Here is a 57671-nt window from a genome sequence, read left to right as displayed (position 1 = left end):
CGGTACTGCCCAATCCCAATGATCAGACCATTACCCCAGAAGTGCTGGTTGCGGGCAGCGAGACGACGCTCCGCCTCACGGCGCCCGCTGATGCTGAGGAGCGCCTAGCTCGTATGGATGTCACGGCCAATGTGCTCAATATGGCGGGCGAAGTGGTAGCCGAGGATGTCCCTCTGTCGCAGGTTGGCCCCAGTAACTACCTGGGCCGTTTTGCTAGTCCCCCACCCGGCACCTACGTCGTGCAACTTCGCGGCGTCTATGGCGATGGGACGCCGCTGCTGAGCATGCTCGGCATGGTGGTGCCCTACTCGGCAGAGTATCGGGGCAATCCGGCCAACCCGGCCCTGCTGGCCGAACTGGCCGCACTCACAGGGGGCCAGCAGTTGCTGGCGGCGGCTGAAGCCTTTGCCCCCACCGCCACGCCGGTGACCCGCGCGCAAGAATTGGGCCTCTGGTTGCTGCTGCTGGCCTGCTGCCTCTTGCCCTTCGACATTGCTGTGCGGCGGCTGTTGCTGCGCCGCAGCGACCTGGGGGTATTGGGCCAACTACGCATGCCGCGTCGCGCCACACCCGCACCCGATCCCACGCCGGCTGATGTAACCCTCAGCCGCCTACAAGGGGCCAAACAGCGCGTCGGAACGCGCCTCGGCCCAAGCGAGGCCGAAGCGCCGCCCCCAGCCCCACCACCAGCCCCCAGCCCGCCAGCATCAGCCCCCAGCCCGCCCACACCGCCCGTGGAGCTTGCGGGCGAAAACCCCCTCGAACGCCTGCGCCTCGCCAAAGAGCGTGCCCGCCGTAGGGCTGCGGGCGAGCGCGAGTAGAGGTACAGAGTGTTTTACCACAGAGGCACAGAGAGCACAGAGGATGGTAGAGGCTATCTGAAAAGTCTGTGAACTGGCGTTGGAGTGCCGGCTTCAGCCGGCTAAAGCCGGCACTCCAGAGGCACAGAGAGCACAGAGGATGGTAGAGGCTATCTGAAAAGTCTGTGAACTGGCGTTGGAGTGCCGGCTTCAGCCGGCTAAAGCCGGCACTCCAGCACGTACCCACGAGATTCTTAACCTTCACGCTCCAAGAGCATACGCTTACGCGCCAAGCCCCAGCGGTAACCGCCGAGTCTGCCGTTGCCACGAATCACGCGGTGGCATGGGATCACGACGGCAACCGGATTGGCGGCACACGCCCCGGCAACCGGGCGGGCCGCACCAGGCCGCCCAAGTTTCGCTGCAAGCGTACTATAGCTCATAGTTTGCCCATAAGGAATGGCTTGCAACTCCGCCCAAACCTGGCGCTGAAAGGGGGTGCCTTGCAGATCGAGCGGCAAGGTCAACGTTGCCGTGGGGTCAGCAAGATAGGCCATAGCAGCCGTAAACAGCGGATCGGACGCAACATCTACGAGCAGCAGCGCTGTCTGTGCAAAACGTACCATCAAGCGCTCGCGCAAACTCTCGGCATCATCGGCCAACTCGAGCGCACAAATCCCTTGGGGCGTAATCACAATCCCAACCCAACCAATGCTACTTGGCGCTATCGCATAGCGCAATGTTGTACTATCCAAATCTCTGTGTCCTCTGTGCCTCTGTGGTTAAACACGCGGCACCTCTACCCGCCACGCAAGGGTCTGATTGGCATAGAAGGGTACCACCGTGCCATAGCGTGCTGGCACCTGCCATGCCTCTTGGCGCAGCGTCACCGGCTTGGCGGGCGGGGTAAAACCGTAGACCGCACGGGCATTGTCGCTAACAAAGGCTTGCAAACGCTCAAGCGCGTGGTGGCGGGCAAAGAGATCAACAAGCAGGGGCAGAATAACCGGCGCAGTAAAGACACCCGCCGCACAGCCAGCCGCCTCCTTGCGATCCACCGGATGCGGGGCCGAATCGCTGCCAAACATGAGGCGCGGCTGGGCCGCCAAAGCTGCCGCCAACAGCGCCTCACGATCTTCAGGCCGCTTCGCAATCGGCTTGCAGAAGAGATGCGGGCAGAGCAGCCCCCCCGCCACATCATCAAGCGTAATCAGCAGATGGTGCAACGTTACCGTAGCCGCCAGATTGGGGTAGCGCTGCAACAACTGCAACGCGCCTGCGGTGGTGATATGCTCCATCACAATGGTCAATTGCGGAAAGCGTTGTGCCCAGCGTTCATAGACCGGCAGAAACTCAGCTTCACGATCAAGCACAAAACCATGGCTCTCGCCATGCACAAGCAACGGAATGGCGAGGCGTTCAAGCAGGGCCAACGTTGGCTCAACCGCAGCAAGGTCACTAACCCCCCCGGCGCTATTGGTGGTTACCCCATCGGGATAGAGCTTCACCCCAATGATATGGGGGCGGGCAGCGCGTAGGCTTGCCTCATCATAATCCTGAAAAAAGAGCGTCATCAAAGGCAAAAACTGATGCGGCTGGGCAGCAGCCACAATCGCCTCACGGTAGGCCAAAAGGCGTTCGAGCGACGTTACCGGCGGCACAAGATTGGGCATCACCACTGCTGCGGCAAAATCACGCGCACTCAGCGGAGCCACTGTTTGCAGCATCGCCCCTTCGCGCAGGTGCAGATGCATATCGAGAGGAGCATGTAGGGTTATTTCCATAATCCCATTGTACCCTACAAGGCCATAATAGGGTGTGCGAGGGAACCAGGTTCCCTCGCACACCCTAACTACACATGTTGGTCACACCCAAATAAATTTTAGGGCGGTAGCCCCAAAGATATGCTATCATGCAAAACAATTCGCAGCACCGCCGCAGCGGTTTGGAGGGAGGGTATGAGCGATCCGCGCGACGAACAGAACCAGCACGATAAGACGCAACGCCTACCCCCACACGAAGGAGGGCCACCCAGTGGCGAGGCCCGCCGTACCGAGCGCCTCGCACCTTCGGGGGATGAGTGGAACCAGACCGAGCCGGTGAATCCTGGTTGGCGCAAGGAACGCTCCGGCACACGGCGGGCACCGAAGCGCAAGGGACTACCCAATTCCCCCCAAGAGTTTCAACTCTGGATGCAAGCGGGAGGCTGGCGTTACCTTGCGGGAGTTGCCGTCCTCTTTGTCTTTCTCCTCATCGGCCTGCTGGCCTTCTCGCGTAGCGAACAGCGCGAGGCTGGCTTTGATTTTGAAACAACCGCGCCCACCGTGGGCGCACCAGTGCTTAGTGGCAGCAATGATCTTGAAGGGCAACCCACCGTTACCCCTGAACCACCACCAGCCCCACCCCGCTTCGTCGTGGTTGGTACCGGCGGTCAAGGCCTCTTTCTGCGCTCAGAAGCTCATATCAGTGGTATCATTGTCGCTACCCTGCCCGAAGGTACCGTCGTTGAACAGATCGGCAGTGACATCGCCCAACCCGACCGCCTCTGGCGTCAGGTGCGCATCCCCGACGGACGCGAGGGTTATGTAGCCGCTGAATTTCTCACGCTGGCACCATAACGTTAACGTTGAATGAACCTATGGCAAAAAAATCTTCTAAACAGAATCAACCCAACCCCGCATTGCGTCTCTCTACCCTGAGTCCGCGCCTCAAACAGTTGACGGCGGATCAAGCATTGGCCCTTCCAAGCCTTGAGACAGAACTAAGCCGTTTGACCAACGGCCTCAAGCCTGCCTCATTCCTGCCGATCTTGGTCAATACCCTCGTGCTTCTGCCCGATCAACAGCAGGAACGCATCAATCCATCAATCGGCCAGTGGCTCCAAGCCCAAGGCTTGATTGATGCCCTCGCGCAACTAGAGGCGAATCAGAATTTTACTGGCACCAGCCGGAACCTGGTACGACACTGGCTCGAAGCGGCAGGCACAACCCTCGCTCCCATCGAAGAAGTAACCCCTGATGATCTCTTCATCGCAGCCTATACCGTTGGCAATGAATCACAAAGCTCCCTTGCGCTCTTCTGGTACAAAGATGAGCGTCGCCGCCAAGTGCAGAGCCTGATGTTCCTAATCGATCATGAACCTCCATGGGAAGGCGCACTCAAAGATATTGCCTACAAACCTTTCCGCAATGCCGACATCGCTATGGAAGAGTATTTTAAGGTATGGGAAGATGCGCCAGATCCTCCAGAAGAGCTTGATCGCGTTGATGCCATGCAGCAGTTCTGGGCAAGCCTGCGTCAGAACCAAGCCCAAGGCATCAGGCTTCCTGTTGACTTCATTGCAGTGCTACCCCAGACCTTGGTAGCCCTCTATACCCTCTCGGATCATCCAGAGGTTTCTCCCCTGAGCCAAGAAGAGTTGCTCGCGTTGGCCCAAGAGGGGCAATCCCCTGAGAGAATACGCAAGGAAGAGCAACTGCATGGATACCAGATGCGTCGGCCTGACGGTTCAGTCATGCGGATTATGCGCCCCCCTGATGAGCCCCTTTGAGCTATAAGGGATGGGGTGCAAATGGTTCGAGATCACTTTACCGTATTAGGTAGTGCCGACTTATGGTGTTCCAGAAATTAATCCGGTGTCGCGGCACGGGCTAGACCTGATAGATATGCCAGATTTGCGAGGTCTGGTTAGCGGATTATTTACTGGAAGACCATTAGTCGGCTGAGGTCGCCGACAACCCCCGGAAGCCGACTAAAGTCGGCACTACGACGGTAAAGCTGAAAGCCATGTAGATAGGGCTTCCCTCGTGGTGAACCTCGCCCGGTTTGGGCCATTAGGTAGTGCCGACTTTAGTCGGCTGAGGTCGCCGACAACCCCCGGAAGCCGACTAAAGTCGGCACTACGACGGTAAAGCTGAAAGCCACGTAGATAGCGTTGTGCGTGCCTTGTCATGCTGAACAAGGAATTTCCCTATGGTTACCTCTGCCCAACGACGTGCAACCCTCTTTGTCACCTGTATTGTGGATCAGGTCTATCCAACGATTGGCCAAGCAAGCGTACAGTTGCTCGAAAGCCAAGGGGTTCGCGTGCATGTACCCAAAGGCTTGACCTGCTGCGGTCAAATGGCGTTCAACGCTGGGTTCCGCGACGAGAGCTATGCAATTGCAGCCCGTACCATCGAAGTCCTACGCAACCAAGGTGACGTAGTATTGCCCTCTGGTTCGTGTACAGCAATGATCCGCCATCTCTACGCCGAGCTTTTCGCCCATAGCCCCTACGCTAACCTTGCCCACGAGTTGGCTGGGCGCACCTATGAACTGAGTGAGTACCTTGTGGATCGCTTGGGCGTCAGTGATGTAGGCGCACACTACCAGGGGCGCATTGCCTACCACGATGCCTGCCATGGTCTACGCTACCTCGGTGTAGGCCCACAAGCACGCACCCTACTCAATGCCATACGTGCTGCCGAAGTGCGCCCCCTCGACGGTTGTAGCGAATGTTGTGGCTTTGGTGGCCTCTTTGCGGTCAAACATGCCGCCATCTCAGAAACAATGCTCGCCCGCAAACTCGCACAGATCGAAGCCAGTGGGGCCGACCTCATCGTTACGGGCGATGCCTCTTGCATGACCCAGATCGCTGGCGGGCTCTCGCGCCAACAGAGCAACGTCCGTGTCCTCCATATTGCTGAGGTGTTGGCTGAGGTCGAGATACAGAGGATTACACCACAGAGGCACCGAGGGCACAGAGTTTTTACTTAGAAGCTATCTGAAAAGTTAGTGGGTACGCGTTGGAGTGCCGGCTTTAGCCGGCTGAAGCCGGCACTCCAACGCCAGTTCATGGCCTTTTCAGACAGCCTCTTAGGATAGGGATGGTTTCAGGGCATTTACCGTCCTTGCCGGAAGTGTCAAAATAATACTACTTGCCCTCCTCTGTGCTCTCAGTGCCTCTGTGGTAAAATTCTCTGTACCTCTCCACAAACTCTCTCTCACCGCTCTCGCTCACGCCGCCGCTCGCCCCACACATTGATCCAGATGCCCACCATCATCACAGCGGCACCAAGCAGCACCAAGCCATCAAACGGCTCTTGGTAGAAGAGCATCCCCACCACCGCGATCAGCGGCAAGCGCAAAAAATCCATCGGTACCACCACAGTGGCATCCGCGAGGCTCAAGGCCCGCGTGAGGCAGTAGTGTGCGCTCAACGCACACAAGCCCACCAAGACCAACCAAGGCCACAGCGCCACCGCAGGCACCACCCAATTACTCAAGGTAGGGATCAAGGCCAAGGGCAACTGAATGATCGTCATGTAAAACAGGATGCATATGGGTGTATCATGACGCGCCAAACGCTTCGTCAGAATATGGGCCACCGCAAAGCCCATTGCACCCAACAGCACCCCCAAGGTTGCCGGATGCAACTCCTGAAAACCGGGACGCAGGATGATCAGCAGCCCCACCATGCCCAAGCCAATCGCCAGCACCCGCGTCCGACTCATGCGCTCACCCAACCATAACGCCGCCAAGAGCGCCGTCCAGATCGGTGCGGTAAACTCGAGCGCAAAGACTTCAGCCAGCGGGATCATGGCCAGCCCGTAGAACCAGCCAAACTGCCCACCGAAATGGGCCAGGTTACGGCCCACATGCAGCCGCCATTGCTGCGTACGCAACTGGCCCCAGCCTGTCCGCCCCAATAACCCAACCAGCAGCAACACCCCGATCAGACTACGAAAAAAGAGAATCTGAAAGGTACTCAACTCAGCCGCAAGCTCGCGCCCAGCCAGCGCCATGGTCGTAAACGAGACCAAAGCCCCCACCATCCAACCTGCCGCCCGCAACATCGCACTAGGTGCAGATCGGATGCCTATATTATCGTTCATGTCGTTGTGCTATTACTGGTACAATTGGGGAGCGTGTACGTGCGGGAAGCGGGTTCCCGCACACACCCTTCGCTAACACACCTGGAGGTACGCGATGCAACCAATCAACGCTCCCTCTGTTACCCACACAGGACATAGCTACTACCCAGAGGCTGATGGTCAACCTATGGCTGATAATACGCGCCAGTTTCGCTGGATTGTGTTGATAAAAGAGAACCTAGAGACCCTCTTCCAAGCCCATCACGATGTCTTTGTTGCAGGCGATCTGCTCTGGTATCCTGTCCAAGGCCACCCTGAGATCTGTCGCGCCCCAGATACAATGGTGGTCTTTGGGCGACCCAAAGGTGATCGCGGCTCCTATCGTCAATGGGAAGAGCAAAACATTGCCCCCCAGGTGGTCTTTGAAATTCGTTCGCCTGCAAATGGCTTCAAGGATATGTTGGAACGCCTTGAGTTCTATGATCGCTATGGGGTTGAAGAGTATTATACCTACGATCCTGATCCGCAACGCCACGATCTTGCCGGTTTTCAACGCAGCAACGAGCGCTTGCGCCCACTTGAAAACATGCACTGCTGGGTCAGCCCGCGCCTTGGTATTCGCTTTGAACTCAGCCAAGCCGAGTTGCAACTCTTTCATCCCGATGGAACGCCTTTCCGCAGCCACCAAGAACTGAGCGCCCAAGTGGCCCAAGCCGAGCAACGCGCCGCCCGTCTAGCGGCGCGCCTGCGCGAGTTGGGCATCGAGCCTGATTAATCACCAAGTTCCTACACAGAGCCTAGAGGCATCCTAAGCGGCTATCTGAAGATTCGATGAACAAGCGCGTTGGAGTGCCGGCTTTAGCCGGCTAAAGCCGGCACTCCAACACCTGCTCACTAGCTTTTCAGACAGTTTCTAGCGCTCAACCGGATAGCCCGCCGCTTCCCATGCCTGAAAGCCGCCCTCAAGCGCCAGCATAGGCGGGTAGCCCAACTCCATAAAGATCTGAGCCCCACGCATGCCCGAATCGGGGCGTACTGCATCACCATACGCGATCAGCACCACCCCCTCTGGTACCTGCTCCAGAAGGGTTTCAAGCTCACGCGAGGTAATGGTTAGCGCTCCCGGAATATGGCCAGCACGAAAATCGTTGCCCATCCGTACATCAATAAAGAGCGCCGTTCCTGCATCAAAATGGGCGTGTGCCTCGCTCGGACTGATCACGAGTACCACTGGGCCATCCGGATTCAGCCCCCCGTGGCTTGGCACCTCCTCCTCCGCCACAGGCAGCGCCGTCGCTGCCACTGGTGGCCGTAGACCATCAACGCCCCCAGTGAGCAGCAGGGCCACGAGGGCGGCCATCAGAACCAAGCCACCCACCAGTGCCAGCGGCAACCAACTACGCCGCCCCTTGGTCACTACTTCTTGCTCTTCTTCATCTGTTGTTACTGGCATGATCTACACTTTATCAATAGTGTTGCTATGTGTTGGGTGGTGGCGGCGTAGCCGCCAACACCCAACACATAGCAGTTTTTTAGGAAGTCAAACGAAACGCCTAAAATACAATTCCCCTGCCTCTTAGCGTAGATGCAGGGGAACTGATCTCGTCACTCATCACTCATCACTCAACTCAGATTACGGCTGGGTCGTCTCCTCCTCATCAGCCGCTTCGCCTTCCGCTTCATCCTCATCAACGACCACTTCCTCTACTGGGGCGGCTACGGTGGGTAGGCCGCGCTGCACCAGGAGATCCATGGCTCGCTCAATCGGTAGGTGTACATTGCCCTCAACGGTGTAGCCATAGCCGTCGTCGTCACCGAGCAGACGCAGATCACGCTGCTCATACTGGCGATAATCCACACCCGGAAGGGGGCGCACCTCAGGCGGGCCGGGCACGCGACCAGCCAACAGGACAAGGAGACTAACGACCACAAAGGTGCCTAAGAGGGCCGCCATAATCGGCTGGGCCGACAGACGCCGCTTCGCTGCGGGCTGGTAGGAAGCCTGCGGCTGCGGTCGCTGGAATGAACCCTGGTAACGGTAACTCATTAGTGGTGACCTCCGGCATGCAGGCTGTCAAAATTGGGGTCGTTCATCGGCAAGAGCGGGGCGCGCTGCATGTTCCAAGCCCAGATCGCCAACCAGATTCCAAAGAGGCCGATTGGCGCGGCAAAGTTGATGAAGTGGATGTCGCTCAGGTTCGTGTGGAACTCAGGCAAAATGACCCACGTCATATCCACGAGGCGGAAGAGGAGAATCCAGGCCGCCACGATTGCCAAGTAACCCAGGTTGCGCTTCGGCTTGCGCCCAAGGAGCGCGAAGAAGGGGCCAGCGAAGGCAAAGGCCATCAGCGCCAAGGCGACAAAGACCCAACCGCCCTCTTGACGCCGCACATACCAAGGCGTAAACTCGGCCACGTCGCCCGCCCAGATAATCACGAACTGCCCGTAGGAGATGTAGGTCCAAACGACGGTGAAGCCAAAGAGCAGCTTACCCAAGTCGTGAATGGCCTTAATCGGTACATGCTCCTCGAAGGTCGGGGTACTGCGGAGTTGGCTCAGCATCAGCAGCAGGAAGGCCAGGGTACCAAGGCCACCATTGACCATGTAGTGCGCCCCGTACATTGTCGAGTACCAGTGGGCATCGAGCGAGAGGCCCACATCAAGGGCGAAGAAGGTAGTGGTCAAGACGAAGAGGGCAGCGCCCGCACCGCTAATGCGGCGCATCCGCTCACGACATGCCTCCGCATCGGCACCGCGATCCTGCTGTAGCGAAGCTGCCCGCAAGAGCAGCGCCAGCCCGCTCCAGATCAGAAAATAGATCGCCATGCGTGACGCGAACCAGACCGGGCTGAGCCACGGCGTCTTGTGCGCCACCAGCGGATCAAAGTTCTCAGCCCCAGGCGTCACCACTGAGGGATCGGCCCACTGATAGATGAAGCGGTCAAGCTGCAAGGGGCTATTATAGGCAAACATGACCACCGGCAGGCTGAGCAGAAAGAAAATGGGCATCGCCAACGCGCCCGCCTCAAGCATGCGCCGGGCAGTGATACCCCAAACGCCCCCCGTGAGGTGCTGAATCATCAAGAAGATCAGACAGCCCAAGGGGAAGGCCATCGTGAAGTAGAAGCCAAAAATGTACGATTCGGCAAAGAGCAGCGGATCCATCGTAAATCCGAGGGCCAGCAGCGCCAGGCCAACCACCGCAGCGCCAATGCCGATCATTTGGATGAAGTTCAGCTCAGGGGCGCGGGTTTGAGAGAGCGTCGAAGTTGCCATACTCGATAACTTTCCTGTATCCTCGTCTTAGTTGTTCCCCAAATTTCCCCGCCTATCCTGGGGCACATCGTCAATGGTCGCATTCTGGCTCAACTGCAAGGCCCGGATGTAGGCCGCAATTGCCCAGCGATCTTCGGCGCTAATGCGCGAAGCATACGAGTACATTGAGCGGAAACCATCCTGCTCGGGGTCGCCCCGGTAGACGCCGACGGTCATAATGTTAAAGAAGTGACCAAGCGACGCATCACGCAGGCGCTGCTGGTGGAAGTTGGCCGGCACGATACCGCCCCGCTGGGCAATCACGCTCACCCCATACCCCGCATGGCCATGGCAGACCGCACACCAGATGTTGTACTGAGCCTGGCCACGCTCCAGCAATTCACGGGTCAACTCAAGCGGCAACTCATCGCCCGGCACCCCATCAACCAAACCGGTCAAGAAGTATTCGTCGTAGAAGGCCGCATTCACCGCCACTGCGCCCTCGACATTGGGCCGCGAACCGCGCCCATCTTCAAAGAAACTGCTTGGCTCATACGTCCGGATGCTCGGTTGGTTGTACATGTCAAAATGGCAACCTGAGAGCAACAGAACCAAGAGCGCAAGCCAACTGTAGCGAAAGAAGCGTCGAAAGCGATTCAAAGATTGCATCTGCATCATCGTCCCCTATTCGGCGACTTCAGTCACCTGCATCGGGCCAAGGCTACGCAGGAATGACGAAGTCTGAGCGCGGTCGAAGAGCGGGTCGGTAGCCTCAATACAGAGGAAAAAGGCATCCTGTGAAGCCCGCTCGAAACGCGGCACATTGAACACCGGATGGTAGGGGCTCGGCAGGCCATTGAGAATCACCATCGAGATAGCCGCCGTAAACGCGGCCATCAGGATGCCCATCTCGAAGGTGATGGGGATCATTGCGGGCCAGTTGGTAATGTCGAGCGGACGCCCACCAATGTTGAGCGGGTAGTCAATAACATTCCCGATGTACTGCAAAATGAACCCCGTCGCCGCGCCAGTAAGCCCGGCAATCAGCACCAGACGGGGGACGCCAGTATCACCGGGGGCAACCTCCTCGATCACCTCCTCAATCGGGAAGGGCGAGAAGGCATCCATACGGGTGTAGCCCGCATGTCTCGCGGCATGGGCTGCTGCGATCAGTTCGTCCGGGGTTTCAAACTCGGCCATGACCCCGTAGATACCATCTGCTCGGTTCTGCATAGTTCTACTTCCACTATCCAGGCTAAACGGGGGCGAGGCGCAACGCCCCCGTATCGCACTCCTGCACTAGTCCGCCGTTGCGCCGCCATGGCCCGCTTCGCCATGGTGCTTCTTCCGGTTCATCCGCTGCTGCTCTTGGTGCAAGAACATTCGCATCTCGAAGATGTTGATCATCGGAAGCACGCGAACGAACAGGAAGAGCAGCGTGAAGAAGAGCCCGAAGGAACCCAAGTAGAGCGACCAGTCCCAGAAGGTCGGGTTGTACTGGCCCCACGACGAGGGCAGGAAATCACGCTCAAGCGAGATGACGATGATCACGTACCGTTCGAGCCACATGCCCACGCTGACAATCAATGAGATGACAATCAGGGCCGGGATACTCTGGCGCACCTGTTTGAACCAGAGGGGCTGGATCGCTACTGCGTTACAGAAGAGCAAGCCCCAGTAGGCCCAGGCACTTGGCCCATACAAACGGTTGTAGAGCAGGTATTCCTCGTAGGTGCTGCCACCATACAACGCTGCCCAGACCTCCATAAAGTAGCCATAGACCACCACCATGCCGGTGGCTAACATCACTTTCGCCATGACATCAAAGTGGCGAATGGTGATGTAGTTCTCGAAGCCGTACCATTTGCGTACCGGGGCCATCAGCAGGATCACCATAGCAAACCCGGCGAAGACGGCACCTGCAACGAAGTAGGGCGGGAAGATGGTCACCTGCCAGCCAGGCACCTGGGAAATGGCAAAGTCGAGCGAGATGATCGAGTGAACCGAGACCACCAGCGGGGTCGAGAGGCCCGCCAGCAGGAGCGAAGCCATCTCGTAGCGGTGCCAGTGGCGTGCCGAACCGCGCCAACCCAGCGCCGCAACGCCGTAGATACGCTTGGCCCAGATATTCTTCGCCCGATCACGGAGGGTCGCAAAGTCAGGGATGAGACCAACCAACCAGAAGACCAACGAGACGCTGGCGTAGGTCGAGATGGCGAAAACGTCCCACGCCAGGGCGCTACGGAACTGCGGCCACATGCCCATCGTATTGGGATAGGGCATCAGCCAGTAGAAGAGCCACGGGCGTCCAAGGTGCAGGATCGGGTACATACCGGCACAGGCAACGGCAAAGAGCGTCATCGCTTCAGCAAAGCGGTTGATCGAATTACGCCAACCCTGGTTCAGCAGCAAGAGAATGGCTGAAATCAGCGTACCAGCGTGACCAATACCGATCCACCAGACGAAGTTGATGATGTCCATCGCCCAGCCAACTGGGATATTAATACCCCAGATACCGACACCTTTAATGAAGAGCCAACCGATTGATACGAAATACACCATCAAGAGAATGAAGGAGATGGTGAAGCCCACCAGCCAGCCCCGTGAGGTCTGGAGCGGCGATACTAAGGGAACATCGCCGATCTTGCTGGACATTGATGCATAGGTCTCACCTTCAAGGAGGTAAGACTCTCCGGGGTCGGGCTGCGGGCTGGTGCGGATAGGTTGCGCCTGTGCCATCGGCTATCCTTACTTTAGTCTACTGGCTCGCCATGGGGCTACTGCCGGGGCGGGTGGGCTAAGAGGCTGTCTGAAAAGTCTACAAACTGGTGTTGGAGTGCCGACTTCAGCCGGCTAAAGCCGGCACTCCAACGCGTGCCCACTAGCTTTTCAGACAACTTCTAAAACTTCGCTACGTAACAAGGAACCAAGCGTTACTATCTATCGGGCTGCGGAGGGCGGAACCCTCCGCGTTATCGATCACTACCCTTTAACTCTCCGCTTCAGGAAATTCGGAGTTGGGGTTACGCACACGGGCGAGGTAGGTGGTGCGTGGCGTCACATTGAGCAACCCCAGCAAGTAGTAGTTATGCTTCTCTTTCTTCCACTTGGCAACCCGGCTCTGCTCATCATTCTTATCACCAAAGACAATCGCCTGGGTTGGGCAGACGGCTTCACAGGCTGTAACGATGTCACCATCGTTAATCACATAGTCAACTCGCCCGGCTTGCACCGCCGCCTTCTTGGCCGCAATCCGGGCCGCACTGATGCGCTGGATGCAGTAACTGCACTTCTCCATCACACCACGGTTGCGGACGGTCACTTCAGGGTTGCGCTGCAACTGCAAGCTCTCGGTGCTAAGATCGGTGTACTGGAAGAAGTTGAAGCGTCGCACCTTGAAGGGGCAGTTATTTGAGCAGTATTTGGTGCCGACGCAGCGATTATACACCATATTATTGAGGCCCTCATAGTCGTGAACCGTTGCCGCCACTGGGCAGACAACCTCACAGGGCGCTCGCTCACACTGCACACAGCCCACCGGCTTGAAGTAGGTGCTAGGATTATCAAGGTTGGCACCAGCATAGTAGCGATCAATCCGCAACCATTGCATCTCGCGTCCAACCGCCACCTGATCTTTACCCACCACTGGGATGTTATTCTCAGCTTGGCACGCCGCGATACAGGCATTACAGCCAATACAGGCATTGAGGTTGATCGTCATCGCCCAGGCGTTACGCCCTTCGTAGATGCTATCCTGATTGGTCTGAAGGCTCAAGTAGCCATCGGTGCCGGGGCCAGCAACATCCTTGCCATACTCCCGCTGATAGACTTCCTTCTTAATGTACTCAGGACCTTCCGTCTTGAAGCGATCAAAGACGCCCACGCGGTAGAGGTCGCGCCCCTCCATCGTCCAGTGGTTCTGAGTGGAGACGAGTTGGTAGCGGCGGTTGAGATTACGCAGGTTGCCCCGACTGAGGCCAGTCACAAACCAGAGGGCGTTACTCAGCCGAATTGGGTAGGCATTGACCCCCACCCCGTTACCGACGCGCCCAGCGGCGCTGCGGCCATAGCCAAGCATCACCGTGATCGAGTTGTCGGCATGGCCCGGCGTGAGCCAAATGGGCAACTCAATGCGCCCACTGCCCTCATAGGCAATCGAGACGACGGTGCCATTAGCGGCGGTAATACGCTCAAGGTTGATTTCGCGCTGTTTCGGATCGGGATGCGCGAGCGGGTTGCCGCCGTTGGCAAAACCAAGCCCCAAGTTGAAGAGGCGGTCGGCGGTGCTAGGACTCATCAACGCAGCATTGTCCCAAACCAACTGGCTAATCGGGCGTGGCAACTCCATCAGCCAACCATTGTTGGCATAGGTACCATCATAGAGGCCCGCATCAGGCCGGAAGACCAACTCAATATCATCGCTGCCGGGCGTAGGCACATCAGCAGCCGTAACCGCACCACTATTGAGCGTCGGGGTCACGGGAGCAGCGGCGGTATCAGGAATAATGCCACTCGCCAGCGCCTCATGCCAGAAGCGCTCAAAATCGGCGGCACCGCTCTGCTCCTGCCAATAGGCACGCACCAGATCGCGAGGGCGCGCATCAGGCAAGCCAAGCAACACCGCAAGCAACTCGTGGGCGGTCTTGCCCCGATAGAGCGGCTCAATCAGCGGCTGGATAATACTGGCAGTACCATCAAAGGCGCGCGCATCGCTCCAACTCTCAAGGCTATGAGCCGCCGGCACATGCCACGTCGCCAACTGGGCCGTCTCATCAACAAAGAGGCCATGATGAACCACCATCCCAGCCCGGCGTAGCGCATCGGCCAGGCGCAGGTCACCCGGCGCATCAAAGGCGGGATTCCCACCAAGAATCACCAAGAGATCCACACTCTCGCTATTGAGCTCACGGATCAGATTGGCAAGATCACTGATATGGTTCGCCGGACGAGCCACAACCGGCTCGGTATAGATCACCGTCTCGCCCACATTACCGAGAGCTTCATTGATCGCATGGGCCAGAGCGTGTACCACAGGGGGCTGCTGGTCGCCAGCAATTACGAGGCTGCTACCACGGTGGGCCTGCAGATCAGCCAACAGTTTGGTCAGGAAATCACTGGCCTGCGGCGAGAGGCCACTGGCGGGACTACCGACACCCAAGCCAGCGGCGAGGCTCTTGGCAAACGCAGCGATATGGCCAGCCTGCAGCGGCAAGCGATGATCCGCCGTAGCCCCAGTCGTCGAGGGGGTCGCCTCAACCACATAGAGCCGGTTCATCTTCTCGCTCTCTTTAGTCACCTTGCGCGCATCAGCGAAGGCGCGGGCATAGGCAATAAAGCCGGGGCCGGGGGCAAGGAAATCGGCATCGAGCGCGACCACCACATCAGCCTTGCTAAAATCATAGCGGGTAGCGACATCCTCACCAAAAGCGAGGCGCGAACCCTCATAGACATTATCGCGGTTGAGCGGCTCATACTGATACCAGCGGCACTGCGGGAAGCGCACCTGGAGATCGGCCAACTGCTGGGCGAGCGTCGGCGATGTAATGGTCGGCGTCAGAATACGCAAGCCCGCGCCGGTTCCTGTCAGGAGGGGCGTAACCGCAGCCACAAACTCATCCCAACTACGCACCTCACCCTGCTGAAGGATCTGCTGCGAACGGTCGGGATCATACATGGTCAGAATATCGCCCTGGGCAAAAATATCCGTAGCCCCCCAACTCGCGGGGTGAACCGGATTACCCTCAATCTTCGTGGGGCGACCATCATTAGAACGCACAATCACCCCGGTAGCATAGCCACCGAGGGTCACCGCTGTTGCAAAATAGTTAGGGATACCGGGGATACGGTTCATCGGCTGGCGGTCAAAGGGCGCAATCTGCTCAGGGGGCATGAAGGTACAGCCCGTCACCCCTGCCAAGGCCAGCGAAGCGCCCATCAGCTTCAGGAAGGTACGACGGCTTACCGGATTATCACCCAACTCAGCGGCACCACGGGGAAACTCACGCTCAAGCAACTCACGAAAGGCTGGCGTATCGGCCAACTGATCGAGCGAGCGCCAATAGTCCTTACCATGGGTATTGCGCAACTGCTCACGGACGGTCTCAAGATCAGGGTTAGGGGTATGGCTCGTCATAAACAGAATGCCTCGGGGGGGCGCAGAAGCCTGCGCGCCATCTGATCAGAACTACGTTGCGGGAAGCCTTGAGGGCGACAGCCCCACTGAGCAACCCTCAATTCGCGGCATGCCCACGATGCTGCGCCTAACGATGGCATGTCCAGCAGTTTGTCAACTGATCGGGCGGCATAATACCGTACTGAGCGACAAGCTGGGCACCAAGCTCGCGCTGGTTTGCCGGATGGACATATTCCATGTTGTAGACTTCTTCAAGTGGGCGGACATAGTTCTCGGGGTTGCGGTGGCAATCCAAGCAGAAGCCCATAAAGAAGGCTTGCGTCTGCCAAACGACCGGCATCTGATCAACGCGACCATGACATGTCGAGCAGCCGACACCCTTGTTTACGTGGATCGAGTGGTTGAAGTAGACAAAGTCGGGGACGCGGTTGACCTTTTCCCAAAGGACAGGATCACCGCTGGCGTAGCTCGCACGGACGGGTGCCAGATCCGGACTTTCTGTCTTGATCTGCGAGTGGCAGGTCATACAGGTTTCGGTGGCAGGAATGTTGGCAAAATAGGATTGCTCAACAGAAACATGGCAGTAGCGACAGTCAATACCCAGCACATCAACATGCAATTGATGACTGTAGGGCACTGGCTGCTCAATTGCCACATTGACCTGCCGATAGGCATTGGAGCGGAAGAAGACCGCTATCAGCAGGATGAGCGTGGTCGCTCCGAGTAGTCCGGCGAAGATGCTGACACGAACGAACAGATTGGCGTTACGGGGAAAAATCTGACCCATGCCTCGTTGCCTTCTAGGGGAACCCTGTGCAGGAGAGTGCTGGCCCTATTATACGGGCGCTTGTCTTTTGTGTCAACCAAAGATGCTCTACCATAGCGTATTTCATAGCGGTTATAACGCAATATAATGCCGCAAAACCTGTATTTTGCGGCACAAACAACGCCATGCAGATTTACATATAGTTCAGGCGTAGCGCGTAGGTGCTGAGATACTAAAGCGGGTAAAAGCTGTGCATGAGTCTGTGCATTATGGGAATAGGGCATGGTGCGAGGACGCGGGGGTATTCAGCGCATGCTGATGCCGCAAACCTATTTTCGCAATAGCGCAAAAGTAACGCTGTGAATACGCCATCCTGGGTGTGCGGGCCAAAGGCCCGCGCACCCAGACAGCGTTCCTTTTGCGGTATTGCCTATTTTCTATTTTCTCGTTTCTATTTTCTCACTTCTGTATGCTTCTCTCAAGGATACATGGATGAGTTACAAGTGGTGCGGTGGTTTCGGCAGGCTGGCTTCGGCTGCGCCTTGACGCGCCTGCGCCCCTCAAAGGAACGCGCGATAGGCCGGATTGTCGCTCTCGTCCACATGGCGGTAGCCTAAGCGTTCGAGTGACGCATGGAACCGCTCAAGGTCGCGGGGGGGCACTTGGATTCCAGCCAAGACGCGCCCGTGGGCACTGCCGTGGTTGCGATAGTGGAAGAGGCTAATATTCCACGACTCATCGAGCGATTCGAGAAACTGCAAGAGCGCACCTGGCCGTTCGGGGAACTCAAAGCTATGCAGGCGCTCATCCACGGCTTCGGGCGCTCGTCCGCCTACCATGTGGCGCACATGGAGAATCGCCAACTCATTGTTGGTCATGTCAAGGACTTCATAGCCTTGGGCTGCTAGGCTGGCAATGATGGCGGGGCGCTCGTCGCGGTGGCCCAATTCAACCCCGACAAAGATGCGGGCATCGGGGCGTGGGGCGTAGCGATAGTTAAACTCGGTAATATTGTAGCGTCCCAGATCGCGGCAGAAACGCTTAAAGGCCCCCGGACGCTCAGGAATCGTGACGGCCAGCAGGGTTTCGCGCTGCTCACCAATCTCCGAGCGCTCGACAACATGACGTAGCCGCCCAAAGTTCATGTTGGCACCGCAGGTCAGGGCAACCAACTGTTCACCCACAAGCTCGCGTTCGTTGACATAGCGCTTCAAACCAGCTAACGCCAAAGCCCCGGCTGGCTCTTGGATGGCGCGCGCATCATCAAAGATGTCCTTGATCGCCGCACAGACCTCATCGGTACTAACGCGCACAATCTCGTCTACATATTGCTGCACCAGTTTGAAGGTATGCTCACCGACGCGACGCACCGCCACCCCATCAACAAAGATGCCCACTTGTGGCAAGGTGATCCGCTCGCCAGCCTGTACACTCTGGTACATCGCATCGGCATCATCGGGTTCAACCCCAATGATCTGAATCTTGGGGTTGATACTCTTGAGAAAGACCGCAATCCCCGCAATCAGGCCACCGCCACCAATCGGCACAAAGACGCGGTAACGCCCAGCGCGCATCTGGCGCGAAAGCTCAAGGCCAATCGTCCCTTGGCCCGCAATCACCAGCGGATCGTCATAGGGATGCACTAAGGTCAAGCCAAGTTGCTCTTGGAGTACATAGGCATGGGCCTCAGCATCGCTATAGCTATCGCCAAAGAGTACCACTTCGGCATCACGGGCGCGGCAGGCATTGACCTTGATTTCGGGGGTTGTTACCGGCATCACAATGACGGTTCGCACGCCCAGGCGCTGACCTGAGAAGGCGACACCCTGAGCATGGTTACCTGCCGAGGCGGCAATCACCCCGCGTGAACGCTCATCGGCACTCATATGGGCCATGCGGTTGTAGGCGCCGCGCAGCTTAAACGAAAAGATCGGCTGCAGATCCTCACGTTTCAAAAAGACCTGATTCCCAAGGCGGGCCGACAAACGTGTCGCCGCCTGCAACGGCGTCTCAACGGCCACATCATAGACCCGACTGGTCAGGATTTGTTGGAGGTAGGTTATGTTCACGAGGGCTATTCCTGTTTCGATTGCAGATTGCAGATTGCAGATTGCAGATTGTAGATTGTAGATTGCAGATTGCAGATTGCAGATTGCAGATTGCAGATTGCAGATTGCGGCATGTTCAAGGGTAGTTGGTATTAGGGCGGTTGTCCTACAACCTGCTCGTGGGGCTATGCCCCAAACCCCATTTTTTTGTTCCGTGTTGGCGGCGAAGCCGCCAACACGGAACAAAAAGAGTTTTTTTGGGGGAGGCTTCGCCTCCCCCAAACCCCCGCCAGGGGCTTACGTTATGCATCTGGGGCTTCGCCCCCACCAGAGCGTAGCGAGTCTACCATGTCCATACTTGTTGCACAAGTGTGGTAAGCTATTGTAGGTAGCGGAGTTTTGTATCACGAAATCTAAGACCTATGAAACGTTTCCTGCTGTTTGGTTTGGCGCTGCTGATGGTAGCCGCGCTTATGCCTGCCGCTGAGTCGGCGACGGCGCAGCATAACGCTCGCCAGCCGGTTGCCTCGCCTGTTTTTGGCCTCAATTCGCATTTGGCTACGCGCTATACCGATCCTACGACAATGGACATACCCGCCCAGCTTGTGACCGAACTGGGGATTACGTGGGTACGTGAAGATTTCCACTGGCACCGTGTGCAGCCGCGCCGCGATATTTGGGATTGGACCTATACGGATGCGGCGATGCGGGCGCTGTTGAGCCGCAATGTGAGGGTGCTTGGGGTGCTTGGCCCTTCGGTGGGCTGGGCGGTGCCTCATAGTGGCGACCCCCACAATGATGTCTCCTACTACGCGCCCGATCATGATGCTTTTGTCCACTATGCCCGTGGGGTGGTAACGCGGTATCATCGCCATGTAAAGCATTGGGAGATCTGGAACGAGCCTGATCACCCCTATTTCTGGCGTCCGCATCCCGATGTGGCCGCCTATACGCGGCTGCTGATCAGCACCGCTGCGGCCATCCGTGAAATCGATCCCACAGCTACGATTCTGATTGGCGGTATCAACCCCTACGATACCAGTTTCCTGCGGGGAGTGGCCGCACACGGGGGGTGGAATAGCTTTGATATTCTCGCCATCCACCCCTATGTGAATCCCTATAGCCCTGAGCATGGCAATCTCGCTGCCGCCACCGACGGGGTGCGGGCAGTGATGAACCGCTATGGTCAGAAGCCGATCTGGGCCACCGAAGTTGGTTGGGCGAGTGGGGCTTCGGATCGCGATAGTATCGGGTTGGCCGATGACGAGAGCCAAGCCAACTATCTGGTACGGGGCAACCTTATGCTCTGGGAGAGCGGAATCGAAAAGATCTTCTGGTACACCTTCAAAGACGACCCGGACAACCCTTATGGATTGGTGCGTTTTGGGGAAGGGCGTGACGACTTCCGGCGCGAGTTGTTCAAACCGGCCTTCTATGCGCTCCGTACGCTGAACCAGCAGATGGCGGGGGTGCGCTATGTTGAACGGCGCGACCTCTTTAACCAACATGTACTGGTAGACTTCACCGATCTTGAGGGTTGGCAGCGCCCGCACCAAGCGAACGGAACGTTACACCCAAGTGGCCACTCGCGTGAGTATGAGCAAGCGGCGGAGTTGCACTATCGCTTTATGACCAGTGGCAACGACTATGTTGTCTTTAAGCACGAGCCACCCATTCCCATTCCTAGTCAAGCTCACGCCCTTGGTGCATGGGTCTATGGTGATGGCAGCACCCACCTGCTCAGGGTGCGGATACGCGACGCGCAGGGCGAAGTGTTGCAATACACCCTTGGGCCGGTGGGCGCACCGGGGTGGCACTTCATCCAGACGCCCTTGGGCGGCGCAGTAGAGCCGGGTAACGTCATTGTGCCCGTAGCGGGCGGCAACCGGCGCCTCGACTTCCCTGCCGAACTGGTTTCAATCATCCTTGATGACTTCGTAGACAGCTTCATTGGCTCAGGCGTGATCTGGATTGACGATCTACGCATCGTCAGTGGGCACGAAATCTACAACCTGCGCCTCTTGCGCGGCAATGATGCCCTCGACATCCTCTGGTCGCCGCCGGGGGCGCGGGCCAACCTCGCCACCGCCAATCGTAGCGGCATCCTCGTTGAGCGCGACGGCAACCAGAGCTTCGTGCCTGCCGAAGAAGGACGCCTGAGCTTCAACCTGGGGCCAGCGCCGGTCTATGTGTGGCACCGGCGGTGATACCATATTCAGATTGTAGATTGTAGATTGTAGATTGCCGAACATGGCGTCCTAATGGGCATTAGCGTTCTTGAGTTGCAAACCATGCCTCTCTATGATAGACTAGGCGCATCGTGGCCCGGTAGCTCAGTGGATTAGAGCACTAGTCTTCGGAACTAGGTGTCGGGGGTTCGAATCCCTCCCGGGTCGCCACGATGAAGGCGGGTCTTTTTGCAATCTCTGTGATGGGGAGGGTGAAGCCCTTCCCTTTTCGATTCTCGTCACTTTTTGAACAAGGGGTTCACAACGCCAACAAGAAGAGGGGCAGAGGATGGCACCATAGAGACATCAAGGACACAGAGATAGTAACGGATGGAGTGCCAACAATGTTGATGGCCATACCACACCCTTCCCGGTGTTCTCGGTGCCTCTATGGTGCAACCCTCTACTCCTCTCCCTGCCCCTCCTAACTCGCCTGCTGCTCGCGCCGGGGCGGGGTTAAGGTCTTCGCCGGGTTTGGGGGCGTGGCGCGCACTATTTCGGCGTAACGCCGCGTGCTACGCGGGTCGCGGTGGCCCAGGATGCGCCGCACCACCTGTTCGGGGTAGAAGGCGATCAACTCGGCTGCGGCGGTATGGCGCAGGTGATGCAAGGTGTAGCGTGGTACTTCGCGCCCATCCACGATGTCTACCAAACGCGCATGCTTGCAGACCAAGACCCAACGGCGGTGCAGCGTATCATATGAGGCACGATTGCCCCGCGATGAGCGGAAGAGCGGGGTGTCGGCAGGTAGGCTCTCGTCCATATCGCGCACCCAACTGCGTAACCCCCGTAAGCTGCGCGGCATCGCGTCGGGCGTGAGTACCACCATGCGCTTCGTACCACTCTTGCTATCGTGAACCAGCAAGACCTCTCGGCCTGGCTCAAGGATCACATCTCCAAGATTCAGGTTGAGGACCTCATCAGTACGCACTCCAATCTCGCGGAGCAGCGTAAAGATCAACCGATAGGGCTGGGTCGCACTGGCAATCGCCGCATCCAACGCCCGGCGCTCCGTCTCGCTTGCAATCGGCTGGGGGCGATGTTCGGCATGGTGGCGTGCGCCCACCTGATCGACCGGATTGTGCAGCGCATACCCCTTAGCCACCGCCCAGCGGAAAAAACGCCCTAGACTAGCAATCCGCCGATTGGTCGTCCCTGGTTGCTCGTGACGACTCTCTAAAAACACTTTGATGTCACTGATTGCAATCGTCTCGATCGGCTTCGTCATCGCAGCGGCTGCAGTACGGAGATCGCAACGATACGAAGTGATGGTGTTGCTGCTCAGGCCATGTTCACGTTGAATGTCGCTTAGGAAGCTTTCGAGTTCGCTTGCGATAGTGCGCGACCGTTGGCCATTGAGGCTGCCGCTTGTAGACATATCACTCTCCTCTATAGCGCCTATCGTGGCGCTCTCCCATACGCAGAGGGGCTGCGTAGGTGTGAATAGCAGGTCGGACTATCGCTGGCGTGCGCTCCATCCTAGGCAGTCTGGCGACAGATGCGCAGGGGCTTGGCCCTCTGCCGGTAGCTCAAGGGATGCCACGTAGCTATAACCCTTGAAGCCTAACCTATTTTGCATTATAGCAAAAACTTCAATCCTTTTCTAGTTCAGAAATGTGAATATTTGAGATCTCAGCTATCGGTAGGTCTTGCACACAAGATCGGCAAGCGTAGTCGTTTCAATCTACCTCATATGATCATTGCACGATCCATGCCAGATAACTACATGGCGCTCTAGCGCCATCCGCGTTATATCTGGCATCTTGCGGACAAGCAATTATTTTTGGGTTCGCCGGGCATAAAGCTACAAGGCCCGCAAGCAGGCTCTATGAGATACTTGCGATCCCGCAACTTCCCGCTACACTGGCGGCCATGGCACATTCGGCCCCGGCCCCGGCTCAGGAAATGCGTTGCTGCTAATCAGGTGGTCGAGACGCCGCCGTAGCGCACGCAACTCAGGTTTGGCCAAGAGATCGTTCAGGAGTTGCACCGCCGGATGCTGGTGCTCAAGGCATGTACGCAGGTGGCCGAGCGCGGCCAGCAGCTCTGGGCCAAGGGGCTCCCCCATAAAATCCCACAGCACCGTCCGCAACTTGAGTTCGTAGTGGAAACAGATGCCGTGGTCAATCGCCCAGAGTCGGCCATCCAAGCCTTTGAGCCCGTGGCCACTCTTGCGGTCGGCATTGTTAATCACGTAGTCGAAGGCGCAGAGTTGGCGCAGACGCTCATCATAGCTACCCTCTTTGAGCATCGTGAAGAGGTGCGCTTCATCATCATTGGCAACGAAGAACTGGAGCATGCCAATCCCATACGGCCCATCGCGCACCACCGTCGGCGGCACCAAGCCAAAGCCGAGACACTCCGAGACCACGTAGGCAGCCGCTTCGCGGCGGTAGAGCGTCCCCTTGGGGAAATCCCAGAGCGGTCGTTCGCCACGGCGCGGCTTGTAGATGGCCAACAGCTCAACATCTTCGTGTTCAACCCGTGTCAACAGCGTGTAATTACTGCTGAAGGGCATTGCGCCCTCCAGCATCAGCGTACCGTTGGCCAGTGCCTCAAGCACGCGGGCGACACCAATGGCTTGGGGTTGATCATCCATGACACTACTCTGGTGGTGTGAGCACCGGGCCATGACCATTGCGATGAGGGCAGAAGTGCCCACTAGGATCAATCGGACGCCCACAGTTGCCGCAGATGGGCCGTCCGGCGGCAACCACCTGGGCTGCATGGCTCGCCAAAGTGCGCATCTGCGCCCGCGAAGCCGAAAAGCGCGCCGTCTGCGCCTCCTCCTCTTCCTCAGCGACGGTTCCTTGCACCAAGAGTACCACAAGGTCACGGTCGCTATCGTAGCCCAAGCCCATCTGCCCGATGCGGAATTCGGGCTCTAAGGGCTCCTCCAGGCTCATGTCGGTCACCAGCAGATCATCGGAGGTAGACAAACGGGGATTCTTTTCCGCCAAGCTATCGAGCAGCCGTCCAATCGCATCGGCAAGGGCGCGAATTTGTTCTTTTTCGGCCAGCAGCGTAATCATCTGGGCGCCACGACGGGCCTGCACATAGAAGACCCGCTGGCCTTTGGGGCCAACAGCACCGGCGGTGATGCGCTGAACCGAGTCGAGATCAATGGTAAACTCAGACATGCTCCTGCTCTGGGTGCGGCCCGCCTTCGGCCTCTGAGGACGAAGGGGCTGCGCTAGACGCGGGTGCCTCTGGGCGCGGACGCAGATGTTCGAGCGAACCGCTGTCGTTCAGGGCCAGCAGCCGGGGGCCCATGCGCTCAAAGGCAAGTGCCGTGAGTGAGCAGGGGTTGATTACCAGCCGCTGAAAGAGATCAAGGTGCATACCTATATAATAGGCGGTCGCCAATTTGATAATGTCGGCATGCGAGACAACGGCGATGATCTGGTTGGGATGTTGGCTCCGCAACTGATCGAGCGCCTGCACCATGCGCATCTGGGCTTCACCCAATGTCTCGCCGTTGGGAAAGCGCGTACCACTTGGATAGTGCTGCACCCCGGGCCACAATTCGTGCTTGTATAGCTCTTTCAGTTCGGCTCCTTGCCAATCGCCGTAACGCACCTCGCCAATCTGCTCAACCAAGCGCAAGGTAAGCCCGCGCGGTTGGGCAATGGCCGTGGCTGTTTCGACACAACGCTCAAGTGGACTCGTATAGATAGCACTGATGGGCAGATCGCCAAGTCGTTCACTCAGGAGCGCTGCTTGACGCCAGCCCTCTTCATTCAGATGGACGCCCGGCGTCCAACCGGCGAGGCGACCATGGACCCAATCGTTGGTTCCATGACGGATTAGCAACAGTAGGCTCAAAAGATGCTCCGTTCTTAGAGGCTGTCTGAAAAGTCTATGAACTGGCGTTGGAGTGCCGGCTTCAGCCGGCTAAAGCCGGCACTCCAATGCATACCCCCACTAGCTTTTCAGACAGACTCTTAGGCCTTGGCCTGCAGAACTCCAATCCTAGTTGGGAAGGCAGCATGAGGCATGGTTTCAGAAAAACCGAAGGTTACTTTACCATGTTGCGAGGATGCGTGGATGCGTGAGGCGAAGAGGCGAGGGCTTCGCGTCCTCGCGTCTTCGCGTCTTCGCGTCCTCGCAAATGGTGAAAAGCTCTGCATCTCTGCAAAAACGCTCTACCTAAAAGCCCTTCCCCTACCCCCTCATGATACCACAATCTGTTGCTCTAAGCCGGAATGAAGTCGGTAGTAGTAGCCACGTTGCGCCAGCAATTGCTCATGGTTGCCATCTTCAACAATCCGCCCTTTGTGCAGCACAATGATCCGATCAACATGGCGAATCGTGCTTAGGCGATGGGCAATAATGATGCTCGTGCGCCCGCGCAGCATCCGCTCCAGCGCATCCTGGATCAACGCCTCGGTCGCAGTATCTACGCTACTCGTGGCTTCGTCTAGCACCAGCAGTACCTCCGGGTTGAAGGCCAGTGCCCGCGCAAAAGCCAAGAGTTGGCGCTGCCCCACCGAGAGGTTGCTGCCCCGTTCGCGCACTGCGTAGTCGTAGCCGCCCGGCAAGCGCTCGATGAAACTCGCCGCATTGACCAACTCGGCGGCGCGGCGCAAGGCTTCATCGCTGATCGTTTGGCTGTGCAGACGAATGTTGCTGGCAATCGTACCCGAAAAACAGACCGGATCTTGTGGCACCGCAGCAATGTGGCGGCGCAACTCGCGCTGGGCCACCGTGCGAATATCCACTCCATCAAGCATAATCCGCCCCGCCTGTACATCATAGAAGCGCGCCAAGAGACCCACGAGGCTGCTCTTGCCCGCTCCCGTGGCCCCCACAATCGCCACCGCCTGGCCCGCCGGGATCTGCAGGTTGATACCATGCAACACCGGTTCGTCGGGTGCATAGCCAAAGACCACATTCTCAAGCGTAATCGTGCCGCGCACCGGCGTGGGCAGGCGCTTGGGCTGCTCAGGATCGCGCACCTCCTCTTGCGTATCGAGAACACCCACAATGCGCTCCATCGCGGCCATTGCCGCTTGCAGGATCGTGTAGCGTTCGGCCAGGTTGCGGATCGGCTCAAAGGCGCGTTGCGTGTACTGCACAAAAGCTACCAGCATGCCCAACGAAGCCCATCCCCCCAAGACGCCCGCACCGCCACCCCAGAGCAGCGCCGCTGTGGCGAGGGCCGCCATGAATTGCACCGTCGGCATAAAGATCGCAAAGATTAGCACTGCATGAACATTCGCATCCACATACTGTCCGCTCAAGTGGGCGAAATGCTTACGGCTCTGCGGCTCTTGGCCAAAGAGTTGCGTCACCAGCACGCCACCAATCTGCTCGTTCAGATAGGCATTGATCTGCGCCAGCCGCTCACGAATGATGCGGTAGGTTGCACGCATCACGCGCTGGTAGATCAGCACAATCAGGGCCAACACTGGCAACGTCGCTAAACTAATCAGCGCCAATTGCCAATTGAGTACAAACATGATCACAATGATTGCCGTGAGCGTCACCAGATCGGCCAAAATCATCACCATGCCCTGAGTCAGGAACTCATTAAGCGCATCCACATCATTGGTGATACGTGTCAACAAGCGCCCCACCGGGTTGCGGTCGTGAAAACTGAGACTCAAGCGTTGCATATGTGCAAAAAGTTTGAGTCGCAAATCCATCATCACCGCTTGGCCCACACTATTGATAAGGTAGTTGTGCAGATACCGCAGGGCAAAGTTGCTCACCAACACCCCCGCATAGAGCGCAAAGATGCTCCAAAGCCCCTCAAGTTGCCCGGCGCTAATCGGCCCATCAATCGCCTGCTGCACCAACAGCGGCGGCACAATCTCAGTAAGGGCCGCGCCAATCAGCAGCGCAATCGCCAGCAGCAGCCGCAGCTTGTGCGGCGCAACAAAGGGCAACATCCGCCGGATGAGACGCCCGTCGTAGGCTTTGCCCATAATGCTGTCGTTATCGAAACCTCGTGCCATGCCTCACGTCCTCGCCTCTCCGCATCCCCGCCTCCGCGCCTCCGCGCCTCCGCGCATCCCCGCCTCCCCGCCCCCTCGCCTCTCCGCCTCCCCGCCCCCTCGCCTCTCCGCGTCTCCACCTCCCCGCATCCTCGCCTCTCCGCCTCCCCGCCAAAAATGGCTACGAACCATTCCCAAGCAACAACACACCCAGACTGATCACAAACATCCCAACATGGAACGAGGCATGGCTCACCATCGCCGTCTCTAGGTTGTAGCGCCAGAAGAGCCAGCCAAAGTAGATGCCTGCCAAGGCGTTCAGCAGAATGGTGCGGACGATAATGAGCGGCGTGAGAACCACAATTGAGGCCATCGCTGGCAGGTGGCCTACACCAAAGGCAATCGCCGCCACAATGATCGCCGTCCAGACCAGTGCCGCATGGGGTACCCCAGTGCCCCGTTGAAACACCCGCCAGCCCATCCAGACCAGCAGACTCATAAAGCCCCAGCGCAGCAACAACTCTTCGGTAATGCCTCCATACAGCACCCCCATCACCAATTGCATAAGGGGGTTGTCTGCCGTTGGCAACTCGCCAATCAACTCAGCATTAGCAAAAGGATCCATGAGTTGATCCAACCCTGTGATGATCAACATCAACACAAGGCCAGTAACAAACGCCATGGGTATGTGCGGGCGTAGATTGGGCCAGATCACCGTACCTGAGCGCACCCGCTCTGCCACTAACGAACGCAACCCAACCCGATGGGCCAGCAGCGTGCCAACCGCAACCGCAATCGCCAGCAATATGAGTGGATTGAGCAGTAAGACTGCTATGAGCACAGGGGTGGGTAGCTCAGTCAGTTCTGGCGGTAACACATCTACCTGATCAAAGATAAACGGGATCAGCGTCAGCACACCGAGCAGACCCAGCCCCAAGAGCGCCACAAAGGTCTTGGCAAAATGGGTTGCCGGCGGCGGCTGGTTGATCAGCGTGTTGGTATTCGTAGGTGTTGTCATCATCGTGTGCTCCTAGTGGAAATTCAGGGGAAGCGAAGCCTCCCTCGAAGAACATTGTTAGCGCGAAAAAGTCCGGGGCCGCACCGCTTGGCTTCGACAAGCTCAGCCAGCGGCTCGGTGGCTCGGTGGCTCGGTGGCTCGGTGGCTCGGTGGCTCGGTGGCTCGGTGGCTCGGTGGCTCGGTGGCTCGGTGGCTCGGTGGCTCGGTGGCTGAGCCTGTCGAAGCCAGCCTGTTGAAGCCACCGTGAGGCCAAGCTACAACTCCTCAAGCTCCGCTGCAAGCAACTCCCGGCGATACATCGCCGCATAGTGGCCATTGATTCGTAGGAGTTCACTGTGGCTACCCCGTTCGGCCACCTGGCCCTCGTGCAGCACAATGATCTGGTCGGCTGCACGCACCGTGGCGACCCGCTGGGCAATAATGATGCTCGTGCGCCCTTGCATGACGCTGCGTAGCCCAGCGAGAATCTCGGCAGCGGTGTGGCTGTCTACACTACTCAGGGCATCGTCGAGCACCAGAATCGCCGGATCGCGCACAATTGCTCGCGCAATTGCGACACGCTGCTTCTGCCCACCCGACAAAGTTACCCCCCGTTCGCCTACCAGCGTATCAATCCCGTCGGGGAATTGTTCAAGATCGTTAACCAAACGCGAGACATGAAGCGCATGTTCGAGCGTCTGTTCCTCTACCTGCTGTACCCCAAAGGCAACATTCTCGCGCAACGCTACACTAAACAGGAAGGTCTCTTGGGGTACATAGCCCACCGCTCGGCGCAGATCGGCTAGATCGAGGCTACGCAGATCATAGCCATCCAGCAGCACTTGGCCCGCATCGGGATCGCGCACCCGCGCCAACAGATTGACCAGAGTCGTCTTGCCGCTACCAGTTGCTCCTACGATCGCAAGCGAGCCCCCAGGCGGAATGTGGAACGAAATATCGCGTAGCATCCAGGTGGGGCGTTGCAACCCTGCCAATCCAGGCTGCTGCTCGGCAAAGCGCACCCCCACCTGATCGAAGGTCACCGCACCACGAGGCGTGGGCAAGGGCTGTGGTGTGGGCGGATTCACAATCGCAGGTTTACCCTGAAATATCTCAACCAAGCGGCCCATCGAGGCAGCCGCCTGTTGATAGAGTGAAACCACCCAGCCCAGCATCAGCACAGGAAAGGTGAGCAAGCCCACATAGGCATTGAACTGCACCAACTGCCCCAGTGTAAGCTCCCCAGCCACCACCAAGCGCCCGCCGACAAAGAGAGTCAGAGCGGCTACTGCGCCGAGGCAGAGCAGCATCGTGGGCCAGAGCGCCCCACTCAGCAGCACATAGCGCAAATTCAGTTGGCGGTAGTGTGCATTATCGGCGGCAAAAACGGCCAACTCAGCCTCCTCTTGGCCATAGGCTTTAATCGTGCGGATACCCGAAAAATTCTCCTGGACGCGGGTCGAAAGCAGCCCAAACTGGTCTTGCACCTTGGTAAAGATGCGCCGCATGCGGTTACCTACCAGCACAAAGACCAGCGTCGTCATAGGCAGCAGCAGTAGCACCACGAGGGCTAGGGTGCTGTGCATCAGCAACATCAGGATCGCGGCAGCGCCAAAGGTAAGCAGTGCCGTCGCGGTGCCACTAATCCCAGGGCCAAGCAACTGGCGCACACTACTCAGATCATTCGTAGCCCGTGCCATCAGATCGCCGGTATGGTGCTGGCTAAAAAAGGCTTGATCAAGGCGCAGATAGTGTTCAAAGAGATCGCGGCGCAGATCATGCTCAATCTCATAGGAGGCACCCGCAATCAGCATGCGCTGGATGAACTTAAAGCTACCATCGGCCAGTGCAATCAGCAGCAGCAGGGCACCATAGTGCAGCAACTGGGTGGGCAACACGCCAGCAGTGGTCAATTCATCCACCGCCAAGCGCAGCACCAAGGGTGCTAAGGTACTGACGCCCGCCCCAAGGGCCGCACAGAGCAAACCCGCCAGCATAGCGCGGCGGTAGCGCACAAGGTAGGGCCAAAGATGACGCAGATGATTCATGGTGCTACTATAGCACCCAGAAGGGCGGCAAGCCCTCAGTCGGGAGGCGGATTTGGGCTTTTGGGGGGCGCGGGCAGTTTGGTAGCGAAATCATCACATTTTGCTTAAAAGCAACGATTGACAAATTTTGTTGCCTTCTATATAATTTAGCCCAGAGCAAGACGTTTTAACATCTGATACATTTCTGTTTCCAATCCCGGTCACGGGTATGGATTGGTGCGACAATCGCCGCCAGGCGCGCTAGTCGTACCTGGTGTTCTCTACTGTGGGTCGTGTCTGTAAGTAGTGGAGGTTCGCCCATGCGCGACGATGACGATCTGGTTCCCCCGAAATGGCGTTCGCTGTTCAACAACCAGGACTGGCTGATGCATGACATCATGGTGAAATCCTTCTGGGGTTTTGGTGCCATCGCAGCCGTTGCCCATCTGTTGGTCTGGATTTGGCGCCCGTGGTTGCCATAATGCCTTCAGAGGCAAGCGGTTTAGGGATGACGGGCGTGCTATCGCCCGCCAGGGCGATGCCCAACGATTCAAAAGCCTATAACCTCTAAGGAGTTGAGTTATGCCTCCACGCAGTCCAGTTCGCACGAACATTGTGATTTTTACGGTTCTTGGTTTTGTGGTTGCTCTGCTTGTTCACTTCGTGGTGTTGAGTACGGAGCGCTACAATTGGTTCGACAATTCGGATAGCGCCGCCTCGTCTGTGATGCTCGTCTTCAATTCCCTGATTGCCCTGCTCTAGATGATCGCTGGTGGCACTCCTCGTGCCTTGAGTATGGGGTGTCTCGTGAAGTGAGCAACAACCGCCAGCACGCTCTGCTGGCGGTTGTTGACTTTCAGGGGCGTGTTGCCCTAAACCACACCATATGCACCTTTGTTGCACATAGTTCAACACGTTGACCGGCTAAAATAACGGGTGTATACTTTCATGTCGGAGCCGGCTCCGTACAGATACGGCACCGCCGAGCTGCTGACCTGGAGTTTTAGGAGACTCCTATGCAATCGCCAACTCGTCCTACTGATCGACAGGCGGCGATCTTTATCTCGGTGGCAGTCGGCATCTTTGTGGCTGTCATCACCATTGGCACCTTCTGGTGGATCTATAGGCTTGTGGCAGCAGCGGATGCTCCGAATGTTGCTGCCGCTGAGTTGGCCCGTGCCACTTGGAATACCGATGATGGCATTCGGGCGATCACGGAGGCTGAACCAAACCTGGTTCTCGACGGTGATCCGCGTGAACCATGGCTAGGTGAGGTTGCTTGGATTGAGGGTGTCCAGGCAGGTCAAGCCTGGGTTGATGAGTTCCCTAGTCCCGTGAACGTTCAGGTTCTGACGGGCATGGACTCGGCCCAACTCTGGACCTACATGCAGTTGTATGTCTCTGGTGGCCTCGGTGTTGGTTGCCAGTATTGCCACGACATCAACAATTTTGCCCTCGATACCTACCCCGAGAAGCTTGCTGCGCGTGATATGTTCTATCTGGTGGCTGATCTGAATGCCATGTTTATTGTTGATCTGCCTAATTGGCAGGGCAACTACATTCAGTGTGCAACCTGCCACTACAATGCGCCGAAGAATCTTGAAGGCTTCAATTCGCAGTTTGTCAAGAGTGTGCCCGATATTCCGGTCACCGTTGAGATTCTTGACGATCAGGGCGAGCGTGTCCTCGATCCGGCTCTCAAGCCTGAAGAGATTCGCACCCCCGTTGGTCTCCAAGATGCCGTGATCTGGTATATTTATAACTACCAGGTTTGGAAGCCCTACACGGCAGACGATCCCGCGAGCGGGCGTGGTTCTTTGGCCTTGACCTTCAACGGCGGGCCGACCCAAGAGCAGGTCACGATCAATCAGAATGTGATGAACTACAATGCGTGGTCGCTTGGGGTCGGTTGTACCTTCTGCCACAACTCGCGCAACTTTGTGGCCTATGAGTTGGACGCGGCTGGTCGCAATGTGATCGATCCGCTGGCAGGGTATAATAAGCTTAAGGCCCAGCAGATGTTGCTGATGACTACCTACATCGCTGAGGAGTGGGCGGCCTTTGATGGGTTGCCCGGCTATGGCGCTATTCCCCACGATGAGGTGCCGTCGGCGTTGAGTGGTGGCGCAAGCCGCTTCTCCTACCGCACTCTGGGCGATGGTCAGATCTATAATGTGCCCGCGTGCTACACGTGCCACCAGGGCATGAATATCCCGCGTGGCTCGATCAACCAGTCCAGTATCCCTGAAGGTGACGCCGGTGTGGTGGTTCTTCCACCGATCTTGCGTGGTAATTAGTGCGATCTTGCGAGGATGCGTGAGGCGAAGCGGCGAGGGCTTCGTCTCCTCGCAGCCACCGCGCCGCTGGCTGAACCCTGAGTTTGTCGAAGGGGCGAAGCCAAGCGGCGCGGTTCAGAGCTTTTTTGCGCTAAGGCGCTTGTAGCATTACCGTCGTAGTGCCGACGTTAGTCGGCATCCGGGGGTTGTCAGCGACCTCAGCCGACTAACGTCGGCACTGCCTAATGGCGCAAACGGGTGGTTGCAGAAAGGCCTTTCAGCATACCGTTGGAGTGCCGACGTTAGTCGGCATCCGGGGGTTGTCAGCGACCTCAGCCGACTAAGGGAAGCGGATGTAGTTGATTGCCCCGTTGCTTGTCCACCTTGAGCGAAGGTGCGTAGGAACGTTCCTGTTTGCGCCGTAGTGTAGTGCCGACTTTAGTCGGCTTCCCATCGCTGCCAAAGACCTCAGCCGACTAAAGTCGGCACTACGATGCCCGCCCATGGACTATTCAGCATGACAGGATGCTGGGATACGTAACAATTTCTGCTTCCCTAACGTCGGCACTCCGTCAGAGGCCAAACGGTAAAGTGTTCTGCAACCATCCCTTATAGGAGAAGTTGCAGAAAGGCGCTTGTAGCTTTACAATCTTGTAAGGACGCGTGAGGCGCATCCTTGCCTCCCCGCGTCCTCGCCTCCCCGCGTCCCCGCGTCCCCGCGTCATCGCGCCTCCCGCGTCCTCGCCTCCCGCGTCCTCGCCTCCCGCGTCTCACGTCCCCGCGTCCCCGCGTCCTCGCTTGGTGCCCCCCGCCCTGGCCCGAGATCTCTAGAAATGAGCCGCCTGATGAGCGACATGCGCAAAGGTTCCGGCCTTGCCCCTGCTCCCCCCGCTGCTTTGAGCCCGCTTGCTAGTGCGCGTGCTACGTTGATCCGCTCTTTGACTCTGATGAAGCCGGTGACTTGGTTTGCGCCGGCGTGGGCCTTCCTCTGTGGGGCTGTCGCTAGTGGCGGCTTGGCATGGGGAATTGATCCGTTGGGGCGCTTGGCAATTGGCCTCTTGATGGCTGGCCCGATCCTCACTGGTATGTCACAGGTGGTTAATGATTACTGCGACCGTGAGGTGGATGCGATCAACGAACCCAATCGCCTCATTCCTTCCGGTCAAGTTTCGCTGCGCCACGTCTATATCCTGACGGCCCTGCTGACCACGATTGGTGCGGCGATTGCTATCTTCCTCGGTGGGCAGGTTGTCCTCTTTGTTGGCTTGGGCCTGGTCTGTGCCCTTGCCTATAGCATTAAGCCGCTGCGTGCCAAGCGCAATGGCTGGTATGGCAATGCCCTCGTGGCGGTCTCGTATGAAGGCTTGGCCTGGATGGCCGGCCATGTCGCCTTTGGCGCCTTGACCACCCAAAGCTTTGTGATTGCGATGCTCTATTCGTTTGGTGCCCACGGCATCATGACGGTGAATGATTTTAAGAGCATGAAGGGCGATGCCAGAATGGGTATTCGCTCGATCCCAGTGCAGTATGGCAAGGTCACCGCTGCACGGATGGTCGTTACGATCATGGGCCTCGCCCAGATCGCTGTGATTGCGCTGCTCTTCTGGTGGGGCCATACTATTGCCGCTGCTGTGGTTGCGGTGCTGCTGACCCTCCAGAGTATTCCGAATGTGCGCTTCATCCGCGACCCTGAGAATAATGAGGTCTTCTTTAATGCGACCGCGATTATGCTCTTCGTCTGGGGGATGTTAGCAGCGGCGATTGGTATTGCGGCCTAGTAGGAGTAGCTCTATGGCGCAGCGTGTCTTGGTTGTTGGTGCCTCGGTTGGTGGGGCTATTGCGGCCATTACCTTGCGTGGACTCGGCGTCGAGACGGTGATGCTTGAGAAGGAGTTGGTCAAGGCCAAGCCCTGTGGCGGGGCCATTCCGCCCGTAGCCTTCACGGAGTTTGATCTGCCGCAACGCCTGATTGACCGTAAGATTAAGTATTGCTTGATGGTGTCGCCCTCAGGCCAAGAGACGATTGTGCCGGTGGCGGGCAGTGTGCCGTCTGATGATGATTATGTCGCCATGGTGCGCCGCGAGATCTTTGATGGTTTTCTGCGCGAACGCGCCCAGCGCCGGGGTGCCGATCTGATCCATGGCCAGTTGTTGGGCCTAGAGGTTAACCACGCTGGCGTAACGGCGCGCTATCGCTCAATGGCCAATGGCCAGGAGCAGACCATTCAGGCTGCTGCGGTGATCGGTGCTGATGGCTGCTATTCGCCCACGGCGCGTATGCTTGGCTTGCCCCAGATGCCACGGGCGGTGGCTATTCAAGAGCGCATTGCACTGCCTGAAGCGCAGATGGCCCGCTGGGCCGAGACCGCAGATCTCTATTTGGGCTCTGAGGTTAGCCCCGATCTCTATGCCTGGGCCTTCCCCAAGTGTGACCATATTGCCCTTGGGATTGGGGCGGGGCCGCGCTATACGGCCCATGCCAAGCGTCTCTTGAGTAACCTGAAGACGCGCTTGGGCCCAGCGATTACAGGCGGCCAGTTGCTCTTGCGGGAGGCCCACGCCCTGCCAATGGAACCGCGCAAGCATATGGCCTTTGAACGGGCTATGCTCGTGGGTGATGCGGCGGGCTTGGTGGTACACACCTCAGGCGAGGGCATCTATTGGGCGATGAAGAGCGGCCAGTTGGCAGCCCAAACGCTGGCACACTTCCTTGATGTGCCCAGTGCGGCCAACCTGCGTACCTACGAGCGTATCTGGTGGCAAGAGTATGGCCTCATGTACAACTTCCTGCGTTGGCTCCAGTGGTGGGGCTATGGCAACGAACGGCAGATGGAGGTCTTTACCGAAATGTGCCGCAACGCCGATGTGCAGCGCCTGACCTTTGATAGCTACATGTACAAACAGATGGCCCCGGCCCCTTGGCTCGTGCAGATGCGTATGACCAAAGACATCATCATGGCCCAAGTGCGCAACTATTTGCAACGCCGTACCCCGGTGCGTGAACGCCTGGGGCTGGCCGAGGTAAGCTAGAGTTCGGTTTGTTCAAGAAGGGGTGTATGCGGAAACCCGGTTTCCGCATGCACCCCTTTTCTAATACAACCCGCGCAGTTCAGGGCTCTTGCGCAGGCGCGAGAGCAGGGCGCGCTTGAGTGTATAGACCTCTTCAACTGATCCAAAGTGATTGTGGTAGCGGGCAAAGATCTCGGCAGGCTTCATCCCCAGGATGAAGGAGCTACGCATGACAATCCGTTCAAGCTCAGTATTGAGCAGGCCATCCACCAGCTTCCAGAACTCCTCACGGCTCACGCGCTCGGTGGCCTCTTCATCAGCGTGGCCGAGGCGCTGATCGTTCCAATTGACATACTCATCGGGAATAATATCGGCACAGGACTGAGCGCGGGCGGTATCAATCACCACACAGGTGGCACAGCGGCGCAGATAGTTGAGCAGCGCGGCCAAATTGGGGAACGAAGCGAAGCGTGGTGCAGGAATAGCCCGCCAGAAGCGCGTAAAGGCCGCACTGACAAAGAACTCACTGCTCTCACCGCTAATGGCAAAAGCCCCACTCCGACGCACCCAATGTTCCACAAGCGGCGCATACTGATCAAAGAGGTAACCCCAGGCGCTATCATCGCGCTCCACCAAAGCGCGGCGGAAGAGCTCATAGGCAAACTGAGGATCGTATGGCTCATGCTGATAGAAGCGGCGGCTCTCAGCCGAGGCACGCTGAGCCAGTGCGCTCAACTCCATGCGCTCGGCTTCAGCGCGGGTCTCGGGCGTAGAGGTGATCACTTGGCTAGGACTAACGATCATCGGCTGAGTCATGGCTGGTCTCCTCTCTGGCATCGCATCTGGTTGCCACGTTTATACTGAGACCAGTCTAGCTTGCCGCGCCCACAATTTAGAGGCGAGTCACCTCCTGCTTACCTGACGAAATGGGGAGGTTGGGGCTATGTTTTGCGCCGACGGCATTGTAACCATATAGAGGTTTGTTAGCGCGAAAAAGCCTTGGGCTCGTAGGGGGCGTCGCGTTGGCTGAGCTTGTCGAAGCCACCACAGCGGCACCGAGGGCACAGAGTGGGGCATATCCTCCTTCTCACTCGTCACGCATCACTCGTCACTGATGCTACATGTCGGACGTTGTGGCTCATCACCAAAATACTCACGCCACTCCGCCGCCGTGAGTTCACGGTTGGCCAGTCTGCATGCCGCCTCCATCCACATCTCCGGGCGCAGGTCAAGCGTCCAGAAACCAAAGCTCTGGATAACAAAGAGTTCCTCGTCGTTGCGAAAGGCAAGCGCACGAATCCAGCTACTACCGCTCGATGTACGTAGTGGATAGCCAAAGCGCCGCCGGGCCGCGACATCCCAGAGGACAATCGTCTGATCACGCGAACCCGAAGCGAGCATGCTGCCGTTGGAGTTGAAGGCTAGGCTGACAATCAAAGCGCGATGACCAACTAGCGGTGCCGCGATCCGCTCGCCTTTGTTAACATCAATCAGAAAGACACTCTGTACGCCGCCAGCAGCCAAGAGATCGCCCTGCGGGCTGAAAGCGAGGCTGGAGATCTCTTCGTTGCCCTCATCAAGTGGATTACTGAGCAGCGATGCATCGGTGAGATTCCACAGGAAGACCTGGTTATCCGAACTACCCGAAACCAGGATGCTGCCATCGGGACTGAAGGCGAGGGCGGTGATGCGGGCAGTGTGGCCTATGGGTGTCTCATCGTCGCCTCTGCCATAGGGTAGCTCAAGCGCCGGTTGGCTAGGCTGATCCAGATCCCAAACAACGATCCGGCCATCATTGTTGCCCCACGCGAGACGGCGGCTATCGGAGCTAAAGGCCAGTGTCCAGACATTAGGATCGCTTCCCTCCGTCGCTGCAAGTTGGAGCGGAGGTTCGATCTCCTCACCCTCAGCATTCCAGAGTTGCACCCGGCCATCACGAAAGCCCACCGCGATCAATTGGCCGTCCGGACTCAGCGCAACACTACGTGTATTGGTGAGCGGTGGCGTGGCGCGGATGTCCGCATCTGCTGGCCTGGGTTGATCAGCACGCCGAATTGAGTAGTCTACGCTGCTGTCATCGCTATACTCGCGGCTAATGAGGGCGAGCGGTGTATTCTCATCGGGCAACGCCAACGCGAGACCCCGATAGCCGACCCTACCCTCAAAGGTACGCTGCCCCAACCACGCCGGGCGATCATAGCTCCAGAGAACAATCTGGCTGTCGGCACCACCCGTAGCGATTAACGTGCGATCTGCGCTGATTGCCACTGCATTGATGGGGGCGACGTGGGCGCTGTAGGTGAAGAGCGGACGACGCTCATTGAGATCCCAGATGAGCATGCTGAGATCACCGCTGACCGAGATGAGGTGGTTGTTATCGTCGTTGTTGTTATCGCCGGGTACAAAGATCAGGTCGTTGATCCAGCCGGTATGGCCGATTAACGGCGATCCTTTGAGCGCAACCGGCTCTGCGGTGAGATCCCAGAGGTAGATGTCACGATCCTGGCTGCTGACCAATGTTCTCCCATTGGAACTAAAGGCAAGTGTGGTGACACTTGTAGTATTCGTCACCCCGTCGGTAGTGAAAGTACGCAGCGGTTCACCAATGGCGGCCCCCGTCTCACTATTCCAGAGCCGCACACTGCCATCGTTGCTACTTGAAGCGAGTATGCTACCATCATCAGGGCTAAAGGCCACCCTGCGGACACTACCTTCATGCCCAGTGAGCGCAATTGGATCACCACTCCGATGATCAATGCGCCAGAGGTAGACATTGCCATCATTGCCCGCAAAGGCTACCTGATCGTTATCTTGGGGATGAAAGGCTACGCTTCTCACATGGTGGCTGATGGTGGCGACAGGGGCAAGCTGTTCGTCGGTGTGGAGGTTGAAGAGTACCACGTTGCGATTACTACTGCCCACCGCGACCGTGTTGCCATTAGGGCTGATGGCGATGCTGTTGATATCACAGTGGCAATCGTTGCTCCGTACAGGTTCACGGATGAGTTCTCCGCTAACCACATCCCAGAAATAGAGGACGCCCTGATTGTCGCCAGCAACGAGAATATTACCATCTTTATGAAAGGCAAGGCTGGTCACGTTCGTCCCTTCCACGCCCAGGAAGGTACGCAGGTTGTTGTTCGCACTCAACACACCATAGAGGCTACTCCGCACGATGCTGCGTATGTCTGGTTTCTCATCGCCACGCCGATAGGCTTCCACACTCAGCAGTGCCGCCAGGTCAGGTACGCTATTGGCGTTAGCAAGGGCTTGGGTGGCAATATCGTCCGGGTCGCAGAGCAACTCCCAACGCAGACTGTGCAACTCCGGCGCACTGGGGCCAATCAGCAGGCGTACACGCAACGGCAAGTCTTGTGCATAAGCATCACTCCTTGCCTGAATAAACTGCTGGTAGAGCTTACGATCTTGGAAGAGGTAAGCTCCAAGGCTGCGGCCATAGGCAGCATGATCCAACGTCTGGGCGAGCAGTTGCGATGCGGCAAAAGTCATGCGACCGCTGACGTGGCTTTCGGTTTCGCTGTGTAGGTGGCTCCGTCGCAATTCAACCGCATAACTTCCCACATCCCAACGGTGGATACCAAGCTCCAAATCCGGAAGATCAGGCATGGGTACTCCTTACAGCATACAAGGCTGCCACCGATGGTATTGAGTTGTGCTATGCTGATGCGTATTCGGGAAGATTGGCTTGATTATAGCATCATTAACGCGCAGGTAGCGCAAGCAACCCTGTTGTGTTACGATACTTGCAAGACTAATGTGGAACAAATGGAAGAATACAACAAGCCCTATGCTCTCTGCAATCGAAATCTGTGCTGGTGGTGGTGGACAGGCCCTTGGTTTAGAGCAAGCCTGCTTTCAACAGGAAGTAGCAGTTGAACTTGATGCGGCTTGTTGTGCCACCCTGCGCCTCAATCGTCCACTGTGGCGCATTGTAGAGGGTGATGTCACAACGTTTAACGGCAAACCCTATGCTGGTGTCGATCTATTAGCCGGTGGGTTACCCTGTCCACCCTTTTCAAAAGCGGGCAAGCAGTTGGGTAGTCAAGATGAGCGCAATCTCTTCCCCGCAGCGTTGCGTCTCGTTGATGAGATACGACCGCGTGCGCTGATGATTGAGAATGTACGCGGCATCCTGGATCCCATTTTTGCCGATTATCGTCAGCAGATCATAAGCGAGCTACGCAAACTTGGTTATGAGATGGGCTGGCGTGTCTTTCATGCTTGCGATTTTGGCGTCCCCCAACTACGTCCACGCGTTGTATTTGTGGCTCTCCAGCATCATATCTATGATCACTTCACTTGGCCTAAAGGGCAAGGTATGGCACCAACTGTTGGTGCAGCCTTATATGACCTCATGGCTGCACGCGGATGGCTTGCTGCAGAACGCTGGCGGGAGCAAGCTTGTAACATTGCACCAACCATTGTTGGTGGGTCTAAGAAGCATGGTGGCCCCGATCTTGGGCCAACCCGTGCCAGAAAGGCATGGGCCGCTTTAGGCGTAGACGGCCTTGGTATTGCCGATGAGGCTCCAAATGCGGATTTTGTTGGTATGCCGCGCCTTACCGTACGGATGGTTGCACGCTTGCAAGGCTTTCCTGACAACTGGCAGTTCACGGGGCGCAAAACATCAGCCTATCGTCAAGTAGGCAATGCCTTTCCGCCCCCAGTTGCCCGTGCCGTCGCCATCCAGATCCGCGAAGCACTGCATGCACGGCGGATATATGCGATCAAGAGGGTAGGATGAACAACTCCTCCTCTACATTTTTTGCTGAATCGCGGCGTAGTTTTCATGCGGCACTGCTTGCAACCGTGCTACGCACCGATAGCGCTGGCATTCCCACCAATGCTGACAAAGATAGTCGTGTGAGCGTGGCAATTGCACAAGGCATCATAGAAATTTTGGGTGCTCAAAGCACTGGGGCTCGCCTAGCAGGACAAATGGCGGGAAGTCAGTTTGAAACTATCTGTAAAGGCTACCTCGAAGAGGTTTTCCCCCACTTGTATCATTTGCGCCCTGGTAGTTGGACTATCAGCAAAGGATTGGGTTCAGGTCGATTAGCCATCGCTAAGTTTGATCAGTATGCACACCTAGAGGCGCTTGATGCAGCCTCGAAAGCCAATCCACAACTTGCAGCCGCGTTAGGTAGTGACTATATTATTAAGCCCGATGTAGTTGTTATTCGCCATCCTGAGCTCGATACGACCATCAATGCTCATGAGTCACTGGTGGGTGACGATAGCGCACGCTTAAGTAGCCTACGTGCGACCAATAATGTGCTGCCGATCCTGCATGCCAGTATCTTGTGCAAGTGGACATTACGTAGTGATCGGGCACAAAATGCTCGCTCTGAAGGCTTGAATCTTGTGCGTAACCGTAAAGGTCGTCTGCCTCATGTTGCTGTAGTCATCGGTGAGCCTACGCCTAGTCGTATTGCATCTATTGCTTTAGGCACTGGCGATATAGATTGTGTCTACCATTTCGCCTTGCCTGAGTTGCTCACTACCGTGAAAGCGTTAGGTTATAGCGATGCTGAGGAGTTGCTCAACACCATGATTGATGGCAAACGTCTGCGTGATATTGCTGATCTACCGCTGGATTTGGTGATTTGAGCATCGTCCACTAATGGTATTATACCAATTACGCTTGAAGTGTTCTCATTGAGGTGCTATGTTCGGCAATCGGCAATCTACAATCTACAATCTGAAATGGTATGACTCACAGCCCCGCCACTACCTGCACCCGGCTGATCACTCCTAGCACTAAGTTCGGGAAGATGCCCAAGATGATCAGTCCGGCTACCGCTAGGCTTACGCTGGCTGTGATCGCTGGGGGGGCGCGCAAGGGTTCATTGCTGATCGGGGCTTCGATGAACATGGCTTTTAAGAGCCGTAGGTAGTAGTAGAGGCTGATGACTGTGGTAATGACTGCGACGACCACGAGCCACTCTGCGCCCGCTTGCCAGCCTACCATGAAGATGTAGAATTTGGCGAAGAAGCCGGCCAAGGGTGGAATGCCGGCCAACGAAAGCACACAGAGCGTTAGTAGGGTCGCCAAGAGCAGGTTGCGCTGCGCGAGGCCGTTTAGGTCGGCGATCTCTTCGCCGCCCACGGTCAGCATCACCGCCGCCAATGCGCCAAATGCGCCCACGTTGGTCAAGCTGTAGACGACGAGATAGTAGAGTAGCGCTACAGTCCCCTGGTCGCGGTCGAAGCCATGCGGCGAGGCCCAGGCGATGAGGCCCAACAAGAGGAAGCCTGCATGCGCGATGCTCGACCATGCCAACAGCCGTTTGGCGTTGGTCTGTGGTAGCGCCGCAAGGTTGCCAATGATCAGCGTGAGGAGCGCCAAGAGCGCCAAGAGCGCCGTCCATCCGCCCAGTTCGCTGCCGAGCGTTGCGCTGCCCGTCAAGCCGGGGAAGGCGACCGTGAGCAAGCGGAAGAGCAGGATGAAGCCCGCTGCCTTTGAGGCGGTGGAGATGAAGGCTGTCACTGGCGTCGGTGCCCCTTGGTAGACATCGGGCGACCAGCCGTGGAAGGGGACTACCCCCACCTTGTAGCCCATTCCAACCACGATGAAGATCATCGCCAGCATCAAGAGGCCCGTGCCCGCCTCCGGGTTGATCCGCGCCAACTCTGCAATCCGCTGGAACTGGGTCAGGTCGTTGCCGCCCATGCCCCCCGCCGCACTCGCCGCAAAGCCATAAGCCAAACTCATGCCATAGAGCAGAATCCCCGACGAGATTGCCCCAAAGAGGAAATATTTCATCCCCGCTTCAGCCGAGCGGGTGTCGTTGCGGTAGTAGCCCGCCAGCACATAGAGCGGAATACTGGTCAATTCCACCGCCAGATAGGCTATGATCAACTCATTTGCCCCGGCCATCAGACACATGCCCAGGGTCGCAAAGATGATCATCGCATAGAATTCAGCCGGATTGGCCTGCGGCAGATAGTCCAGACAGAGCATACTGGTCAGAAACGCCGCCCCAATCAGCATCAGACGCGCCACCATGGTCAGGTGGTCGGTCGCAAAAACCCCAATAATCGGCGCTCCGCCCGGGCCACCCGCCTGCAAATTACGCACAATATTGATCAGATAGTTCAGCAACGGATTGGACGACTCAGCCGTCGCCGCGACCGCCGTACCCGGCACATACCCACTCTGCACCAGCGCAATCACAAAGATCAAGCCCAGACCAATCGTCGTCAGCGAAGCCGACGAGCGCGCCCGCTCCAGCCGGGCAGCCGGACTACGCCCCCATTTCTCAAAGATGTCGGATCCCAGCACCATAAAGGCCAGGAAGAGCAGCAAGATTTCTGGCAAAATGCGCGGGATGTCGGTAATTTGGAACACCATGAACCTCTTTGTTAGGGGTAGTACTACAATTGTAACGACAACTATGTGACATTTCCCAGCCAGCGAATGTCAATGACCCGATTTTTCACAGCATTGAATAGTCGTTCGTCGGCTGTCCAAAACTCACAGGATAGGCGCTGCGCCAATGCTATGTATTGGGTGTCATATGCACGAGGACGATTGAATGTTTCAGCCAAATCATATGCTGATTCTAATAATGCGCTATCTTCATACAATGCCACGGGATACGCTAATAGGCGTGCGAGCATTCTCCGTCCATGTTCATGTGTCAGTCGTTGTTGGTAGACTGCTTTTCGTGCAACTGCTGTGATTTCCGAACGAAACAAGCGCGGCGCTGTGAGATTGGCTCCTGTTGATGCCCATGCAGATAGCACCTGTTTTGCTTGCATGTGAAGCGGTTCATCCGATAGCCCAAATGCAATCAAGATGTTTGCATCAATGACGATGATCATTCGTCTTCACCATCACGCAGATCACGCAGCACACCAATTGCATCCACAGCACCAAACACCACTCCGCTTGTTTGTAGTTCTTCTCGCAACGCTCCCATGTCGCGGAACCACGCATCGTAATCAAACGCACTGGTATCAGATGCTTCTATCACATCCAACTCCTGCACAATCAGCCTTCGCACCCGCTTTTGGGCGTCTATGTCCAGTTGATGGAATTTCTCAATGATCTCGTGTTCTAGCGTACTCATCACATGCCTCCCGCCTCCTACCGTTCTGCCACCACAACCCCCGTCAACTGCGTCACCACTGGGCGGACACCCGTATCAATCACTTCGGTCAGGATCGCGGGGTAGATGCCTACGGCTACCAGGATTACCGCAAGGATGATTGCGCCACTATATTCCTGCCAGGTTAGTTTGGGCAGGCGGTGGAACTCTGGGTTTTTTACTTCGCCATCAAAGACGGCCCAGACGGCCCGCAGGATGTATGCACCTGTGATTGGAATTGAGATAGCGGCGAGGATGGCAATCAGCGGGTATTTTTCCCAGACGCCGATGAAGATGGTGAATTCGGCCCAGAATCCGGCCAGCCCCGGCATGCCCATTGAGGAGAGCCCGCCCAGAATGAACATCCAGGCCGCAAAGGGCATCACTTTGAGCAAGCCGCCCAGTTCAGGCAATTGACGCGTGTGGGTGCGCTCGTAGACCATGCGCCCCACGACGGCAAAGAAGAGGGCGGTCATGATGCCGTGGGCAAACATTTGCAGCACTGCGCCGGTCAGGGCAATTTGGGTGCCCGCCGCAAGCGCCATCATCACGAGGCCCATGTGGCTTACCGAGGAGTAGCCAATGATATACTTTGCATCCCGTTGCACCATGGCAATTGTTGCGCCATAGAGCACGTTGAGCAGCGTGAGGACCGCAAAGAAGGGCAGCCAAGCCTCAGCGCCCGTCGGCATGAGCCACATGGCCGCCCGCAGACAGCCGTAGGCCCCCAGTTTCATCAGCACCCCGGCGTGCAACATACTCACCGCTGTGGGCGCGGCCACGTGGCCAGTGGGGCTCCAGGTGTGGAAGGGGAACATACCGGCTAGGATCGCAAAGCCGATGAAGAGCATCGGGAAGAAGATGCGTTGCAGATGGCCCGCTAGGGTCACATGTTCGGCCAGCACAAGCATATCGAAGGTACGTAGCCCCGAGCCAAAGTAGAGCGCCAGCATCGCAATGATCACCAAGGCACTCCCCGCCATCAGGAAGAGCGTCAGTTTCATCGCGCCATACTCTTTGCGCGTACTGCCCCAAATCCCGATCAGCAGGTACATCGGCAGTACGGCCAGTTCGTAGAAGACAAAGAAGAGGAAGAGATCGAGCGCCACAAAGACGCCATAGACCCCTGTGGTGAGCAGCAGCAGCAGCACCCAATACTCTTTGGTGCGCCGCTCAATATTCCAACTCATCAACGCGCCGGTGAAGATCACCACCCCATTGAGCACCAGCATCGGCAGACTAATGCCATCCACCCCGAGCAGGTAGCTAATCCCCAACTGCGGCATCCAATCCAGTCGCTCAACAAACTGGAAGCCCGCTTGTACCGGATCATACGCCAGGAACACCAGCAGCGACAGGATCAACGAAATCAGCGAAAAGCTTGCACCAACCCAGCGCATCGCCTCCTGCTGCTTCGCCGGAATCAGCGCAATGATCACCGCTGGCACAACCATGCTCAGCCAGATCAGGCTCAACCAAGGAATGTCGGGCGAAAGATTGAAAAGACCCATGAGCTTCCTATGTTAGAAACATTGCGCCTTTGCGCCTTTGCGTAGAGTTTCAGCACACTTTACCGTTTGATCTCCGACGGAGTGCCGACTTTAGTCGGCTGAGTTTGCGTAGGGTTTCAGCACACTTTACCGTTTGATCTCCGACGGAGTGCCGACTTTAGTCGGCTGAAGTCGTAGGTCGCCATTGGATGCCGACTAAAGTCGGCACTCCAACGGTAAAGTAGGTCGCCATTGGATGCCGACTAAAGTCGGCACTCCAACGGTAAAGCTGAAAGGCCGTTTCTGAAACCATCCCTTGCATCAAAAAACCTATCCTACCCCAGGAGACAACCTGTTCCTCTGTTCCCCTGTTCCCCTGTTCCTCTGTTCTTCATAGTTACGTCAAAATATGCTGAAACACCGCCACCAACTCCGTCGCCGCCGCGTTCGCCATGCCCATAAGCGGGGCCGGGTAGACCCCCAGGATCAGCAGGAGTGCCAGAATGGGCAGCATGGTGCCCAATTCCAGTGGGCGGAGATCGGGCATGGTGCGCCACTCTTCGTTCAGCGGCCCCAGGAAGAGGCGCTGGAACATCAACAGCAGTGCGAGGGCGGTCACCACGAGGCCAATCGTCGCCAGGGCGGTAAAGAGCGGCAGGGTGGCCCACGCCCCCCGGAAGATGAAGAACTCGCCGACGAACCCGGCCAGCCCTGGCAAGCCCAGGTTAGCAAACATGGCCGCGCCCATTACCCCAGCGAACGTTGGGGCGACCACGCGCAACCCACCGAAGTCGCTCAGGCTCCAGCTACCCGTGCGTGCATAGAGCGCCCCCGCCAGGTAGAAGAGCGCCCCAGTGCTAAGCCCGTGGGCCACCAGTTGCATCATCGCGCCATTGAGCGCAATGGCGCGGCTATCCTGCGTAGCCCCGCCGGGCAACGCTGCCGCTGCCGCAATTGCCAGCATCACATAGCCCATGTGGTTGATCGAGGTATAGGCAATCAGCCGTTTGATGTCGCCGCCAATATTGGCCAACGCCCCAAACGCCCCGGCCACAATCCCCACCAGCGCAAGGCCACCCATCACCGGCGCGAAATACTGGCTCGCATCGGGCACCAAGGGCAGCATCAGGCGCAACATGCCATAGGCACCCATTTTGCTCATCACCGCACTAAGCAGAATACTGCCCGCAATCGGCGCTTCGCAATAGGCATCGGGCAGCCACGTATGGAACGGCCAGACCGCCAGTTTCACCGCGAAGGCAATGAAGATCGCCCAGAACGCGATGCTCGTATAGAGCAACGGGTAGCGCCCCAACACGTTGGTCACCCCCAAATGCTCCATATAGCCAAAGAGAATCTCGCGCAGGTTGCCCGTGACCCCTTCAACCGGCAGGCCACGCCCCACCCGGCCCAGATCAATCAGGTCAAAGGTCGGCACACCCACCTGGCGCATCGCCAAATAGATCACCTGGAAGAGCAGCAGCAGCCCCACCGAACCAGCCATCGTATAGACAAAGAACTTAAATGCGGCATAGTGCCGGTTCTCGCGCCCCCAACTTTGGATCAGGAAATAGGCCGGAACAAGGCTAAATTCCCAGAAGATAAAGAAGAAGAAGAAATCGAGCGCCAAAAAGAAACCGAGCATCGCCGTTTGCAGCATCAGCAAGAGCGCATAGTGAACCTTAACGCGCTCGCGTATATCCCACGAGGCCAACGCCGCTACGGGGGCCATCACCACCGTCAGCAGCACCAGCGGCAAGCTCAAGCCATCCACACCGAGAAAATAATCCACCCGAATCGCATTGATCCAAGGGAACTTCTCGACCAACTGCACCACCCCCTGACCTGCTGCGGTCAGGCTGGGATCGAAGCGCGCCCAGACAAGCGCAGCCAGCGCGAGCGGCACCCCCATCCATGCCGTCACGCCCAAGCGCACAACGCGATCATCGAGGCGCAGCAGAGCCGCCAAGCCCACCAACAGCACCCCCACCAACGGCGACAACAAGAGCAGTGTCAGCCAAGGGATGCCATCCGGTGCGGCCATCAGGTAGTTGGGAAGATCCATGAGCTAGTTCCATGATAAGGCGGTAATCTTGCATCCTGGCTCTCAGGTAGAGAGTTTTTGAAGAGATACAGAGGTTTTTTCACCACAGAGACACAGAGAACACAGAGAGAGATGTTATGGTAAAGCAATCACCGTGTAGACACCTCCCGACCTCAAAACCTCTGTGTCCTCGGTGCCTCTGTGGTGAACATCTCTGTACCTCACCCAAAAGTTCCCCGCATCCCTCAAAGCACATACAACCAGAGCAACGCCAACACCAACGCCCCACCAAAAACATAGACCAAATAGTCTTGGGCTTTGCCCGTCTGAATGCGGCGGGTACGCTTACCAGTGGCTACGGTTCCGTCGGCTACCGCATCGGGGCCATCATTGAAGAGTGTATCGTCTACAATGAAATTGACCTTGCCGACGCCCATGGTGACAGAGCCAACCCCATTCACGATGCGATCAACTACGTTGCGATCAAGCCAAGCCCATGCCAGCGCGAGCAGCGCCGTGGTGCGGATGACCGTCGCCTGGTAGAGTTCATCAATGCGATACTTCTCGTGCAGCAGCTTAAAGAGCGCCGGGGCACGCAGATCGAGCGGATCGCGTTCATCGGCGCGGCTAAAAGCCTTGCTGTAGAGCGCCCAGCCCGCTGCGATGCCGCCAAAGGCGATCAGCAGCGAAATGCCCGCAACTAGGAAGCTAAAGGCTACCGCCTTCTGCCCCCAAATATCACTCAACCAATGGCCGATTGGCCCCCCAAAGGGCAGATTGAACATACCCGCTGTTACGGCAAAGCTGGCCAAGATCACCAGTGGCGCAATCATGCGCGGATCTTCGTGCCAGTGTGCGCCGGTGTTCATATGGCCATGGCCGTGATCATCATGCTCGTGGCCATGGTCAGCGTGGCCGTGGGCGTGATGGCTGTGCGCCGCACGCTCAGGATTCTGGTAGACCACCGGCGTATCGCCGCGATATGCACCAAAGAAGACCAGATACCACTGGCGTGTCATGTAGAAAGCGGTGAGGAAAGCGGCCAGCGCCAGCACCGTAAAGACCACCCAATGGCCACCTTTGAAGGCATCGGCCAGAATCTCGTCCTTACTCCAGAAACCAGCGAAGGGCACCACCCCAGCCAGCGCCAAAAAGCCCATCGTATAGGTCCAGAAGGTCCAAGGCAGGCGCGTGCGTAGTCCCCCCATATTACGAATATCCTGCGCCGTCTGCTGGGCGGCATACTCATCCTTATGGTGCAACGCGGCAATCTTCGGGGTCGCCTCCATCGCGTGGATGATCGAACCGGAACCGAGGAAGAGGAGTGCCTTAAAGAAGGCGTGGGTCAGCAGGTGGAACATACCGGCCACCCAGCCGCCGATGCCCAAGACCGCCACCATAAAGCCTAGTTGCGAGAGGGTCGAGTAGGCGAGGATGCGCTTAATATCGTACTGCGCCACGGCAATCGTCGCCGCAAAGAGCGCGGTGAAGGCACCGATGATCGAGACAACGAGCAGGGCCGTACCATCATCAGCAGTGAAGATGGGGAAGGTACGGGCAACGAGGAAGACCCCCGCCGAGACCATGGTTGCCGCGTGGATCAATGCCGAAACGGGGGTTGGCCCCTCCATCGCATCGGGCAACCAGACGTGCAGCGGAAACTGGGCGCTCTTGCCGACGGTACCCGCAAAGATCAGCAGCGCAATCACCGTCGCGTGGCTCAGACCCAAAAAGCCCGTCTCGCTCCCAAGGCGCTGGAGTAACTCAGGATCAAAGATTTCACCGGGGCCATTGCCAAAGGCAAGGCTGCCCGCCTGGGTATAGAGATAGACGAGACCAAGGAGCAGCAGCACATCACCGATGCGCGTAGTAATAAACGCCTTCACCGCCGCCCGATAGGCTTGGGGCCGCTCATAGAGGAAGCCAATCAACAGATAGGAGCAGAGGCCCATCACCTCCCAAGCCATAAAGAAGAGCAGCAGATTATCGGCCATGCTCATCAGCAGCATCGCCGCCGTAAAGAGCGAAATAAAGCTAAAGAAGCGGCTCTGGCGCGGATTGGCCGCCATATAACCCAGGCTAAAGAGGTGGATACAGAAGGAGGTGATCGTCACCATGGCCAGCAACGCTGCTACCGGCGTATCCACATAGAAACCCATGCTGAAGACGCTGTCGCCCATTGGTGCCCAGGCAAACCGCTGCACCAGATTGGGTTCTGGGAACTGGAAGGGCTGCGCGTATGCCTCAGCGTTCCCATCGGCGGGCGAAGCCACCTCAAGCTGCCCCACCTGCCCTTGGTAGAGCGTATGGCCCTGGGCACTCGCCGCGAGCAAGCCAACCGCCAGCAGCGCCGCCACCCCCATCAGCACAATTGCCGTCCAGCCGCTCGCCGCCTTACTCTGGCGCAGCGGCGTAAAGGTAATCAAGGCGCACCCCAAGAGCGGCAGAACGGGGATAAGCCATGCGTATTGGAGGAAAAAGGCCATTGGGTACTCCAGCAGGGATGTTAGGATGCGGGATGCGGGATGCGAGGATGCGGGATGCGGGATGCGAGGATGCGGGATTACCGCTGCTTCGCCTCATCGCTGCTTCGCCTCATCGCCTCACCCCTTCATCGAATCAACATTATCCACATTCGAGGTCAACCATGTGCGATAGACCGCAATAATCAAAGCCAAACCGACCGCCGCCTCAGCAGCAGCCACCGTAATGATAAAGATCACAAAGGTCAGCCCCCCGGTAAACCCCGGCTCCAAATAGCGCCAGAAGGCCACCAGATTGATATTGACCGCATTGAGCATCAACTCAACGCCAATCAGCACCCCAACCATACTGCGGCGGGCCAGGGCACCAAACAGGCCAATGCAGAAGAGGGTGGCAGCGACAACCAGAACAGCTTCAAGGGGAATGGCTTGGGTCATGGGTTTACCCTGAGAACAGAGGAACGGAGGAACAGGGGAACAGGGGAACGGAGGAACGAAGGAACAGGGGAACGGAAGAACAGCAGAACAGAGGAACGGAGGAACGAAGGAACAGGGGAACGTCTATGGGTTTTCATCTGTTCTCCTGCTCTTCTGTTCCTCTGTTCTTCTGAGGAACAGGGGAACGTCTATGGGTTTTCATCTGTTCTCCTGCTCTTCTGTTCCTCTGTTCTTCTGAGGAACAGAGGAACAGGGGAACGTCTATGGGTTTTCATCTGTTCTCCTGCTCTTCTGTTCCTCTGTTCTTCTTCTGCTCCCGCAACGCATGCTCCTCCGCCAAGGTTAAGACGCGGCGGCGGCGGGCGCGTTCTTCAAAAGCAATCACAATAGCGCCAATCAGGGCCATCGTGAGCAGCACACCAGTCACTTGGAAGTGGAGCAGATAGACAAAGACAAAATCGCGGCCCAACTCAGCGGCACCAGCCAGTGGTTCGGCAGGCAGGTCACTCCCTTCAGCGATCACCGGCGGGGGCACATTCCAGTTATGACTGAGCAGCGTCGGCACCAACACCGTAGCAAAGAGCGCCACACAGATCGCAATCGTGACCCAGAGGCGCCACCCTGTCACCAAATGGCGCGCACCCTCAATCTGACGGGTGAGCATGATCGCAAAAAGGATCAGGATCGAAACCGCACCCACATAGATCAGCACCTGCACCACAGCGATAAATTCCGCCTCAAGCAGCAGGTAGAGCGCCCCAACGCCAAAGAAGCATGCGATCAGCCAGAGGGCCGCGTGAATAATATTGCGTACTGTCACCGCCATCATCGCCGCACCGACAATGAGGGCCGAAAGAAGACCAAAAATGACCTGGATCAGGATATTCATAGGCTCATCACCGCGACATGGCGGCCAGATCGCGTAACTCCTCCAATTCGAGTCTACTCCGCGCAGCCTGCGAGGCTGCGTAGATACGCGCCATCATAATATAGGTTGCCAGATTGATGATCAGGGTCAGCGCAAAGGCCACACCCCAGCGCACGCCTGCCGACCAGCCCTCAATGAAGGCCAAGCCCTCCGCCGCGCCCCAGCGGGTCAGCCCCACCCAGATCGCCGCACTGAGCATATTGACCAGCGTGAGCGGAATGAGAAACTTCCAACCAAAGTCCATCAGTTGGTCAACACGCAGACGCGGATAGGCGCCACGAATCCAGATCATCACAAAGAAGAAGAAGTAGGTCTTGGCGAGGAAGTAGAAGACCCCCAGCACGCCGGCCAGCACATTGAAGAGCCACATGCCTTCAGGGTTAGCGGGCGAAATGGCTTGGCTATAGAGCCAATTGACCCCCGGCCCCTGCCAGCCCCCAAAGAAGATAATCGCGGTCATGCCACAGAGCAAGAAGTTGAGCACATACTGAGCCAGGTAGAAGAGGCCAAACTTCATGCCACTATACTCGGTCATATAGCCAGCGACAATCTCGGAGTCGGCTTCGGGAATATCAAAGGGCGTGCGTTCACCCTCAGCCAGCGCAGCGATAAAGAAGCAGAAGAAGGCCAAAAAACCCACCGGCGTAAAGATGAACCAACCCAAGCCCCAATCGGGCACACCGGGCAGATCAACGCTATTGATAAAGAGGCCCGCCTGGGCATCAATGATACTCACAATCGAGAGCGTGCCGGTAATCATCACAATCGCGAGCAGGCTCAAGATCGCCGGAATCTCATAGCTCACCATCTGGGCCACAGAACGCATTGCGCCAAGCAGGGCAAACTTATTATTGGAGGCCCAGCCGGCCATCATGAGGCCAACCGCACTGATCGAAGAGATAGCAAAGAAGAAGAGCAGCCCCACATTGAGGTCAACCGGCACCATGCCCGGCCCCCAGGGCACCACCGCAAACATAAACATCGTTGGTGCCACCACCACACAAGGGGCAATCAGGTGTACCCAGCGGTCAGCCGCCTTCGGCACAATATCCTCTTTGGTAAACATCTTGACCCCATCGGCTATCGGCTGAAAGATACCCTCGGGGCCGACGCGATTAGGCCCAACGCGATCCTGCATGCGCGCAATCGCCCGCCGCTCATAGTAGGTCAAAAAGAGCATCTGGAAAGGCGCAACCGCAAAGAGGATCGCAGCCACCGCCGCATGACCGATGAGACTGATCAACCATGTCGGCCAGTTGAAGCCAAAGACCACGTTGATCAGGTTGTAGAGCATATCGTACATAGAGTTAGGAAATAGAAAATTAGGATATTAGGAAATAGGATGCGGTAATAAACATAATTCCTGTCCGCCCATGAAAGCCGGTGGATAAGGGCCATCCAAGGCATTCCAACAATACTATTCGTCTTCAGACGCCTTCTTCGCTGCATTCTTAGCGCGAATCGCGGCGAGGCGAGCAGCTTTATCGTCGGCAGGTGGTGCGGTCTCGGCTTCGGCAGCGGGCGCAGCGCCTTCAGCCGCCTTCTTCGCCGCATTTTTGGCGCGAATGGCAGCAAGTTTAGCCGCTTTATCATCGGCAGGGGGCGCGGTCTCGGCTTCGGCAGTGGGCGCAGCATCTTCAGCCGCTTTTTTTGCTGCATTTTTGGCGCGAATGGCAGCAAGTTTAGCCGCTTTATCATCGGCGGGCGGAGCGGACTCAGGGGGGGGCGGGGTTTCGCCTTTGGCCGCCGCATTCTTGGCGCGGATGGCGGCCAATTTGGCCGCTTTGGCCTCGGCGGGCGACATGCCTTCTGTAGCAGGCGGGGCAGCTTCAGGCGGCGCGGTTTGGCCTTTGGCGGCGGCGTTTTTGGCCTTGATCGCCGCCAATTTGGCCGCCTTCTCTTCGGGGCTGAGCTTACGTGCTTCGCCGGGGGCGGCTGCGGGCGCTGCGGCAGGCGGGGGCGCGGCAGCCGCCTGCGCGGCCAATTCACGCCGCCGCGCTTCGATCTTCTCGGTGAGCTGCGGGGCCAGACCGATCACATCGGGGCGGCGCTTCACGCTCCCCTCAAGCTTCTTCATCGCGCCGGCCTCGGCTGCGGCCCAGAAGCTGGGCGCAAGCTGCTGGTAGTAGCTAATCGGGCGCAACAGAGCTTGTTTATGCGTCGTTAACCCGGGATGATCAGCGGTTGAAAGCTCAAAGTTGTGATCCATCTTAATAGCATCGAAGGGGCAAACCTCGGCGCAAAAGCCACAACTCATGCACGCATCATACTCGATGATAAACTCAGCCACTGCTGGTACCGGCTTCCCCGTTGTAGGATCCTTCGCCTGGGTCATGTGAATAACCTGAGGCGGACAGATGCGCTGACACTGGAAGCACGATGTACACAACTCGTGACCGCTCTCATCATCGTAGAGCAGAATGGGCATATTGCGATAGGCTTCGGGAAGTTTGGGTTGCTGATCGGGATATTCCTCGGTGAAAGTGCCATGAATATCGCTAAAATCACGGTTTTTGCGAAACGACTCGCGCCAATGCGTCCAGATGACGGCCAAGCCGTCGAGCATTGCACCCCCAGGCAGGAGGCGCTGCTTACGGGCACCACGGGTAACTGCAACGATGTTTCCACGATCTATCTGGATGGCCATGATTCTGTGTATTTCTAGCAAGAAAGAACAGATGAACAAACGAACAAATGAACAAACGAACAAACGAACAAATGAACAAATGAACAAATGAACAAATGAACAAATGAACAAATGAACAAATGAACAAACGAACAAATGAACAAACGAACAAATGAACAAACGAACAAATGAACAAACGAACAAATGAACAAACGAACAAATGAACAAACGAACAGACACCAAACTATAGGATTTTTTCTGTTTTCCTGTTCTTCTGTTCTCCTGTTCTCCTGTTCTTCCGTTCTTCCGTTCCTCTGTTCTCCTCCGCTACCGATCAACCTCACCCATCACAATATCAATACTCCCCAAAATCACGACCACATCAGCGACCTTATAGCCACGGCACATATCGCCCAGGGGGGTAAGGTTGATGAAGGAGGGGGCGCGGATTTTGTAGCGATAGGGTTTTGTGCTACCGTCACTGACCAGATAGAAGCCCAATTCGCCCTTGGGCGATTCAATGCGGGCATAGACATCACCCACGGGGGGGCGCACATTCTGGCGCGCTTTGGGGTTGATGTGGCCGCCCTGGGCATCGGGCAACTGTTCGAGAACCTGTTCGATGATCCGCTTACTCTGGCGCATCTCCTCAACGCGCACCAAGAAGCGATCATAGACATCGCCCACCGTCCCAATCGGCACATCAAAATCAAAGCGGTCGTAGATGCTATAGGGTTCAGCCTTACGCACATCGTAGGCGATCCCAGAGCCACGCAGTACCGGGCCGGTGACGCTGTAGGCGAGGGCGAGATCGGGGGGCAGGATGCCGATGCCCTCGGCGCGCTGCATCAGAATCTCATTATCGCGCAGCAAGCGCTCCATTTCGTCTACGAAGGCGGGCATCGCACGGAGCAGATCCTTGAGGCGCGGCATAAAATCGGGCGGCAGATCGCGGGCCACCCCGCCGAAGCGGAAATAGTTGCACATCAAGCGCGCACCAGAGGCCGACTCAAAGAGATCAAGAATCTTCTCGCGCTCGCGCATCCCAAAGGCCAACTGGGTCTGCCACATCCCCATATCATTGATCAGAAAACCCAAGGCCCCGGCATGATTGAGAATGCGGGTCAACTCAACCATCAGCACGCGGATATACTCAGCGCGTTCGGGAACCTCAATGCCCACCAACTTCTCGACCGCCATCGCATAGGCTTGATTATTGGCCATCGAATTAAAATAATCAAGGCGGTCGGTATAGGGCATATTCTGCAGGTAGGTATTCTGCTCGGCAATCTGTTCGTGGTTGCGGTGCAAGTAGCCGAAGACCGGCTTGAGATCGATAATCGTCTCACCGTCAACGGTGACAAGCATACGAAACACGCCGTGGGTGGACGGGTGTTGCGGGCCGATATTGATCTGGAGCTCTTCGGTCTTTAGCATACTGCTTCGCTGTGGCTAACTGAGAGGATATGAGAGAACCGGGTTCTCTCATGCTCACTTACTCATCCTCACCAATATACTTATCACCCTGTTTAGGAAAATCTTTACGCATCGGAAAACCCTCAAACTCATCCCAAAGATAGATGCGGCGCAAGAAGGGGTGATCGGTAAAGATAATCCCATAGAGGTCAAAGGCTTCACGTTCGTGGAAATTAGCCCCAGGCCAGACCGGGGTCAAGGCCGGAACTTCAGGGGTATCACGGGGAACCCGGATTTTAAGCACGAGGGCAGGGCCGCCTTCCACATGGTAGAAGCGGTAGCCCAACTCAAAGAGATCATCAGCGATATAGTCTACAACCGCAATATCGGAGAGATAGGCATAGCCAAGTGTATCGCGCAGATAGAGGGCAGCAGCAATAAGGTGTTCAGGGGCGATGAGGGTATCATCGGTCACAAAACCAGTTGTTTTGGCCCCGTGGGCCGCTTTGACCTTGAGCGGAGCGGGCTCAACGAGCGCATCCGGCAGATCATTCTGCATCCGTTCACGCAATGCTGCGGCATCAAGCCTTGTCATCACCCACCTCATCGCGCTTCAGATCATTGGCGGCAATTTCGGGGGCGATGCCACGCGCCTTGAGGGCATGCTCCAACTCCACCGTAGCGTCCATAATCGGGAAGTGGCGCACAATCTCAGGATGCTCAATCTGGCCCGTCTTGATCTCACCAAACTCGGGGGCACTATAGGGACTCAGGAGGGGCAGGCCACCCACCGGATCGATCAGCGCCCCATCAACCTCAAGCCCCTTCGCGCCAAAGGTGGGCACCGGGAAATCGCTGGTTTGGGGCTTATCGCCCGCACCATACCAACGCACGCGCCCAAGCTTCTGGCGATCAATCTGGTCTTGGAGCGTCATCAGGGCATGGAGCAACGCTTCGGGGCGGGGGGGGCACCCGGGGACATAGACATCCACCGGGATGAGCAGGTCAATCCCGCGCAGCACATTGTAGCCATCGCGGAACGGGCCACCGGAGGTAGCACAAGCCCCCATCGAAATGACATAGCGCGGCTCGGCCATCTGGTTATAGAGACGCACCACCTGGGGGGCCATCTTCTTCGTGACCGTACCAGCCACAATCATCAGATCGGCTTGGCGCGGCGAAGCGCGGAAAAGTTCAGCCCCAAAGCGGGCAACATCATAGCGACTCAGGCCAAAGGCCATCATCTCAATCGCGCAGCAGGCCAAACCAAACGCCATCGGCCAGATCGAAGAGCGCCGCCCCCAGTTGTAGAAGCGATTGAGCGTAGACAGGAAAACACCCTGTCGTTCTAGATCAAGCTGGATCTCTTGCTCATCAGGCATGGGAGATCAATTTCCAGGGGCGGGCTCGACGCAAAGCCGAGTTCCGGCCCGCTACACCCACTCAAGGGCGCCCTTGCGCCACTCGTAGACGAGGCCAGCAAACAGCATGAGCAGAAAGACCGTGGCGGCGGTAAAGCCATAGAGCCCCAACTGGTTAAACGCCACAGCCCAGGGGTAGAGTAAGACCACCTCAATATCAAAGATCACAAACGCAAGCGCATAGAGGTAGTACTGCACCTTAAACTGCATGCGCATATCGCCCATAGCCTCTAGGCCACACTCATAGGTAGACTGCTTGATCGGCGTGGGGCGTTTTGGGCGCAGCAGGAAGGCGAGTACCAGCGGTGCAAGCGGAAAGCTCACGGCTGCAACAAAGAAGATGCCAATAAAGGCGTAGTTCGCAAGCATTGCGCTCCTCGTGGCTATGATCTCTTGCAGTTTGGACAATCGGCAGTATAGCACAATTTTGGCATGCTTGATGCGTATGCTCAGCCCCTTCGCTTGACGAAATCCCCTGATAGGAGTATAGTACCCTAGTAGTTCTAGTATGAACTACTGAGATACAGACTGTTTATTACCATGAAAATACTTGATCAACTCGCAGCTCTTGGAATGACCGAATATGAGGCGAAAGTCTATTTAACGCTGCTGAGTGAAAATCCGGCTACCGGCTATCAGATTAGCAAACATTCAGGTGTACCGCGCTCGATGGTGTACGAGGCGTTGGGGCGTTTGGAGGCGCGTGGTGCGGCGCTCAAATCTGAGGAAGAGAAGGCGACCCTCTATCGTCCTGTTTCGCCGGTGCTCTTGCTCGACCGCTACGAGCGTGAGGCGCGTGAGCGGGTAGCGGCGTTGCGTAGCGATCTGTTGCCGCTGTATCACCATGAGAAGACGGGACGGCTCTGGAACTTTAGTGGCCGCAGGGAAGCCTTGGCCTACGCTGGCGACCTGATTGATGCCGCTCAACGCGAGCTCATGCTGGTCTTTGCCGATGCCGATATTGTGGCGCTGCGGCAACGGCTTGAGAGCGCCCACGAGCGCGGCGTGGCGCTGGGCGTAATTCTCACGGGTGACACCGCTTTTGAGCTTGGTCAAGTGGTACGCCATCCCAAGCGCGAAACGGAACTGCACCGCATGCAAGAGACGCTCATTGTAGTTGCCGATGAGAGCGAGTTCCTGATCGCAAGTGGCCATACGGTCACGTCAGCAACCGTGACCACCAACCCCAACATGGTACTCATTGCCCGCCAATTCATTTGGATGGAGTTGTTTGCCCAGCGCATCTTTGCCCGCCTAGAGCCAGAGATGCTGGCGCAACTCTCGCCTGAGGATCGCCAAGTGCTGCGTTAGGCTATAGTCTTTCAGATAATGTTTCTGGAACCTCAAGGATCGTGGGAGGGGTTCGGGGAGGGCTTCG

At 57.2% G+C, this 57671-nt stretch carries 49 protein-coding genes and 1 tRNA gene (1 of these 50 running past the window's edge); 15 read left to right on the top strand and 35 right to left on the bottom strand.

What is annotated here, in order from left to right:
• Positions 1-821, top strand: partial view of a VWA domain-containing protein gene (locus CJ255_RS05985; protein WP_097643178.1) — the final stretch only. Its footprint begins 2065 nt before the window's first position; the window shows 821 of its 2886 coding nt (coding positions 2066-2886); the start codon falls outside the window, past its left edge; the stop codon is at positions 819-821.
• Between the two features lie 233 nt (positions 822-1054).
• Here the strand turns inward: CJ255_RS05985 and CJ255_RS05980 are convergent, their stop codons facing one another.
• Together CJ255_RS05980 and pyrC are read right to left on the bottom strand one after the other, a co-directional pair.
• Positions 1055-1555, bottom strand: a complete 501-nt coding sequence (locus CJ255_RS05980) for a methylated-DNA--[protein]-cysteine S-methyltransferase (RefSeq protein WP_217352408.1) — start codon at positions 1553-1555, stop codon at positions 1055-1057.
• A gap of 27 nt (positions 1556-1582) precedes the next feature.
• On the bottom strand, positions 1583-2584 hold the full coding sequence (gene pyrC, locus CJ255_RS05975; RefSeq protein ID WP_097643177.1) for a dihydroorotase: 1002 nt from the start codon (positions 2582-2584) through the stop codon (positions 1583-1585).
• 174 nt (positions 2585-2758) lie between these two features.
• Between pyrC and CJ255_RS05970 the strand changes: the two genes are divergently transcribed.
• The 3 genes from CJ255_RS05970 to CJ255_RS05960 all read left to right on the top strand — a co-directional run bounded on the left by CJ255_RS05970 (position 2759) and on the right by CJ255_RS05960 (position 5558).
• The gene (locus CJ255_RS05970; RefSeq protein ID WP_165774583.1) at positions 2759-3418 is read left to right on the top strand and encodes an SH3 domain-containing protein; all 660 of its coding nucleotides are present in this window, start codon (positions 2759-2761) and stop codon (positions 3416-3418) included.
• Between the two features lie 20 nt (positions 3419-3438).
• Complete coding sequence (locus CJ255_RS05965; RefSeq protein ID WP_097643175.1) at positions 3439-4350, top strand: hypothetical protein; 912 nt, start codon at positions 3439-3441, stop codon at positions 4348-4350.
• 422 nt (positions 4351-4772) lie between these two features.
• Entirely contained in the window at positions 4773-5558 is a 786-nt protein-coding gene (locus CJ255_RS05960; RefSeq protein WP_097643174.1) for a (Fe-S)-binding protein, read from the top strand.
• A 227-nt stretch (positions 5559-5785) separates the two neighbouring features.
• Here CJ255_RS05960 and CJ255_RS05955 read toward each other — a convergent pair whose 3' ends face one another.
• Positions 5786-6676 (bottom strand): DMT family transporter, encoded by an 891-nt coding sequence (locus CJ255_RS05955; protein WP_245863214.1) that lies wholly within the window; start codon positions 6674-6676, stop codon positions 5786-5788.
• Between the two features lie 94 nt (positions 6677-6770).
• Here CJ255_RS05955 and CJ255_RS05950 point away from each other — a divergent pair, with 94 nt between their 5' ends.
• Positions 6771-7430: a Uma2 family endonuclease gene (locus CJ255_RS05950; RefSeq protein ID WP_097643172.1), complete on the top strand. Its 660-nt coding sequence runs from the start codon at positions 6771-6773 to the stop codon at positions 7428-7430.
• A gap of 138 nt (positions 7431-7568) precedes the next feature.
• Here CJ255_RS05950 and CJ255_RS05945 read toward each other — a convergent pair whose 3' ends face one another.
• The 9 genes from CJ255_RS05945 to ilvA form a co-directional block, all read right to left on the bottom strand.
• Positions 7569-8108, bottom strand: a complete 540-nt coding sequence (locus tag CJ255_RS05945; protein ID WP_097643171.1) for a rhodanese-like domain-containing protein — start codon at positions 8106-8108, stop codon at positions 7569-7571.
• Between the two features lie 180 nt (positions 8109-8288).
• A complete protein-coding gene (locus CJ255_RS05940) occupies positions 8289-8702 on the bottom strand; it encodes a hypothetical protein (protein WP_174714058.1) in 414 nt (137 codons plus the stop codon).
• A complete protein-coding gene (locus tag CJ255_RS05935; protein WP_097643170.1) occupies positions 8702-9931 on the bottom strand; it encodes a hypothetical protein in 1230 nt (409 codons plus the stop codon). Before CJ255_RS05935 ends, CJ255_RS05940 begins: the two co-directional genes overlap by 1 nt.
• Before the next feature lie 27 nt (positions 9932-9958).
• Positions 9959-10579: a c-type cytochrome gene (locus tag CJ255_RS05930; protein ID WP_097643189.1), complete on the bottom strand. Its 621-nt coding sequence runs from the start codon at positions 10577-10579 to the stop codon at positions 9959-9961.
• Between the two features lie 15 nt (positions 10580-10594).
• Positions 10595-11143 (bottom strand): DUF3341 domain-containing protein, encoded by a 549-nt coding sequence (locus tag CJ255_RS05925; protein WP_097643169.1) that lies wholly within the window; start codon positions 11141-11143, stop codon positions 10595-10597.
• A 66-nt stretch (positions 11144-11209) separates the two neighbouring features.
• On the bottom strand, positions 11210-12649 hold the full coding sequence (gene nrfD / locus CJ255_RS05920) for an NrfD/PsrC family molybdoenzyme membrane anchor subunit (protein ID WP_097643168.1): 1440 nt from the start codon (positions 12647-12649) through the stop codon (positions 11210-11212).
• A gap of 250 nt (positions 12650-12899) precedes the next feature.
• Complete coding sequence (locus tag CJ255_RS05915; protein WP_097643167.1) at positions 12900-16043, bottom strand: TAT-variant-translocated molybdopterin oxidoreductase; 3144 nt, start codon at positions 16041-16043, stop codon at positions 12900-12902.
• 127 nt (positions 16044-16170) lie between these two features.
• A complete protein-coding gene (locus CJ255_RS05910; protein WP_097643166.1) occupies positions 16171-16830 on the bottom strand; it encodes a cytochrome c3 family protein in 660 nt (219 codons plus the stop codon).
• 539 nt (positions 16831-17369) lie between these two features.
• The gene (ilvA, locus tag CJ255_RS05905; RefSeq protein ID WP_320410730.1) at positions 17370-19103 is read right to left on the bottom strand and encodes a threonine ammonia-lyase, biosynthetic; all 1734 of its coding nucleotides are present in this window, start codon (positions 19101-19103) and stop codon (positions 17370-17372) included.
• A 176-nt stretch (positions 19104-19279) separates the two neighbouring features.
• Here ilvA and CJ255_RS05900 point away from each other — a divergent pair, with 176 nt between their 5' ends.
• Entirely contained in the window at positions 19280-21064 is a 1785-nt protein-coding gene (locus tag CJ255_RS05900; RefSeq protein WP_097643165.1) for a cellulase family glycosylhydrolase, read from the top strand.
• Positions 21065-21179: 115 nt separating this feature from the next.
• Positions 21180-21256: transfer RNA gene (locus tag CJ255_RS05895), tRNA-Arg, on the top strand.
• 253 nt (positions 21257-21509) lie between these two features.
• Here the strand turns inward: CJ255_RS05895 and CJ255_RS05890 are convergent.
• The 7 genes from CJ255_RS05890 to CJ255_RS05860 form a co-directional block, all read right to left on the bottom strand.
• Positions 21510-22463: a tyrosine-type recombinase/integrase gene (locus tag CJ255_RS05890; protein WP_097643164.1), complete on the bottom strand. Its 954-nt coding sequence runs from the start codon at positions 22461-22463 to the stop codon at positions 21510-21512.
• Positions 22464-22943: 480 nt separating this feature from the next.
• On the bottom strand, positions 22944-23684 hold the full coding sequence (locus CJ255_RS05885; RefSeq protein ID WP_097643163.1) for an SCO1664 family protein: 741 nt from the start codon (positions 23682-23684) through the stop codon (positions 22944-22946).
• A gap of 4 nt (positions 23685-23688) precedes the next feature.
• Positions 23689-24225: a DUF3090 family protein gene (locus CJ255_RS05880; protein WP_097643162.1), complete on the bottom strand. Its 537-nt coding sequence runs from the start codon at positions 24223-24225 to the stop codon at positions 23689-23691.
• Positions 24218-24910, bottom strand: coding sequence for an MSMEG_4193 family putative phosphomutase (locus CJ255_RS05875; RefSeq protein ID WP_097643161.1), 693 nt, complete (start codon positions 24908-24910; stop codon positions 24218-24220). The genes CJ255_RS05880 and CJ255_RS05875 overlap by 8 nt, the downstream gene beginning before the upstream one ends.
• Positions 24911-25257: 347 nt before the next feature.
• Positions 25258-27045 (bottom strand): ABC transporter ATP-binding protein, encoded by a 1788-nt coding sequence (locus CJ255_RS05870; protein ID WP_097643160.1) that lies wholly within the window; start codon positions 27043-27045, stop codon positions 25258-25260.
• A 160-nt stretch (positions 27046-27205) separates the two neighbouring features.
• Positions 27206-28045 carry a CPBP family intramembrane glutamic endopeptidase gene (locus CJ255_RS05865; protein WP_097643159.1) on the bottom strand — a complete coding sequence of 280 codons (840 nt, stop codon included), beginning with the start codon at positions 28043-28045 and terminating at the stop codon, positions 27206-27208.
• 251 nt (positions 28046-28296) lie between these two features.
• Positions 28297-30069, bottom strand: a complete 1773-nt coding sequence (locus CJ255_RS05860) for an ABC transporter ATP-binding protein (protein ID WP_097643158.1) — start codon at positions 30067-30069, stop codon at positions 28297-28299.
• A 299-nt stretch (positions 30070-30368) separates the two neighbouring features.
• On the opposite strand from CJ255_RS05860, the gene pufB reads away from it, so the two are divergent.
• The 5 genes from pufB to CJ255_RS05835 all read left to right on the top strand — a co-directional run bounded on the left by pufB (position 30369) and on the right by CJ255_RS05835 (position 35354).
• Positions 30369-30530 carry a light-harvesting antenna LH1, beta subunit gene (gene pufB, locus CJ255_RS05855; protein WP_097643157.1) on the top strand — a complete coding sequence of 54 codons (162 nt, stop codon included), beginning with the start codon at positions 30369-30371 and terminating at the stop codon, positions 30528-30530.
• 100 nt (positions 30531-30630) lie between these two features.
• Positions 30631-30810 (top strand): light-harvesting protein, encoded by a 180-nt coding sequence (pufA, locus tag CJ255_RS05850; protein WP_097643156.1) that lies wholly within the window; start codon positions 30631-30633, stop codon positions 30808-30810.
• 254 nt (positions 30811-31064) lie between these two features.
• Entirely contained in the window at positions 31065-32345 is a 1281-nt protein-coding gene (gene puf2C / locus CJ255_RS05845; RefSeq protein WP_097643155.1) for a cytochrome c-554 Puf2C, read from the top strand.
• 824 nt (positions 32346-33169) lie between these two features.
• The gene (gene chlG, locus CJ255_RS05840) at positions 33170-34102 is read left to right on the top strand and encodes a chlorophyll synthase ChlG (protein WP_097643154.1); all 933 of its coding nucleotides are present in this window, start codon (positions 33170-33172) and stop codon (positions 34100-34102) included.
• Positions 34103-34115: 13 nt separating this feature from the next.
• On the top strand, positions 34116-35354 hold the full coding sequence (locus tag CJ255_RS05835) for a geranylgeranyl diphosphate reductase (RefSeq protein WP_097643153.1): 1239 nt from the start codon (positions 34116-34118) through the stop codon (positions 35352-35354).
• A gap of 60 nt (positions 35355-35414) precedes the next feature.
• Here the strand turns inward: CJ255_RS05835 and CJ255_RS05830 are convergent, their stop codons facing one another.
• Together CJ255_RS05830 and CJ255_RS05825 are read right to left on the bottom strand one after the other, a co-directional pair.
• Positions 35415-36149 carry an RNA polymerase sigma factor gene (locus tag CJ255_RS05830; RefSeq protein ID WP_097643152.1) on the bottom strand — a complete coding sequence of 245 codons (735 nt, stop codon included), beginning with the start codon at positions 36147-36149 and terminating at the stop codon, positions 35415-35417.
• Positions 36150-36434: 285 nt separating this feature from the next.
• Positions 36435-38960, bottom strand: a complete 2526-nt coding sequence (locus CJ255_RS05825) for a WD40 repeat domain-containing protein (RefSeq protein WP_097643151.1) — start codon at positions 38958-38960, stop codon at positions 36435-36437.
• Positions 38961-39141: 181 nt separating this feature from the next.
• On the opposite strand from CJ255_RS05825, the gene CJ255_RS24365 reads away from it, so the two are divergent.
• A complete protein-coding gene (locus tag CJ255_RS24365) occupies positions 39142-40098 on the top strand; it encodes a DNA cytosine methyltransferase (protein WP_097643150.1) in 957 nt (318 codons plus the stop codon).
• A complete protein-coding gene (locus tag CJ255_RS05815; RefSeq protein ID WP_097643149.1) occupies positions 40095-40964 on the top strand; it encodes an NgoMIV family type II restriction endonuclease in 870 nt (289 codons plus the stop codon). The genes CJ255_RS24365 and CJ255_RS05815 overlap by 4 nt, the downstream gene beginning before the upstream one ends.
• Before the next feature lie 106 nt (positions 40965-41070).
• Here CJ255_RS05815 and CJ255_RS05810 read toward each other — a convergent pair whose 3' ends face one another.
• The 14 genes from CJ255_RS05810 to CJ255_RS05740 form a co-directional block, all read right to left on the bottom strand.
• Positions 41071-42705, bottom strand: a complete 1635-nt coding sequence (locus CJ255_RS05810; RefSeq protein ID WP_097643187.1) for an NADH-quinone oxidoreductase subunit N — start codon at positions 42703-42705, stop codon at positions 41071-41073.
• A gap of 44 nt (positions 42706-42749) precedes the next feature.
• The gene (locus tag CJ255_RS05805; protein ID WP_097643148.1) at positions 42750-43181 is read right to left on the bottom strand and encodes a type II toxin-antitoxin system VapC family toxin; all 432 of its coding nucleotides are present in this window, start codon (positions 43179-43181) and stop codon (positions 42750-42752) included.
• On the bottom strand, positions 43178-43429 hold the full coding sequence (locus tag CJ255_RS05800; RefSeq protein WP_097643147.1) for a hypothetical protein: 252 nt from the start codon (positions 43427-43429) through the stop codon (positions 43178-43180). Before CJ255_RS05800 ends, CJ255_RS05805 begins: the two co-directional genes overlap by 4 nt.
• Positions 43430-43446: 17 nt before the next feature.
• Positions 43447-44958 carry a complex I subunit 4 family protein gene (locus tag CJ255_RS05795; RefSeq protein ID WP_097643146.1) on the bottom strand — a complete coding sequence of 504 codons (1512 nt, stop codon included), beginning with the start codon at positions 44956-44958 and terminating at the stop codon, positions 43447-43449.
• Between the two features lie 376 nt (positions 44959-45334).
• A complete protein-coding gene (locus CJ255_RS05790) occupies positions 45335-47002 on the bottom strand; it encodes a complex I subunit 4 family protein (RefSeq protein WP_097643145.1) in 1668 nt (555 codons plus the stop codon).
• 224 nt (positions 47003-47226) lie between these two features.
• Positions 47227-49467 (bottom strand): NADH-quinone oxidoreductase subunit L, encoded by a 2241-nt coding sequence (nuoL, locus tag CJ255_RS05785; RefSeq protein ID WP_097643144.1) that lies wholly within the window; start codon positions 49465-49467, stop codon positions 47227-47229.
• A gap of 117 nt (positions 49468-49584) precedes the next feature.
• Positions 49585-49902 (bottom strand): NADH-quinone oxidoreductase subunit NuoK, encoded by a 318-nt coding sequence (gene nuoK, locus CJ255_RS05780; RefSeq protein WP_097643143.1) that lies wholly within the window; start codon positions 49900-49902, stop codon positions 49585-49587.
• Between the two features lie 271 nt (positions 49903-50173).
• On the bottom strand, positions 50174-50791 hold the full coding sequence (locus tag CJ255_RS05775; RefSeq protein ID WP_097643142.1) for an NADH-quinone oxidoreductase subunit J family protein: 618 nt from the start codon (positions 50789-50791) through the stop codon (positions 50174-50176).
• A gap of 7 nt (positions 50792-50798) precedes the next feature.
• Positions 50799-52124, bottom strand: a complete 1326-nt coding sequence (gene nuoH, locus CJ255_RS05770; RefSeq protein WP_245863213.1) for an NADH-quinone oxidoreductase subunit NuoH — start codon at positions 52122-52124, stop codon at positions 50799-50801.
• A gap of 123 nt (positions 52125-52247) precedes the next feature.
• Entirely contained in the window at positions 52248-53477 is a 1230-nt protein-coding gene (locus CJ255_RS05765; RefSeq protein ID WP_097643186.1) for a 4Fe-4S dicluster domain-containing protein, read from the bottom strand.
• 306 nt (positions 53478-53783) lie between these two features.
• On the bottom strand, positions 53784-54893 hold the full coding sequence (locus tag CJ255_RS05755; protein ID WP_097643140.1) for an NADH-quinone oxidoreductase subunit D: 1110 nt from the start codon (positions 54891-54893) through the stop codon (positions 53784-53786).
• A gap of 58 nt (positions 54894-54951) precedes the next feature.
• Entirely contained in the window at positions 54952-55467 is a 516-nt protein-coding gene (locus tag CJ255_RS05750) for an NADH-quinone oxidoreductase subunit C (RefSeq protein WP_097643139.1), read from the bottom strand.
• The gene (locus CJ255_RS05745) at positions 55454-56254 is read right to left on the bottom strand and encodes an NADH-quinone oxidoreductase subunit B (protein ID WP_097643138.1); all 801 of its coding nucleotides are present in this window, start codon (positions 56252-56254) and stop codon (positions 55454-55456) included. The genes CJ255_RS05750 and CJ255_RS05745 overlap by 14 nt, the downstream gene beginning before the upstream one ends.
• Positions 56255-56305: 51 nt before the next feature.
• The gene (locus CJ255_RS05740) at positions 56306-56662 is read right to left on the bottom strand and encodes an NADH-quinone oxidoreductase subunit A (RefSeq protein ID WP_097643137.1); all 357 of its coding nucleotides are present in this window, start codon (positions 56660-56662) and stop codon (positions 56306-56308) included.
• Positions 56663-56833: 171 nt separating this feature from the next.
• Between CJ255_RS05740 and CJ255_RS05735 the strand changes: the two genes are divergently transcribed.
• Positions 56834-57604 (top strand): TrmB family transcriptional regulator, encoded by a 771-nt coding sequence (locus CJ255_RS05735; protein WP_097643136.1) that lies wholly within the window; start codon positions 56834-56836, stop codon positions 57602-57604.
• Positions 57605-57671: the final 67 nt, after the last annotated feature.

This window comes from Candidatus Viridilinea mediisalina, from assembly GCF_002532535.1.
Taxonomy (GTDB): domain Bacteria; phylum Chloroflexota; class Chloroflexia; order Chloroflexales; family Chloroflexaceae; genus Viridilinea; species Viridilinea mediisalina.
The sequence above is the reverse complement of the archived record's forward strand: the minus strand, read 5'-3'. Positions and strand labels throughout refer to the sequence as shown.

Bases quoted from the DNA above. Each gene is read 5' to 3' on its own strand.
- CJ255_RS05800 (WP_097643147.1), bottom strand. From the start codon at position 43,429: ATGAGTACGCTAGAACACGAGATCATTGAGAAATTCCATCAACTGGAC.
- CJ255_RS05830 (WP_097643152.1), bottom strand. From the start codon at position 36,149: ATGACTCAGCCGATGATCGTTAGTCCTAGCCAAGTGATCACCTCTACG.
- CJ255_RS05955 (WP_245863214.1), bottom strand. From the start codon at position 6,676: ATGAACGATAATATAGGCATCCGATCTGCACCTAGTGCGATGTTGCGG.
- CJ255_RS05915 (WP_097643167.1), bottom strand. From the start codon at position 16,043: ATGACGAGCCATACCCCTAACCCTGATCTTGAGACCGTCCGTGAGCAG.
- puf2C (WP_097643155.1), top strand. From the start codon at position 31,065: ATGCAATCGCCAACTCGTCCTACTGATCGACAGGCGGCGATCTTTATC.
- CJ255_RS05795 (WP_097643146.1), bottom strand. From the start codon at position 44,958: ATGGGTCTTTTCAATCTTTCGCCCGACATTCCTTGGTTGAGCCTGATC.
- pufB (WP_097643157.1), top strand. From the start codon at position 30,369: ATGCGCGACGATGACGATCTGGTTCCCCCGAAATGGCGTTCGCTGTTC.
- pufA (WP_097643156.1), top strand. From the start codon at position 30,631: ATGCCTCCACGCAGTCCAGTTCGCACGAACATTGTGATTTTTACGGTT.
- nuoH (WP_245863213.1), bottom strand. From the start codon at position 52,124: ATGCTCTACAACCTGATCAACGTGGTCTTTGGCTTCAACTGGCCGACA.
- CJ255_RS05825 (WP_097643151.1), bottom strand. From the start codon at position 38,960: ATGCCTGATCTTCCGGATTTGGAGCTTGGTATCCACCGTTGGGATGTG.
- CJ255_RS05960 (WP_097643174.1), top strand. From the start codon at position 4,773: ATGGTTACCTCTGCCCAACGACGTGCAACCCTCTTTGTCACCTGTATT.
- CJ255_RS05935 (WP_097643170.1), bottom strand. From the start codon at position 9,931: ATGGCAACTTCGACGCTCTCTCAAACCCGCGCCCCTGAGCTGAACTTC.
- CJ255_RS24365 (WP_097643150.1), top strand. From the start codon at position 39,142: ATGCTCTCTGCAATCGAAATCTGTGCTGGTGGTGGTGGACAGGCCCTT.
- CJ255_RS05970 (WP_165774583.1), top strand. From the start codon at position 2,759: ATGAGCGATCCGCGCGACGAACAGAACCAGCACGATAAGACGCAACGC.
- CJ255_RS05765 (WP_097643186.1), bottom strand. From the start codon at position 53,477: ATGGCCATCCAGATAGATCGTGGAAACATCGTTGCAGTTACCCGTGGT.
- CJ255_RS05740 (WP_097643137.1), bottom strand. From the start codon at position 56,662: ATGCTTGCGAACTACGCCTTTATTGGCATCTTCTTTGTTGCAGCCGTG.
- CJ255_RS05945 (WP_097643171.1), bottom strand. From the start codon at position 8,108: ATGCCAGTAACAACAGATGAAGAAGAGCAAGAAGTAGTGACCAAGGGG.
- CJ255_RS05865 (WP_097643159.1), bottom strand. From the start codon at position 28,045: ATGATGACAACACCTACGAATACCAACACGCTGATCAACCAGCCGCCG.
- CJ255_RS05860 (WP_097643158.1), bottom strand. From the start codon at position 30,069: ATGAATCATCTGCGTCATCTTTGGCCCTACCTTGTGCGCTACCGCCGC.
- CJ255_RS05835 (WP_097643153.1), top strand. From the start codon at position 34,116: ATGGCGCAGCGTGTCTTGGTTGTTGGTGCCTCGGTTGGTGGGGCTATT.
- CJ255_RS05930 (WP_097643189.1), bottom strand. From the start codon at position 10,579: ATGCAATCTTTGAATCGCTTTCGACGCTTCTTTCGCTACAGTTGGCTT.
- CJ255_RS05815 (WP_097643149.1), top strand. From the start codon at position 40,095: ATGAACAACTCCTCCTCTACATTTTTTGCTGAATCGCGGCGTAGTTTT.
- pyrC (WP_097643177.1), bottom strand. From the start codon at position 2,584: ATGGAAATAACCCTACATGCTCCTCTCGATATGCATCTGCACCTGCGC.
- CJ255_RS05925 (WP_097643169.1), bottom strand. From the start codon at position 11,143: ATGCAGAACCGAGCAGATGGTATCTACGGGGTCATGGCCGAGTTTGAA.
- CJ255_RS05890 (WP_097643164.1), bottom strand. From the start codon at position 22,463: ATGTCTACAAGCGGCAGCCTCAATGGCCAACGGTCGCGCACTATCGCA.
- chlG (WP_097643154.1), top strand. From the start codon at position 33,170: ATGAGCGACATGCGCAAAGGTTCCGGCCTTGCCCCTGCTCCCCCCGCT.
- nuoK (WP_097643143.1), bottom strand. From the start codon at position 49,902: ATGACCCAAGCCATTCCCCTTGAAGCTGTTCTGGTTGTCGCTGCCACC.
- CJ255_RS05750 (WP_097643139.1), bottom strand. From the start codon at position 55,467: ATGACAAGGCTTGATGCCGCAGCATTGCGTGAACGGATGCAGAATGAT.
- CJ255_RS05880 (WP_097643162.1), bottom strand. From the start codon at position 24,225: ATGTCTGAGTTTACCATTGATCTCGACTCGGTTCAGCGCATCACCGCC.
- CJ255_RS05950 (WP_097643172.1), top strand. From the start codon at position 6,771: ATGCAACCAATCAACGCTCCCTCTGTTACCCACACAGGACATAGCTAC.
- CJ255_RS05940 (WP_174714058.1), bottom strand. From the start codon at position 8,702: ATGAGTTACCGTTACCAGGGTTCATTCCAGCGACCGCAGCCGCAGGCT.
- CJ255_RS05775 (WP_097643142.1), bottom strand. From the start codon at position 50,791: ATGAATATCCTGATCCAGGTCATTTTTGGTCTTCTTTCGGCCCTCATT.
- CJ255_RS05870 (WP_097643160.1), bottom strand. From the start codon at position 27,045: ATGGCACGAGGTTTCGATAACGACAGCATTATGGGCAAAGCCTACGAC.
- nuoL (WP_097643144.1), bottom strand. From the start codon at position 49,467: ATGGCCTTTTTCCTCCAATACGCATGGCTTATCCCCGTTCTGCCGCTC.
- CJ255_RS05745 (WP_097643138.1), bottom strand. From the start codon at position 56,254: ATGCCTGATGAGCAAGAGATCCAGCTTGATCTAGAACGACAGGGTGTT.
- CJ255_RS05790 (WP_097643145.1), bottom strand. From the start codon at position 47,002: ATGGATCTTCCCAACTACCTGATGGCCGCACCGGATGGCATCCCTTGG.
- CJ255_RS05755 (WP_097643140.1), bottom strand. From the start codon at position 54,893: ATGCTAAAGACCGAAGAGCTCCAGATCAATATCGGCCCGCAACACCCG.
- CJ255_RS05965 (WP_097643175.1), top strand. From the start codon at position 3,439: ATGGCAAAAAAATCTTCTAAACAGAATCAACCCAACCCCGCATTGCGT.
- CJ255_RS05735 (WP_097643136.1), top strand. From the start codon at position 56,834: ATGAAAATACTTGATCAACTCGCAGCTCTTGGAATGACCGAATATGAG.
- CJ255_RS05805 (WP_097643148.1), bottom strand. From the start codon at position 43,181: ATGATCATCGTCATTGATGCAAACATCTTGATTGCATTTGGGCTATCG.
- CJ255_RS05900 (WP_097643165.1), top strand. From the start codon at position 19,280: ATGAAACGTTTCCTGCTGTTTGGTTTGGCGCTGCTGATGGTAGCCGCG.
- CJ255_RS05885 (WP_097643163.1), bottom strand. From the start codon at position 23,684: ATGGATGATCAACCCCAAGCCATTGGTGTCGCCCGCGTGCTTGAGGCA.
- CJ255_RS05910 (WP_097643166.1), bottom strand. From the start codon at position 16,830: ATGGGTCAGATTTTTCCCCGTAACGCCAATCTGTTCGTTCGTGTCAGC.
- nrfD (WP_097643168.1), bottom strand. From the start codon at position 12,649: ATGGCACAGGCGCAACCTATCCGCACCAGCCCGCAGCCCGACCCCGGA.